The organism is Bacillus sp. FSL M7-0307 (assembly GCF_038627835.1).
Lineage (GTDB): Bacteria > Bacillota > Bacilli > Bacillales > Bacillaceae > Bacillus > Bacillus altitudinis.
Window position 1 is genome coordinate 1,171,790 of record NZ_CP152023.1, and the last position, 57,671, is coordinate 1,229,460.

The 57,671-nt window shown below is 39.4% G+C and carries 62 protein-coding genes, 1 tRNA gene, 2 pseudogenes and 1 riboswitch (2 of these 66 running past the window's edge); of the genes and pseudogenes, 43 read left to right on the forward strand and 22 right to left on the reverse strand.

Features of this window, described 5'->3' with window-relative positions:
• A riboswitch (SAM riboswitch) is annotated at positions 1-87 on the forward strand; it begins 35 nt to the left of the window's first position.
• 79 nt (positions 88-166) lie between these two features.
• The 3 genes from MHI41_RS05905 (at position 167) to MHI41_RS05915 (ending at position 2,661) form a co-directional block, all read left to right on the forward strand.
• Positions 167-1,285 (forward strand): methionine biosynthesis PLP-dependent protein, encoded by a 1,119-nt coding sequence (locus MHI41_RS05905; protein ID WP_272511409.1) that lies wholly within the window; start codon positions 167-169, stop codon positions 1,283-1,285.
• A complete protein-coding gene (gene metC / locus MHI41_RS05910; RefSeq protein ID WP_272511410.1) occupies positions 1,282-2,460 on the forward strand; it encodes a cystathionine beta-lyase in 1,179 nt (392 codons plus the stop codon). Before MHI41_RS05905 ends, metC begins: the two co-directional genes overlap by 4 nt.
• Positions 2,461-2,588: 128 nt before the next feature.
• Positions 2,589-2,661: transfer RNA gene (locus MHI41_RS05915), tRNA-Val, on the forward strand.
• A 224-nt stretch (positions 2,662-2,885) separates the two neighbouring features.
• Here the strand turns inward: MHI41_RS05915 and MHI41_RS05920 are convergent.
• The gene (locus MHI41_RS05920) at positions 2,886-3,062 is read right to left on the reverse strand and encodes a helix-turn-helix transcriptional regulator (protein ID WP_342494761.1); all 177 of its coding nucleotides are present in this window, start codon (positions 3,060-3,062) and stop codon (positions 2,886-2,888) included.
• A gap of 436 nt (positions 3,063-3,498) precedes the next feature.
• Positions 3,499-3,709, reverse strand: a pseudogene (locus tag MHI41_RS05925) (hypothetical protein).
• Positions 3,710-4,565: 856 nt separating this feature from the next.
• Here MHI41_RS05925 and MHI41_RS05930 point away from each other — a divergent pair.
• Positions 4,566-4,790 (forward strand): hypothetical protein, encoded by a 225-nt coding sequence (locus MHI41_RS05930; protein WP_008348379.1) that lies wholly within the window; start codon positions 4,566-4,568, stop codon positions 4,788-4,790.
• A gap of 453 nt (positions 4,791-5,243) precedes the next feature.
• Here MHI41_RS05930 and MHI41_RS05935 read toward each other — a convergent pair whose 3' ends face one another.
• Together MHI41_RS05935 and MHI41_RS05940 are read right to left on the reverse strand one after the other, a co-directional pair.
• Positions 5,244-6,188 (reverse strand): acetyl-CoA carboxylase carboxyltransferase subunit alpha, encoded by a 945-nt coding sequence (locus MHI41_RS05935; protein WP_342494631.1) that lies wholly within the window; start codon positions 6,186-6,188, stop codon positions 5,244-5,246.
• A 32-nt stretch (positions 6,189-6,220) separates the two neighbouring features.
• Positions 6,221-6,667 carry a MarR family transcriptional regulator gene (locus MHI41_RS05940; protein ID WP_017367035.1) on the reverse strand — a complete coding sequence of 149 codons (447 nt, stop codon included), beginning with the start codon at positions 6,665-6,667 and terminating at the stop codon, positions 6,221-6,223.
• Positions 6,668-6,782: 115 nt separating this feature from the next.
• Here MHI41_RS05940 and MHI41_RS05945 point away from each other — a divergent pair, with 115 nt between their 5' ends.
• The gene (locus MHI41_RS05945; protein WP_342494632.1) at positions 6,783-7,001 is read left to right on the forward strand and encodes a hypothetical protein; all 219 of its coding nucleotides are present in this window, start codon (positions 6,783-6,785) and stop codon (positions 6,999-7,001) included.
• Between the two features lie 465 nt (positions 7,002-7,466).
• On the opposite strand, the gene MHI41_RS05950 is transcribed toward MHI41_RS05945, so the two are convergent.
• The 3 genes from MHI41_RS05950 to MHI41_RS05960 all read right to left on the reverse strand — a co-directional run bounded on the left by MHI41_RS05950 (position 7,467) and on the right by MHI41_RS05960 (position 10,287).
• Positions 7,467-7,655 (reverse strand): hypothetical protein, encoded by a 189-nt coding sequence (locus MHI41_RS05950; RefSeq protein ID WP_272755220.1) that lies wholly within the window; start codon positions 7,653-7,655, stop codon positions 7,467-7,469.
• 523 nt (positions 7,656-8,178) lie between these two features.
• Positions 8,179-9,402, reverse strand: a complete 1,224-nt coding sequence (locus MHI41_RS05955; RefSeq protein ID WP_272755222.1) for an MFS transporter — start codon at positions 9,400-9,402, stop codon at positions 8,179-8,181.
• A gap of 87 nt (positions 9,403-9,489) precedes the next feature.
• On the reverse strand, positions 9,490-10,287 hold the full coding sequence (locus MHI41_RS05960) for a dihydrodipicolinate synthase family protein (RefSeq protein ID WP_254505819.1): 798 nt from the start codon (positions 10,285-10,287) through the stop codon (positions 9,490-9,492).
• A 288-nt stretch (positions 10,288-10,575) separates the two neighbouring features.
• On the opposite strand from MHI41_RS05960, the gene MHI41_RS05965 reads away from it, so the two are divergent.
• The 7 genes and pseudogenes from MHI41_RS05965 (at position 10,576) to MHI41_RS05995 (ending at position 16,274) form a co-directional block, all read left to right on the forward strand.
• Positions 10,576-11,490 carry a LysR family transcriptional regulator gene (locus MHI41_RS05965; protein WP_342491644.1) on the forward strand — a complete coding sequence of 305 codons (915 nt, stop codon included), beginning with the start codon at positions 10,576-10,578 and terminating at the stop codon, positions 11,488-11,490.
• A 117-nt stretch (positions 11,491-11,607) separates the two neighbouring features.
• A pseudogene (locus tag MHI41_RS05970) lies at positions 11,608-12,439 on the forward strand (sialate O-acetylesterase).
• 123 nt (positions 12,440-12,562) lie between these two features.
• Entirely contained in the window at positions 12,563-12,886 is a 324-nt protein-coding gene (locus MHI41_RS05975) for a hypothetical protein (RefSeq protein ID WP_342494762.1), read from the forward strand.
• Between the two features lie 298 nt (positions 12,887-13,184).
• Entirely contained in the window at positions 13,185-13,847 is a 663-nt protein-coding gene (gene catA / locus MHI41_RS05980; RefSeq protein WP_342494633.1) for a type A chloramphenicol O-acetyltransferase, read from the forward strand.
• Positions 13,848-14,052: 205 nt separating this feature from the next.
• Positions 14,053-15,171 (forward strand): tetratricopeptide repeat protein, encoded by a 1,119-nt coding sequence (locus tag MHI41_RS05985; RefSeq protein ID WP_342494634.1) that lies wholly within the window; start codon positions 14,053-14,055, stop codon positions 15,169-15,171.
• A complete protein-coding gene (locus MHI41_RS05990) occupies positions 15,161-15,334 on the forward strand; it encodes a RapH phosphatase inhibitor (protein WP_342494635.1) in 174 nt (57 codons plus the stop codon). Before MHI41_RS05985 ends, MHI41_RS05990 begins: the two co-directional genes overlap by 11 nt.
• A 109-nt stretch (positions 15,335-15,443) precedes the next feature.
• Entirely contained in the window at positions 15,444-16,274 is an 831-nt protein-coding gene (locus MHI41_RS05995) for an SMI1/KNR4 family protein (protein WP_342494636.1), read from the forward strand.
• Between the two features lie 30 nt (positions 16,275-16,304).
• Here the strand turns inward: MHI41_RS05995 and MHI41_RS06000 are convergent, their stop codons facing one another.
• Entirely contained in the window at positions 16,305-17,180 is an 876-nt protein-coding gene (locus MHI41_RS06000; protein WP_342494637.1) for a LysR family transcriptional regulator, read from the reverse strand.
• A 23-nt stretch (positions 17,181-17,203) separates the two neighbouring features.
• Positions 17,204-17,902: an amino acid racemase gene (locus MHI41_RS06005; protein WP_342494638.1), complete on the reverse strand. Its 699-nt coding sequence runs from the start codon at positions 17,900-17,902 to the stop codon at positions 17,204-17,206.
• A gap of 192 nt (positions 17,903-18,094) precedes the next feature.
• On the opposite strand from MHI41_RS06005, the gene MHI41_RS06010 reads away from it, so the two are divergent.
• Positions 18,095-18,619, forward strand: a complete 525-nt coding sequence (locus MHI41_RS06010) for a DinB family protein (RefSeq protein WP_342494639.1) — start codon at positions 18,095-18,097, stop codon at positions 18,617-18,619.
• Positions 18,620-18,623: 4 nt separating this feature from the next.
• On the opposite strand, the gene MHI41_RS06015 is transcribed toward MHI41_RS06010, so the two are convergent.
• On the reverse strand, positions 18,624-19,187 hold the full coding sequence (locus MHI41_RS06015) for a GNAT family protein (RefSeq protein ID WP_342493440.1): 564 nt from the start codon (positions 19,185-19,187) through the stop codon (positions 18,624-18,626).
• A 16-nt stretch (positions 19,188-19,203) separates the two neighbouring features.
• A complete protein-coding gene (locus tag MHI41_RS06020) occupies positions 19,204-20,109 on the reverse strand; it encodes a LysR family transcriptional regulator (protein WP_017367054.1) in 906 nt (301 codons plus the stop codon).
• Positions 20,110-20,221: 112 nt separating this feature from the next.
• Here MHI41_RS06020 and MHI41_RS06025 point away from each other — a divergent pair, with 112 nt between their 5' ends.
• A complete protein-coding gene (locus tag MHI41_RS06025) occupies positions 20,222-21,379 on the forward strand; it encodes an MFS transporter (RefSeq protein ID WP_142156154.1) in 1,158 nt (385 codons plus the stop codon).
• A 114-nt stretch (positions 21,380-21,493) separates the two neighbouring features.
• Here MHI41_RS06025 and lpdA (MHI41_RS06030) read toward each other — a convergent pair whose 3' ends face one another.
• Positions 21,494-22,888, reverse strand: coding sequence for a dihydrolipoyl dehydrogenase (gene lpdA / locus MHI41_RS06030; RefSeq protein WP_342494640.1), 1,395 nt, complete (start codon positions 22,886-22,888; stop codon positions 21,494-21,496).
• A gap of 181 nt (positions 22,889-23,069) precedes the next feature.
• Here lpdA (MHI41_RS06030) and MHI41_RS06035 point away from each other — a divergent pair, with 181 nt between their 5' ends.
• From MHI41_RS06035 to alr, 5 genes are all read left to right on the forward strand, one after another.
• On the forward strand, positions 23,070-23,648 hold the full coding sequence (locus MHI41_RS06035) for a TetR/AcrR family transcriptional regulator (protein ID WP_008348332.1): 579 nt from the start codon (positions 23,070-23,072) through the stop codon (positions 23,646-23,648).
• 11 nt (positions 23,649-23,659) lie between these two features.
• Complete coding sequence (locus tag MHI41_RS06040) at positions 23,660-24,079, forward strand: GNAT family N-acetyltransferase (RefSeq protein ID WP_281201311.1); 420 nt, start codon at positions 23,660-23,662, stop codon at positions 24,077-24,079.
• A 265-nt stretch (positions 24,080-24,344) separates the two neighbouring features.
• A complete protein-coding gene (locus tag MHI41_RS06045; protein ID WP_017367059.1) occupies positions 24,345-24,803 on the forward strand; it encodes a GyrI-like domain-containing protein in 459 nt (152 codons plus the stop codon).
• 251 nt (positions 24,804-25,054) lie between these two features.
• Positions 25,055-25,666, forward strand: coding sequence for a hypothetical protein (locus MHI41_RS06050; RefSeq protein ID WP_342494641.1), 612 nt, complete (start codon positions 25,055-25,057; stop codon positions 25,664-25,666).
• Positions 25,667-25,849: 183 nt separating this feature from the next.
• Complete coding sequence (alr, locus tag MHI41_RS06055; RefSeq protein WP_342494642.1) at positions 25,850-27,031, forward strand: alanine racemase; 1,182 nt, start codon at positions 25,850-25,852, stop codon at positions 27,029-27,031.
• Positions 27,032-27,109: 78 nt separating this feature from the next.
• Here the strand turns inward: alr and MHI41_RS06060 are convergent, their stop codons facing one another.
• Entirely contained in the window at positions 27,110-28,222 is a 1,113-nt protein-coding gene (locus tag MHI41_RS06060; RefSeq protein ID WP_342494643.1) for an NAD(P)-dependent alcohol dehydrogenase, read from the reverse strand.
• A gap of 212 nt (positions 28,223-28,434) precedes the next feature.
• Here MHI41_RS06060 and MHI41_RS06065 point away from each other — a divergent pair, with 212 nt between their 5' ends.
• The 5 genes from MHI41_RS06065 to hag (MHI41_RS06085) all read left to right on the forward strand — a co-directional run bounded on the left by MHI41_RS06065 (position 28,435) and on the right by hag (MHI41_RS06085) (position 32,872).
• Entirely contained in the window at positions 28,435-29,049 is a 615-nt protein-coding gene (locus MHI41_RS06065; RefSeq protein WP_058213846.1) for a TetR/AcrR family transcriptional regulator, read from the forward strand.
• Between the two features lie 146 nt (positions 29,050-29,195).
• Positions 29,196-29,555 (forward strand): kelch repeat-containing protein, encoded by a 360-nt coding sequence (locus MHI41_RS06070; protein ID WP_342494644.1) that lies wholly within the window; start codon positions 29,196-29,198, stop codon positions 29,553-29,555.
• Complete coding sequence (locus MHI41_RS06075) at positions 29,504-30,697, forward strand: kelch repeat-containing protein (protein WP_342494763.1); 1,194 nt, start codon at positions 29,504-29,506, stop codon at positions 30,695-30,697. Before MHI41_RS06070 ends, MHI41_RS06075 begins: the two co-directional genes overlap by 52 nt.
• A 224-nt stretch (positions 30,698-30,921) precedes the next feature.
• Entirely contained in the window at positions 30,922-31,761 is an 840-nt protein-coding gene (hag, locus tag MHI41_RS06080; RefSeq protein WP_191096755.1) for a flagellin Hag, read from the forward strand.
• Positions 31,762-32,050: 289 nt separating this feature from the next.
• Entirely contained in the window at positions 32,051-32,872 is an 822-nt protein-coding gene (hag, locus tag MHI41_RS06085; RefSeq protein WP_025207195.1) for a flagellin Hag, read from the forward strand.
• Positions 32,873-32,904: 32 nt separating this feature from the next.
• Here hag (MHI41_RS06085) and MHI41_RS06090 read toward each other — a convergent pair whose 3' ends face one another.
• On the reverse strand, positions 32,905-34,374 hold the full coding sequence (locus MHI41_RS06090; RefSeq protein ID WP_342494645.1) for an FAD-dependent monooxygenase: 1,470 nt from the start codon (positions 34,372-34,374) through the stop codon (positions 32,905-32,907).
• A 221-nt stretch (positions 34,375-34,595) separates the two neighbouring features.
• Between MHI41_RS06090 and MHI41_RS06095 the strand changes: the two genes are divergently transcribed.
• Positions 34,596-35,420, forward strand: coding sequence for a methyl-accepting chemotaxis protein (locus MHI41_RS06095; protein ID WP_017367069.1), 825 nt, complete (start codon positions 34,596-34,598; stop codon positions 35,418-35,420).
• A gap of 39 nt (positions 35,421-35,459) precedes the next feature.
• Here MHI41_RS06095 and MHI41_RS06100 read toward each other — a convergent pair whose 3' ends face one another.
• Entirely contained in the window at positions 35,460-35,831 is a 372-nt protein-coding gene (locus MHI41_RS06100) for a DUF5412 domain-containing protein (RefSeq protein WP_017359605.1), read from the reverse strand.
• 244 nt (positions 35,832-36,075) lie between these two features.
• Between MHI41_RS06100 and MHI41_RS06105 the strand changes: the two genes are divergently transcribed.
• Positions 36,076-36,699 carry a poly-gamma-glutamate hydrolase family protein gene (locus tag MHI41_RS06105; protein ID WP_017367070.1) on the forward strand — a complete coding sequence of 208 codons (624 nt, stop codon included), beginning with the start codon at positions 36,076-36,078 and terminating at the stop codon, positions 36,697-36,699.
• Here the strand turns inward: MHI41_RS06105 and MHI41_RS06110 are convergent.
• Positions 36,690-37,274 carry an ImmA/IrrE family metallo-endopeptidase gene (locus tag MHI41_RS06110; protein WP_017367071.1) on the reverse strand — a complete coding sequence of 195 codons (585 nt, stop codon included), beginning with the start codon at positions 37,272-37,274 and terminating at the stop codon, positions 36,690-36,692. The genes MHI41_RS06105 and MHI41_RS06110 overlap by 10 nt on opposite strands.
• 303 nt (positions 37,275-37,577) lie before the next feature.
• Here MHI41_RS06110 and MHI41_RS06115 point away from each other — a divergent pair, with 303 nt between their 5' ends.
• Positions 37,578-38,477 carry an N-acetylmuramoyl-L-alanine amidase gene (locus tag MHI41_RS06115; protein ID WP_026050077.1) on the forward strand — a complete coding sequence of 300 codons (900 nt, stop codon included), beginning with the start codon at positions 37,578-37,580 and terminating at the stop codon, positions 38,475-38,477.
• Here the strand turns inward: MHI41_RS06115 and MHI41_RS06120 are convergent.
• From MHI41_RS06120 to MHI41_RS06145, 6 genes are all read right to left on the reverse strand, one after another.
• Positions 38,466-38,597, reverse strand: a complete 132-nt coding sequence (locus tag MHI41_RS06120) for a hypothetical protein (protein WP_008346290.1) — start codon at positions 38,595-38,597, stop codon at positions 38,466-38,468. The two genes, MHI41_RS06115 and MHI41_RS06120, sit on opposite strands and share 12 nt — an antisense overlap.
• A gap of 99 nt (positions 38,598-38,696) precedes the next feature.
• Positions 38,697-38,873, reverse strand: a complete 177-nt coding sequence (locus tag MHI41_RS06125) for a type II toxin-antitoxin system SpoIISB family antitoxin (RefSeq protein WP_008346289.1) — start codon at positions 38,871-38,873, stop codon at positions 38,697-38,699.
• Positions 38,842-39,612, reverse strand: a complete 771-nt coding sequence (locus MHI41_RS06130; RefSeq protein ID WP_019743468.1) for a type II toxin-antitoxin system SpoIISA family toxin — start codon at positions 39,610-39,612, stop codon at positions 38,842-38,844. The genes MHI41_RS06125 and MHI41_RS06130 overlap by 32 nt, the downstream gene beginning before the upstream one ends.
• A gap of 146 nt (positions 39,613-39,758) precedes the next feature.
• Positions 39,759-40,757: an inorganic phosphate transporter gene (locus tag MHI41_RS06135; RefSeq protein WP_008346283.1), complete on the reverse strand. Its 999-nt coding sequence runs from the start codon at positions 40,755-40,757 to the stop codon at positions 39,759-39,761.
• Between the two features lie 15 nt (positions 40,758-40,772).
• Positions 40,773-41,390 carry a DUF47 domain-containing protein gene (locus tag MHI41_RS06140; protein ID WP_008346281.1) on the reverse strand — a complete coding sequence of 206 codons (618 nt, stop codon included), beginning with the start codon at positions 41,388-41,390 and terminating at the stop codon, positions 40,773-40,775.
• Positions 41,391-41,596: 206 nt separating this feature from the next.
• Complete coding sequence (locus MHI41_RS06145) at positions 41,597-42,055, reverse strand: ASCH domain-containing protein (protein ID WP_008346278.1); 459 nt, start codon at positions 42,053-42,055, stop codon at positions 41,597-41,599.
• A gap of 227 nt (positions 42,056-42,282) precedes the next feature.
• Between MHI41_RS06145 and ggt the strand changes: the two genes are divergently transcribed.
• From ggt to MHI41_RS06225, 16 genes are all read left to right on the forward strand, one after another.
• Positions 42,283-44,037 carry a gamma-glutamyltransferase gene (gene ggt / locus MHI41_RS06150; RefSeq protein ID WP_342494646.1) on the forward strand — a complete coding sequence of 585 codons (1,755 nt, stop codon included), beginning with the start codon at positions 42,283-42,285 and terminating at the stop codon, positions 44,035-44,037.
• A 276-nt stretch (positions 44,038-44,313) separates the two neighbouring features.
• Complete coding sequence (locus MHI41_RS06155; protein ID WP_272511597.1) at positions 44,314-45,327, forward strand: sulfate ABC transporter substrate-binding protein; 1,014 nt, start codon at positions 44,314-44,316, stop codon at positions 45,325-45,327.
• Positions 45,328-45,338: 11 nt separating this feature from the next.
• A complete protein-coding gene (cysT, locus tag MHI41_RS06160; protein WP_019743464.1) occupies positions 45,339-46,184 on the forward strand; it encodes a sulfate ABC transporter permease subunit CysT in 846 nt (281 codons plus the stop codon).
• A 5-nt stretch (positions 46,185-46,189) separates the two neighbouring features.
• Positions 46,190-47,059, forward strand: a complete 870-nt coding sequence (gene cysW, locus MHI41_RS06165; RefSeq protein ID WP_052320227.1) for a sulfate ABC transporter permease subunit CysW — start codon at positions 46,190-46,192, stop codon at positions 47,057-47,059.
• Positions 47,060-47,074: 15 nt separating this feature from the next.
• Positions 47,075-47,806 (forward strand): sulfate ABC transporter ATP-binding protein, encoded by a 732-nt coding sequence (gene cysA, locus MHI41_RS06170; RefSeq protein ID WP_017359151.1) that lies wholly within the window; start codon positions 47,075-47,077, stop codon positions 47,804-47,806.
• Positions 47,807-48,046: 240 nt separating this feature from the next.
• Positions 48,047-48,514 carry a PTS sugar transporter subunit IIA gene (locus tag MHI41_RS06175; protein ID WP_017359150.1) on the forward strand — a complete coding sequence of 156 codons (468 nt, stop codon included), beginning with the start codon at positions 48,047-48,049 and terminating at the stop codon, positions 48,512-48,514.
• A 50-nt stretch (positions 48,515-48,564) separates the two neighbouring features.
• On the forward strand, positions 48,565-49,938 hold the full coding sequence (locus tag MHI41_RS06180) for a PTS transporter subunit IIC (protein ID WP_007498866.1): 1,374 nt from the start codon (positions 48,565-48,567) through the stop codon (positions 49,936-49,938).
• Positions 49,939-49,957: 19 nt separating this feature from the next.
• Positions 49,958-50,236 carry a PTS sugar transporter subunit IIB gene (locus MHI41_RS06185; protein ID WP_008346262.1) on the forward strand — a complete coding sequence of 93 codons (279 nt, stop codon included), beginning with the start codon at positions 49,958-49,960 and terminating at the stop codon, positions 50,234-50,236.
• Between the two features lie 62 nt (positions 50,237-50,298).
• A complete protein-coding gene (locus MHI41_RS06190) occupies positions 50,299-50,745 on the forward strand; it encodes a hypothetical protein (RefSeq protein WP_008346260.1) in 447 nt (148 codons plus the stop codon).
• Positions 50,742-51,773, forward strand: a complete 1,032-nt coding sequence (locus tag MHI41_RS06195; protein ID WP_041092293.1) for an alcohol dehydrogenase catalytic domain-containing protein — start codon at positions 50,742-50,744, stop codon at positions 51,771-51,773. Before MHI41_RS06190 ends, MHI41_RS06195 begins: the two co-directional genes overlap by 4 nt.
• Positions 51,774-51,953: 180 nt before the next feature.
• Positions 51,954-52,937, forward strand: a complete 984-nt coding sequence (gene pdhA / locus MHI41_RS06200) for a pyruvate dehydrogenase (acetyl-transferring) E1 component subunit alpha (protein ID WP_008346257.1) — start codon at positions 51,954-51,956, stop codon at positions 52,935-52,937.
• Positions 52,938-52,968: 31 nt separating this feature from the next.
• Positions 52,969-53,949 carry an alpha-ketoacid dehydrogenase subunit beta gene (locus tag MHI41_RS06205; RefSeq protein WP_026050078.1) on the forward strand — a complete coding sequence of 327 codons (981 nt, stop codon included), beginning with the start codon at positions 52,969-52,971 and terminating at the stop codon, positions 53,947-53,949.
• 17 nt (positions 53,950-53,966) lie between these two features.
• Positions 53,967-55,289, forward strand: coding sequence for a dihydrolipoamide acetyltransferase family protein (locus MHI41_RS06210; RefSeq protein WP_342494647.1), 1,323 nt, complete (start codon positions 53,967-53,969; stop codon positions 55,287-55,289).
• Between the two features lie 12 nt (positions 55,290-55,301).
• Positions 55,302-56,684 carry a dihydrolipoyl dehydrogenase gene (lpdA, locus tag MHI41_RS06215; protein ID WP_008346251.1) on the forward strand — a complete coding sequence of 461 codons (1,383 nt, stop codon included), beginning with the start codon at positions 55,302-55,304 and terminating at the stop codon, positions 56,682-56,684.
• A 31-nt stretch (positions 56,685-56,715) separates the two neighbouring features.
• Positions 56,716-57,411 (forward strand): SDR family NAD(P)-dependent oxidoreductase, encoded by a 696-nt coding sequence (locus tag MHI41_RS06220; RefSeq protein ID WP_052320225.1) that lies wholly within the window; start codon positions 56,716-56,718, stop codon positions 57,409-57,411.
• A protein-coding gene (locus tag MHI41_RS06225; RefSeq protein ID WP_008346247.1) for an SDR family oxidoreductase crosses the window boundary here: on the forward strand, positions 57,389-57,671 show its beginning. It continues 503 nt past the right edge of the window; 283 of the gene's 786 nt are visible here — the first part of the coding sequence; its start codon is at positions 57,389-57,391; its stop codon lies off the right edge, out of view. The genes MHI41_RS06220 and MHI41_RS06225 overlap by 23 nt, the downstream gene beginning before the upstream one ends.

The window sequence follows — 57,671 nt, forward strand, 5'->3', positions numbered from 1 at the left end:
AAACCTCAGCAACCGGTATGCATCACTTCATGTGATGTACCAAGGTGCTAAATCCAGCAAGCAGCTTTTTTGCTTGGAAGATAAGAGGAAGCGATTAAACCCCTTCTTCTTATGAAGAAGGGGTTTTTCTGTTTTGAAATTAGATTTTTACTTAGGATGGTGTCAAATGACAGAACATGTGGAAACGAAGTTAGCGCAAATTGGAAACCGTAGCGAAGAGGCGACTGGTACTGTCAGTCCTCCCGTTTATCTTTCAACAGCTTACAGACATAGAGGCATTGGGGAATCAACAGGATTTGATTATATTCGGACGAAAAACCCAACAAGGCAGCTTGTAGAAGATGCGATTGCTTCACTCGAAGAAGGAACGGCCGGTTTTGCCTTCAGTTCGGGAATGGCTGCCATCCAAACGATCATGGCGTTGTTTGAGAGCGGGGATGAACTCATTGTTTCATCAGATTTATATGGCGGTACATACCGTCTATTTGAAAACGAATGGAAAAAGTACGGACTGCGCTTTGTTTATGATGATTTTTCAGATGAAGACTGTTTACGCTCTAAAATGACGCCAAATACAAAAGCCGTCTTTATTGAAACGCCAACAAATCCACTCATGCAGGAAGCGGATATTCAAAAGGTTGCGAAAATCGCTAAAGAGTATGGTGCATTGGTCATTGTGGATAACACCTTTTATACGCCCGTCTTGCAAAAACCGATTACACTCGGAGCGGACATTGTCATTCATAGTGCCACCAAATATTTAGGCGGACATAACGATGTTCTTGCCGGACTTGTCGTCACAAAAGGGGAGCAGCTATCTGAAGACATGTTCCAGCATCAAAACGCCATTGGGGCGGTATTATCTCCATTTGACTCATGGCTGTTAATGAGAGGAATGAAAACATTGGCGCTGAGAATGCGCCAGCACGAGGCAAATGCGAAAGAAGTAGCTGACTTTCTAAAGCAGCAGCCGGAAATTCAAGATGTCCTTTACCCAGGAAAGGGAGGCATGCTGTCATTCCGAGTAGCCAAAGAGGACTGGGTCAATCCATTTTTAAAGAAGCTGAAAACGATTTGTTTTGCTGAAAGCCTTGGCGGAGTCGAAAGCTTCATTACGTATCCTGCAACGCAAACGCACATGGATATTCCAGAAGAGATTCGCATCGCAAACGGTGTGTGTAATAAGCTTCTCCGTTTCTCTGTTGGGATTGAGCATGTGGAGGACCTAAAAGCAGACCTGAAACAGGCACTATCAAATGTGAAAGAGGAGGTACACACGAAATGACCACACACGATTGGACACTAGAAACACAACTCGTTCATAATGCGTTTAAAACAGACCGTTCAACAGGTGCAGTCAGTGTGCCGATTCAACATGCATCGACGTTTCACCAAAGCAGCTTCGATGACTTTGGTCAATATGACTACTCCAGATCAGGCACCCCTACACGTCAGGCATTGGAGGATACCATTGCAGCGCTAGAAGGAGGAACGAGAGGGCTTGCCTTTGCGTCAGGTATGGCAGCCATTTCAACCGCTTTTCTTCTATTGTCAAAAGGAGATCACGTCCTTGTCACAAGAGATGTGTACGGCGGGACTTTCCGAATGATCACCCAAGTTCTTTCAAGATTTGGGATTGAGCATACCTTTGTGGACATGACCAATTTGAATGAAGTGAAACAAGGCATTCAATCAAATACAAAAGTCATTTACATGGAAACACCGTCAAACCCTACACTCGGTATTACGGATATTGAAGGTGTCGTACAGATTGCGAAAGAACATGACTGTCTGACTTTCTTAGATAATACGTTTTTAACGCCTGCGCTTCAGCGTCCGCTGGACCTTGGTGTTGACGTTGTGCTGCACAGCGCAACGAAATTTTTAAGCGGCCACAGTGATGTACTGTCAGGCTTAGCCGTGGTGAAAGATGAGAAGCTGGGAGAAGAACTCTATTCGCTGCAAAACTCCTTCGGAGCGGTACTTGGCGTACAGGATTGCTGGCTTGTGCTTAGAGGATTAAAGACCCTTCAAGTCAGATTAGAAAAAGCCAGTCAAACCGCATTAGAACTGGCTTCATTCCTCAAAGAACATCCTGCGGTCAAAAAAGTATATTACCCAGGATTAGATGATCACCCAGGGGCAGACATTCAGCGGAAGCAGGCGAGCGGTGCAGGTGCTGTTCTTTCATTTGAACTAGAAAACCAAGCGGCTGTCAAAGAATTGGTCGATGGCGTCACATTACCTGTATTCGCCGTCAGCCTCGGAGCAGTCGAATCCATTCTTTCCTATCCGGCCAAAATGTCCCATGCCGCTATGCCAAAAGAAGAAAGAGAAAAAAGAGGCATCACGGATGGTTTACTTCGATTAAGTGTGGGCGTAGAAAACGGAGAAGATCTCAAAAGGGACTTCAAACAAGCACTAGATCAACTAAAGCCAGTTCTTGTGAACCAATCATAAAAGTCAGTAAAAAGCCGGTATGGATACCGGCTTTGTGCCTTTTTTGAACAAAACCATTGACGACTGATCATGATGGTTATATAATAGAGACTGTCAGTAACAGAAAGCCCAGAACTGATACATAACCCGATTCCGTAGCTCAGCTGGGAGAGCGCTACCTTGACAGGGTAGAGGTCGCTGGTTCGAGCCCAGTCGGAATCATCGTTGAAACCCTTGCCTAGCAAGGGTTTTTTGTTTTTTTTGACAACGAATATTTGTTCTGTTTCTTTTGATTGGGGACGAACTTTATCCACCAGATTGTTTCTCAGTATTTTTAGGATCAAAACGATTAAAGTGTTCCGCAGTGTTTTAAGGATTAATTCTAATAATTTGCGAGCTTCTTCTTCTGTAATTTCTCCATCTCGAGAAGTGATTAAGTTTCGTGATCATTTAATATTCGACTTGTTGTTTCTACCTTTGGGAAGAAAATCAATCGAGACATCTAAAATGTTCGATATAACTATTAACGTATTATGGTCTGGTTCTCTTTTCCCTAATTCATAGGCTGTATATGCTAGTCTCGAGATACCAAGTTTATTGCCATATATTGTTGCGTTAGCTATTTCTCTTTTCTATTTATTGTTGCCTACCCTTTAATAAATACATTCTAATGTAACGTTTAGTTACATATAAGTGCATGTAACAAAAAGAAACGTTTTTTCTCAAAGTGGTTGATTTTGTAACAAACGGTGGAAACATAAGCATAAGGGGGGAAAGAAGTAAACGGACTAATACCAACTGATTATTGTTAATATTCTTAGATGGGAACAAACAAAAGGTAAAATTAGACCATTTGGAACTCATCATAATACAGAAATTACCAATATTAAATTAAAATAAGTTAATTGCTAATGATCTTGAAATCACTAAATTAGGCATAGTGATGGTAGCTATATATTTTAAAGTTAGCTAATTAAAAATGATAGGAGGGTCACCCTCCTATCTATTAATATTTTTAAAACCACCTGGATGTTTGCCTGTCCAAGTACCATCACCCTTTTATGCATCTTTTAATAAAGAGACCGAAACATTTGATAGATTCTTTTTGTGTATTGGCTTTTAGATGAATAGTTTTCAGCTCATTTTGAGGAGTTATTACCTTTTGACTCATGTTGCTGTCTGCATTATAAGTTGAAGCGAATGCAGGAGATGCAGAAACAAGTAAAGCAAAGGATAATGCCGAAAAAGTTAAAACTTTTTTTAATCTCATTTAAAACTCTCCCTTGTTATTTTTATATTCCTAATTATCCCATTTTTTATATATAAATCAAGGGTGTTTTTGTGAAAATATGAACGGTTTTAGAGTTAGATAGATTATAAGAAAATTTCAATATGAACTTTCAAGGAGTGGTAAGGTGAAATCTGAATAATTGTGTATATTGCCAGGGATCGATGAGAAGTAAGTTGAAATGCTCTAATCAAGGAGCTGAAGGTCTCTAGGGCCCTGAAGGTGAAGGAAGAAAACTTGAAGGAACAGTTACATTAATTATATTGATGACCTTTTATACTGCTATTATAGTTTGGCTAAAGAAAAAATTAAAGAAATTAGAAAGCGAGAGCCGACTAATGATGAAATTAAAGCATTGTTCCAGCGTATAAAAATATTAGGATTGTTGATGCATCAAAAACCAAGAACATATTGAAATAAATTGAGCTACTGATGTGACTCTTTTTTTTCATTAAAAAAACTACATATATTCATATAAGTGGTCAATAGTCTATCTAATTTTTTATTTATTTGATTGAATTGATCTTTTTCTTCATAACTGAATTCAACAATATTTCTTTCAATAGTTAGACAATGAGTTGTATTTTGGCTCACAAAATAACTTTAGCGTCAAACGAATAAGTGTTTGAACACAATGATTTTTTTGTGAAAATTTCCAAAAAAGAAAACAGGGAACAAGTGGTGTTATTTAGCAGCGCTGACGAAGAAATTTTGTTGGAGTGAATGATTAATCAATCTATTTAGAAGCGTCTTTGTCAAAATAAGGTGAATTGATTGAGGATTTTAAAATAACCCATGTTATCATAGAAGAAAATGGATTATGGGGGATTGTCAATAAATGCTTAAATCAAAGTTAGTTGTTTGGACTTTTATCATTGCGACTGGATTCTATATGCTCATAAGTATATGGAACATTGCAATATTTCCAGATAAGACATGGACAGATTACGCAGGACAGATTTTGATTGTAGTTTTTGGAAGTATGGTGAATGGTTTAATCGCTGCATTCTTTATGTACGCTGCAGCTATGTTAGTGAAATATATTAATGGTGATAAAGCTTAAAACAGGTGTATAAAAAGATAACATTTTTTTCGGTTTTTAAAAAATACGAAGTAACACCAGAGGATACAGAAGGGTAAGGAAAGCTTATGTATCAAGGTTTATAAGTGAATAGAGGATATCGGTGATAATCACAGGATTCTACATATCTACCTTGACAGGGTAGAGGTCGCTGGTTTGAGCCCAGTCGGAATCATCGTTGAAACCCTTGCCTAGCAAGGGTTTTTTGATTGTCGGTAACAAATGTTTGTTCTGTTTCTTTTGATTGGGGACGAATTGGGGACGAACTTTATCCACCAGATTGTTTCTCAGTACTTTTAGAATCAAAAAATCCCTTTTCCATACCGATCACACACTTTTAATAGTATCAGCATATCAAGTTTAAGAGGTTACTTACAAAATATTTAGAACTTTTTAGTAAGAATCCTCAGAAATGTAATACGGTTTTAAGTATTTTCATTTATAATTCTCTATTTGTCTATACTTTTCATATCGCTGTTGTATAAGCTCTTCCGAGGATAATCGTATCAATTTTTTAAGAGATGATTCGATTGCAGATTCAATCAATTTTGCCTGTGATTTTATATCATTTTGTGCTCCACCCTTCATTTCAGGAATGATTTCATCAATAATTCCTAAATGCTTTAAATCTTTTGCTGAAATTTTCATATGTTTAGCAGCTTCTGGAGCATACTTAGCATCCTTCCATAGGATAGATGCTGCTCCTTCTGGCGAAATGACCGAGTACCATGAATACTCTAACATATGGATATGGTTACCGACACTAATGCCAAGAGCTCCACCACTTGATGCTTCTCCAATTACAATACAAACAATTGGCACTTTAAGTGTTGCCATTTCAAATAGATTTCGAGCTATTGCTTCAGAAATTCCACGTTCTTCAGACCCTTTCCCTGGATAGGCGCCTATTGTATCAATAAATGTAATAATAGGGCGATTAAATTTATCAGCTTGTTTCATCAGTCTTAGCGCTTTTCTATATCCTTCTGGATGTGACATTCCAAAATTTCTTTCTATATTTTCCTTTGTACTTCTCCCTCTTTGATGACCAATAACCGTAACGGGCATCCCTTTAAATTTTGCAATACCACCTATCATTGCTTTATCATCACCATATAATCGATCACCATGAAGTTCGAAAAAGTTTGTAAACAATAAAGGTATATAATCCAATGTCGTGGGCCGGTTACGTAGCCTTGCAATTTGAACTCGTTGAAAAGGTGTAAGATTAGAATAAATTTCATCTTGCATTTTATTTAAACGTTTTTCTAATTCTTGAATTTCTGATGATAAATCTACATTAAGTGCTTTCATCATTTTCTTTAATTCATCAAATTTCTCTTTTAGTTCAATAATAGGACGTTCAAAATCCAAACTCATTTTATCCTCCAAAGGGTATGATTTACCTCACTCTAATCAAAAGACTTAGAAATAGAATCAATAAATAATTCAAAACCATCCACAACTATTTTTTGTTCTGATTCTGATAAATTATTGAGGATACGTTGATAAAATGTAAGGGATTGTTCTCTTAAGCGATTAACAGTAATGTGACCTTTTTCTGTGAGGTGCAGAAAAAGTTCTCTTCTGTTTTTTTCATTTACTTCACGATAAACAAGTCCCTTTTTTACTAACTTATCTACCAATCTACTTACAGTTGAAGTCTCTAATCTAAGTTTATTGGATAGTTGCCAAACAGTTAATTTTTCCATCTCTAGTTCCTCTAACGCCATCATTTGAGAAGTTGGTAGAGGTTTTTCAAATGGTCCATTGGGCAAATTTTGAGATTCAAAAACCCCAGTTATTATAATCATTTTCTTAATATCTGATCTTAGTTTTAAGGCATCTTCTCTTTTCAAAAAAGGTCACCCTCCTAAAATTCATGTATTATACATCAATTGTATTATACATGAATATGTTTTTTTCACAAGTTTAACGTAAGCCAATATTAAAATAAGAATGAGATATTTCTACTTGTTAAAATGGTATAAACCGATTTATTTTAATAATATAAATGAGAAGCAGTTGCCCGAGGTCTTTCAGTATTTAGAGCGGAAACAGCGTTTCGCTTATGCTGAAGCATGCTATATAGTATATGCAGATGAGTATGGGAAACAAGGTCGATTTGAAGAAGCTACGGCTGCTGATCAAAAGGTATTAGAAACACATCTCAAAACGTATAGGCAAAATTAAAACAGACCATGCAGGGTCTGTTTTTTATGGGGACGGATTGGGTGCGAACCCTTTCAGTTTTCTTCAGAAATGCACATTTTTTATCAGAAAGGCTCATCATAGAATCGTATTAAATCAGTCTTTTTAAGAGAATATCTGATAGCTTCGGATAAGGTCATTCACCTTGACGGGGAGAGATCGCTAGTTCGAACCCAGTCGGAATCATATGAAAAGATGTTGATACAGAGCCATTCTTGAGATAGTCGAGAGGCTTTTGTATTTCTAAAACAAAAGAAAACATTAGTGAAATGAAAAACCACACTGTATTTTTCAGTGTGGTCAATTTAAGATACGACAGGTGAGCCATTTAACAATACAATAGTTTCATAGTGTGGTTAAGATCATAAAACCGTATTTTAGTAGCCTTATCTCTGCTATTGAAGGGCTCACTATCCTGTTTTTCATAGCTACACCTTCGAAAAGTCATCAATCTTTCTTTTTTTTGTAGTCTTTTATTAAGCTTGAAACAGTTAAACCAATTACAACAAAAGCTACTACATAAAATAAAATGTTTGTTACAGGTGTATCAATTTTTCCTAAAATCAATACAATAGCGATAATAGCGGCGGGTAAAGTAATTAACAAACTTTTTGATGCCTTATTTTCCTGTGTCACTAATCAAGTACCTCCTTATTGTTTCAGCATTGTGTTTTAGTTCATTTTAAAAAAAGAACAACATGATGGTTCTAACAACCCACCATGCTACATTTTCACTTCCATTCACTTTAAGAGCGCCTGTATAGTGTTCAAGAGTGATTAGAATGGTTTCGAATTTTGCTTCTGCAGAAGGTGTGAATAAAAAAAGTTCCTGAAACCGTGGATATTATTAAACCTTTTGAAAGTTTTTTTCATAATGAATATGTATGCATATTGGATCTCCATCTCTAATGAATGTTATCATTTGTAAATAAATGAAGTAAATAGGTTATTTGTTATAGGGGTTGAACGGTCCTTGACAGGGGAGAGGTTGCAGGATCGAGTTTAGCCGGAATCATCATTAAAACCCTTGCTAAGCAAGGGTTTTTTGACAACAGATATTTGTTTTATTTTTTTGAAAAGGGACGAATTGGGGAAGAAGTTACTAACTCAAAACTTTTACGATGCATGTGTCATAAAAATTCTTAATGAATGTTGCTATTTATTTAGCAGAAGTAACATATACGTTCTTACCAGAATTTACACCAGTAATTAAAATTATGACTGAAATGAAGATTAGCATGAACAGAGGAACAGTCCAATGATAAGTAATGTCATGTAACCAGCCGAATAAAATAGGTCCTATCGCTGCTAATAGATAGCCTAAAGACTGTGCCATACCAGATAATTCTGCTGCTTCTTGTGTATTTTTGGTGCGTAAACTAAAAAACATCATGGCTAAGCTAAAGGCCATTCCAATACCAATCCCAATCATTATCATCCACAGAGGTATAAGGAATGACACGCCAAATAAAATGCCCATTAAGCCAACAACAAGCAATAGAAATGAAATCCATACTAATATCTGTTGTTTGCTAAAACGTCCAGCTAAAATAGGTACAATAAATGTAACAGGAAGCATTGAAAGTTGCATCAATGATAGCATCCATCCACCTTCATTAGCATTTAGCCCTTTAGTTTCAAGAATTTCAGGAATCCATGAAATGACTGTGAAAAATACAAAGGACTGAGACCCCATAAACAATGTAACATTCCACGCTAGCTTAGAACCCCAAAGGCTGATAGGTCTTTTCTTATTCTCTTTTCGAAAAAAATCCAAAGATTCTTGGTTGTTCCTTAGTTTTGGTACCCAAAATATCATGGTAAGAAGAGTTAAGATTCCCCAGCAACCCAGGGAACCAGACCATCCGAAACCTAATGCTGAAGAAATGGGGGCGCTAATCCCTGAACCAATAGCGCCAAATAAATTCATAGAAACAGCATATAGGCCTGTCATCAAGCCTAATTTTGTTGCAAAATAATGTTTAATGAAGCTAGGTAGTAAAACATTACAAATCGCGATTGAAGAACCGATTATGATGGTTCCTAAAAATAACGTGTCCACTCTACCAAAAGAACGTATTCCAATTCCAACTAATAATAATGCTATCGACATAAACAGTGTTAATTCCATGCTGAAACGGCGAGTGATCTTGGGGGCAAGAGGAGAAAACAATGCAAATGTGAATAAAATGGCTGTAGGAATTGTACCAGCTAATGTGTTAGATATACCAAGGTGATCACGAATGGAAGACAATGCTGGACCGACTGCTGTAATTGGGCCCCTAAGATTTGCTGCAATTAGAATAACACCAACAACAGTTAATATCTTTTTATTTGTCTGCATACTTGATCTTTTCTTTTGTTCCGTTTGTGGAATACTCATGGCAGCTATAGCCCCCTCCAAATCTTTTATAACGAATTGGGGCAAGCTGGATTAAATGATTCGAACCTGCTTGCAATGAATTAATAATTATCGAATTGGAGAACGACACCTACCTACCTTTATGCCTAAAGCATTGTAATGGTTTTTAATATTGACAATCGCGTGTCCGCGTGTCACCTCATCGATTAATTGATTTATTTTTTGAAGATTCACAGGCTTATTTGCAACTAAGTCACTAAAAAATGTTTGAATCTCTTTTGGATAAACATTTCCTACCATACTAGAAAGCCCGTTACATCCGTTTAATATTTTTTCAGTGAGGTTTACGTCCCCTCCAGCGAACATGATAAAGTCATCTGGTAAAGTTGTATTTTTTAGGCGTCTAACATCACTCTCTTCTTTCATCCCAACCAAATTAGAGTGTTTTTGATTTATAAGATTATGAAATGAGTCAGCACTTAATTCAAACCCCGTGCGCAAAGGATTATTATAAAGAACAACATCTTTTGTGGTTTGCTCTAACAATTCATTCATGTAAGACATCGCTTGTTCCTGAGTTGGTAGGATATAAGGAGGAAATTGAATGAGAATCGAGTCGAAAACTGAATCCTCAAGATGTTCAATCAATTGTATTGCATTTTTTGTCGTTGTAGCTGATACACCAAACATTAGTTCAACATGTTTTAAGTCCTGCTGATTAAAAAAATCAATAATTTGTATCCTTTCTTCAATACTCATTGAATTTTGTTCACCTGTAGTTGCAGATACGAGTAGTGAATCAATACCATTTTCAGCTAAATATTCAACGATTGGTTTAAATCCATCCAAGTACAGACTTTCATCTTCATGAAAGGGGGTTGGAATCGCGACATTTAAATTCTTCACTTGTTTTAACCTCCTACATTAAAATTTTTATACTTTCTAAAAAATGTTACTTGTTCTCGTTATATTGACTGACCTCCTTTACACGGTTTGAAGGATTTCTTTGTGCATGTAAGTCTAGCCTTCATGTAATAGTCTAGGACACTTATTTTTATAGAACAATTCAATTATTTATATAATAACTATAGTTTGTACCTATGGTTTTATTTGTATAATAATGTATATTAGATGTTAATATTTAAAAATCATAAAGTTTGTACTTGTGAAAATTTCTACTTAGGAGTCGGAAGAATGGAATTAAAGCAATTAGAGTATTTTTATACAATGTGTCAAGAACTGCATTTTACAAAAGCTGCAGAAAAGGTTGGAATATCTCAACCATCTTTAAGCCAGCAAATCAAACTTTTAGAGCATGAAATTGGAACACCTTTGTTTGACCGTATTGGTAAGAAAACGACTCTTACTGAATCAGGAAAACTCCTATTAAAATATACTCGCAATATTTTTCACGAAATTGAACAAGCAAAAATATCGATCAATGAATTGAATGGGCTTCAAAGAGGATCGATATCAATTGGGACATTACTAACAGTCGAGAACTACCTTATTCCACCGGCATTATTTAAATTTCATCAGCAATACCCAGCTGTTAAAATTTCTGTACTAGGTCTGCGTACTGGGGATATTCAAAAACACTTAATAGAAAATAGAGTGGACTTAGGAATTGTCTTTTTACCAATGAAAGGGGATGAATTTGAAACAATCTCTTTATACATGGAAGATATGGCTTTTGCAGTACCTGTTAAACATCCCCTGGCACAAAGTGAAAAGTTGGGGTTAGAAGTATTAGAAGAAACCGCTTCAATTTTATTTCCTGAGCAATTTTATATCAGACAGTTAATCAACAAAAGTTGTAAAGATATTGGTTTTCTACCCGACCCTATTTTTGAAGTAACAACTATGCAGTCATTAATTAATATGGTGGTAGATGGCATAGGGATAACGGTCTTACCAACTCCTTATCTTGAATATCTAAACGAACCTCGATTAAAGATTATTCCTATAAATAATGCTAATCTTATTAGAAGTGTAGGGATCGTTTATAGGAAAGACAAACACCTAGGAGCGGCCATTCACATTTTCATTGATATATTAAAAGAGATTGCTTTTGGTTTGAATTATGTTTATGAGTCGAGAAAGAAGTAATAGATTTTAAGGGAATTTCAAGAGATGATTGAAATTCTAGAAATCACAGCGCAAGGGTAAACTAATAACGTTCAGGTAAATACATTTTTGATAAAATATTTAGAGGGAGGGAAAGATATGAAGTCATTTTTACTAATTGGACAATCAAATATGGCGGGGCGAGGCTTCAAGCATGAAGTGCCTCCGATTTATAATGATAGAATCATGATGCTGCGAAATGGTAGATGGCAAATGATGAACTGAACCCATTCATTTTGATAGACCGGTAGCTGGTGTAGGATTGGCGGCTTCCTTCGCGGAGACTTGGTGTAAGGATCATGAGGGAGAAAAAATTGGTCTTATTCCATGTGCCGAAGGTGGCAGTTCCATTGATGAGTGGTCACGAGATGGGGCATTATTTCGTCATGCAATAAATGAAGCTACATTTGCAAAGGAAGATAGCGAATTGGCCGGGATATTATGGCATCAAGGAGAAAGTGACAGCCAAGATGGGAAATACAAAGAATACGATGAAAAAATACGAAGATTATTTCAAGAAATAAGAACTGAATTATCTGTCCCTAACATTCCGCTTGTGATAGGTAGTTTGGGCAATTTCTTAGGAAAGACAGCATTTGGCGCGGGGTGTGTGGAATATCAACTGATCAATGAGGAACTACAAAAATATGCACATGATCATGAAAATTGTTATTATGTTACTGCGAAAGGCCTTATACCTAATCCGGACGGAATTCACATCAATGCGATGTCCCAAAGAATATTTGGTTTAAGATACTATGAAGCATTTCGAAGAACACAACATATACATGAACCATTACCAAATGAACATGAGCTAGTGCATGATTGTCATAATAGAATGAATACCTCAGCGGAGAATACATATATAGCACTAGAAAAATTCACGTTGGGCAAGATAACTTACGAAGAGTTGCTGCAGGCTTTATTATAGGTAAAGCTCTGAATGGGTAGAAAAGGGTGAATTTAAACTGATATAACACGTCTCTTAAAGTTTTTTGTTTTAAAAGTAAAAAACATGGTAAAATTAGATAAAAGTATAAGAAAGAGTGATTCTATGGAATATGTAATCATATTAATCTTTTTATTAGCACTTTTTTTTATTTTTACTGTTTTCCTAAAAACTCGTTATAGTTTTGATGAAAAATGTTTAGTCTTAAAATTTGGGTTATCTAAAACAGAAATACAAATTGATCAAATCGTTAGTATTAAAGAGTCGGACAAGTATGGAGTTGCAGATAATATTGATTATAGAATTGGTGCTCCATATGGTCAACCAGATAGAATCGTTATTGAAACTATGAATAAGCGTTTTCTAGTTTTTTTAAATGAAAGTCATCAATTTCTTCAAAAATATAAAAAAGCTAGTACTAGAGTATAAAATAAGTACCTTCTACAAAAGAAGGTGCTTTTTTATTCAAGTTCCTTTAGTGTAACTTCTTTAGATTATACTAATAGCATGAGTACTTCAGTGGAGAAAATATATTTAGCACTATAAAAGTTTACGTTGGGCAAGATGACTTACGAAGAGTTGCTGCAGGCTTTAACGTAGGCAAAGCTCATGGTAGACTTTGAATAGACAGAAACATGACATAACTCTTGAAAGGATGATTGTGGTGGTGAAAACAGATAAACTCTCCTCCTGAATACATGAAATCACATTCAGGAGGAGATAAAAAATGTTTAAACAAATAGATGAAAATTATCCGAGAAAAGAGCACTTTCATCATTATATGACGGTAACCCGATGCTCACATAGTCTGGTGATCGATCTAGACATCACAAAATTGTATGCAATATTAAAAGAAAAAAGGCTAAAAGTATATCCTGTGCAAATTTATTTGTTAGCAAGAGCTGTGCAAAATATACCGGAATTTCGGATGGATCAAGTGGACGATGCACTTGGTTACTGGGAGATTCTCCATCCTAGTTATACAATTTTAAATAAAGAAACAAAGACGTTTTCAAGTATTTGGACGCCTTATGACGAAAACTTTGCTCTGTTTTATAAAAGCTGTGTAGCGGACATGGACACTTACAGCAAAAGTAACAACCTATTTCCGAAACCTCATATGCCAGAAAACATGTTCAATATTTCAAGTCTGCCGTGGATTGATTTTACTTCTTTTAACCTTAATGTATCTACAGATATAACTTATTTACTACCAATATTTACGTTAGGTCAATTTAAGATGAAAGAAGAAAAAATCATCTTGCCAGTTGCGATTCAAGTCCATCATGCTGTTTGTGATGGCTATCATGTCGGTCAATATGTGGAATATATGAGGTGGCTTATTGAACATTGTGAAGAGTGGTTAAATGATTCAATGCAAATTACCTGAAGACAAAAAGTGTTCTCATGGAAATCTAGAAGATGAAGGCAGACTGAAATGAGTCTGCCTTTTTGTTTTGTGATGATAAAGACATGTGCCAAAGGTTTATTTATGTAACAATTGTTCTTTTTGCGGTTTCTTTTCGGTGCTTTGTAAATTACTGTATGTGATAATAAATGTCATATAAGGGATTTTCGTGGAAGGGGAATAAGGGATGGAGAAAGTTCTTTCTTCACATGTAGGTGTGAAAATCAATGAATGGTATAATATGATTCGGCAATTCAGTGTACCTGATGCAGAGATTTTGAAAGCTCAGGTAGAACATGAAATTGAACGGATGGAAGAAGATCAGGATTTACTCATTTATTATCAATTGATGTGCTTTCGTCACCAGCTTATGCTTGATTATATCAAACCATCAGAAAAACGATCGCCTTCTGTTTCTGATTTGGTTGATAAAATTGAGAATTCTAATCATCAACTTTCGGGCATGTTGCAATATTACAATGCTTTTTTTAGAGGAATGCATGAATTTAGTAAGAAAGAATATGTACAGGCTATTCAATATTACAAGATCGCTGAAAGGCAGCTTGCACTGGTTGTCGATGATATTGAGCAAGCGGAGTTTCACTTCAAGGTGGCTGAGGCCTACTATATTATGAAACAAACTCATGTGTCTATGCATCACATCATAAAGGCGCTAGATATTTATAAAGAACATGAGCAGTATAAAGTTCGCCAAATTCAAAGTCTAATTGTCATTGCAGGAAATTATGATGATTTCATGAGATATGAAAAATCGTTGCAACATTTAAAGACTGCTTATTCAATTGCTGTGGGCGCAAACGATCAACGTTTAGTAGCAAAAACATTATTAAATATTGGTAATACATATGATAGGCAATCAAAGTATACAGAGGCAATAAAGCATTATAAAGAAGTGTTAGATGTTATTTCTTCGGAAAATAGTGACATAAAGCCAATCACTCTATTTAGTTTGTGTTGGTCGCTGTACAAGTCTAATCAAAGTGATGAAGCGGATCTGCTCGTTGAAGATGGACTTATATATTCCTCAAAGGTAAATGATTCGCTAAGTGTCTTGTTATTTAAAGCATTAAAAGCTATTTATATGGATACTAATGAACAAGCTTTGAAAGAAGTGTTTGATATTTTTGAAGAAAAGAAACTACATGTCTATGTGGAAGCATTTGCTCAAAGTGTCGGGTTATTTTATGAAAAAAAAGGGGACTTTGAAAAAGCTGCCGAATATTACAGAAAGGCTCTTAAGGCTCAAAATGATATTCAAAAAGGAGAGTGTCTGTATGATTATTAAAAAATTACTAATCATTTTATCCATTGTATTGTTAAGTGTTTCAACAGCAGAAACTATAAAAATCATTGAAACAAAATCAATTCGGAATACAACAATGGAGGAACAAAAATCAAATCGAAACACGACTATGATTGATCGAAATACCACTTCTGAAAACGTATAGACAAGATTAAAACAGACTTTAAGAGTCTGTTTTTTTATGAAGTAGAATGAGCAAATGAACAGTTGGCCAATGTTATACTTATCTCAATAGATACGAGGAGGCATCCACTTTGAAATCATTCTGGGAGAAAGATGAAGAGAGTCCTTTTACGTTAGAAAAGATAGATGAGGAACAAATTCGTGAAGCAGAGGGAACACTTGGAGTCACTTTACCCGATACATACAAAAAACTCATTTTAGAATGGAATGGTGGTTTTACAGTTCGTAATGCTTTTCCAACCGAACGGCCGAATTCATGGGCAGAGGATCATGTTCAATTCGACCATCTAAGAGGAATCGCCAAAGATGATGGAATTATGAATAGTCCTCAATTAAGTGATGAATTGGAGCTGCCAGAGGGACTTGTTTTCATCAGCGGGGAAGAAGATACATGGATCGCCATGGATTACCGAGAAACGAAAGAACATCCTCCTATTCACTATTTCGATTTAGAGATGGAAGTAGATTTTAAGCTGGCAGATAGTTTCGATGAATTTGTTGAGCGGTTATATACAGCTGACGATGCCATGGTTGAAGTAATAGAGATTGAGGAGGAAGCTTCGGATTTATATATCAGTAAAGAAGAGCTTGAACTCATTTTTGAGAGAGGAGACCTTTGTCAGCAGAATCTCTTAAAAATGGCACATTATCCGATGGAAGACATTGAAGAGATCGCATGGTTTTTCTTGCGCATGAAACAGTGCATTCAACAGATAAAAGATCAACATGTCTTGTATGAAACAGCTACTGTTATTCACTCCAACCTTCTGTTAAACCCAGATATGCCAAGGAATGACCGTATCAATAAAGAGCTGCAGGAAATTGCTGAATTTCTAGAAAATAGTGGAGATCCTAATACCGTCTTTTTGGGAGAGGACATTCATCCAGTGAAAAAACGATAGTGAAAAAAAAGCCCCTAAAAAGGGCTTTTTTTAATCTAATTCATGAAAAAACTGTTTGAGTTGATCAATGAAAACGGATTTGGATTTTCCTTTTTTATAAATGAACTCGATATTGATGTTGAAATGAATGGATGGATCGATTGAAATTTGTTTTAGTGTTCCTTGTTCTACTTCATTTCTAACACAATGATGAGGAAGAAACGATAGTCCCATTCCTTGTAGCACTAAATTTTTTGCAGTTTCCATATGATCAACCTCAATGGAAATGTTCGGTGTGATGTTGTTTTTTTGAAATAATCGGTGGAGCATCAACCAATCAAATGACCCATAGTCAAAGAAAATAAAAGGTTGTTCTTCTAGTTCATTCATATTGATGTTGTCATGGCTGGCAAGAGGGTGATGAGTTGGGACGAACAGCCCGATTGGATCGCTGAAAATCGGGATTGATTCAATTTGTGGATGTGTTTCAGTCCTGACAATGCCAAAGTCTACTTGGTTGTTAATCACTTTTTGGACAACATCCTTTGAATGTCCTGTTACAATTTTCACTTTCAGGTTTTCGTATTTTTCTTTTAGGGCGGGCAATATGTTAGGCAATAGATTATTGGAAATAGAGGATGCGCATCCAATCGTCAATTCATAAGGGATCACCGTTTGTTTGAGACTATGCTTTGCTTCTTGATACGAATGGAGAATCTTTTTGGCATGCGGGTAAAACTGTTCACCTTTTTCCGTCAGAGATAGTTTATTTCTCTGTCTATCAAATAATTTCAGGTCTAATTCTTTTTCTAACGATTGAATACGTGCCGATACAGAAGGCTGGGTTAAATACAGTGCTTCTGCAGCTTTATTGATACTGCCTAGCTGGCATACATAAATAAACGCTTCTATATTCTCAATATTCATGTTATCCCCTTATATGACGTTCTTTAAATGTTTAGCTTCTCAAGCTCATACACTAATTTTACAGCTTCTTTCGCCAAAATGACAGTAGGGTCAATCACTTTCACAGCTTTGGTTGACCTTAGAACTAAAGGAATTTCTGTACAGCCGGCAATGATGGCTTCTGCTCCTTGATTGATTAAAATTTCTGCAGCTAACGCCAGTTCACTTTCGCCTTTACTCAATTTCCCTGCTTTCACGGCATAAATCCCATTCATCACGTTTTTCTGAAGATTTTCACTAGGAGTCATGACATCAATCTTGTGATGGGCACAAGCCTTTTGATAGAGCTGGGTTTTTAATGTGCCATCAGTACATAGTAAGCCCACAGACGTATAGTGATGTTTGTTCAGGTGCTTCGCGGTTTCTAATGGCATATTCATGATAGGGATATGAGTGGATTGTTGTACGTTTTCTAAAAAGAAGTGAGCGGTATTGCATGCAATCAGAATAAAGTCCGCTCCTGCGCGTTCTAATCTTTTGGTTGATGCAATCATATATTCTGTAGGATCTTCGCCTTTCCCAAATATGGCATTGGTTCTATCAGGGATTTGCGGATCATTATCAGCAATCACATGGAGATGATCCTGATCTTTAATAGCTGGTGTATGAGAGATGATTTTTTTCATCAGATCAATCGTCGCTAAAGGGCCCATACCGCCCATAATCCCAATCGTTGTAGACATCAATATCACCACATTTCATTTTTTTCTATTATAAAAAAAGAAAGGATGGTGAGTGTTATAGAAAAGTTCTATTTGTATATAGAAGGTTGATCAAAAGCGCCTTTTATTTTCTTCTTTATCTGTTTTGAGGTATGAGTTGCAATCTAATCAAAAAACATTAGAATAAAGAAAAATTGCTAAAGGAGCAACCATATGAATTTCAATTTGGATGAAGCTATAGATATGTTGAGTCGAACTCCTCGTACATTAGAAAGTCTTTTGTCAGGTTTATCGAAGGATTGGCTTCACAGTCGTGAAGGGGAGGGAACGTGGAATCCCGTTGAAGTCATTGAACATTTGATTGAAGCAGAGAAATTCAACTGGATTCCTCGATTAAATGTCATTCTTGCTGATGGAGAGAATGCCCCATTTCCTGCATTTGACCGCTACTCCCATTTGAATCAAACTGAAAGACAGATAGAACAAGCACTAGCGGAGTTTCATCATGTGCGGATGGAGAATGTGGCATACATTCAGCGTATGACACATTCAAGTCTTGATCTAGAGAAAAAGGGCGTCCATCCAGAATTCGGCGTCGTGCAAGTGAGCGAATTACTTTCTGCGTGGGTTGTCCATGATTTCACCCATATCTCCCAAATTGTTCGGATCATGGCGGAACGATATCGAACCGATGTAGGACCGTGGAGCGCTTATTTAGGGATTTTGAATAGGAAATAAATGATTAATGACGCTTCGCGGCCCACTCGGATTGAAGAATCGCATATTGATACTCATCGACCCAATGTCCTTTTGACATATAATTTTGTAGCAAATGTCCTTCGCGTCTCATGTCTAAACGTTCCAGCACTCGAATAGATTTTTCGTTTCGTACATCTGTAAAGGCAATGATTTTATGCTTGTTCAGTGTAGTGAAAATATATTCGATCATTGAATTCAAGGCTTCATGAATATAGCCCTTTCCTTGAAATTCAGGCGCGAGTGTAAATCCTATTTCAACGATTCTAGGCTCGCTGCCGAGTGTATGAATGGCGCAATCTCCTATCAACTGATTGGATTCAGATAAGGCAATCGCGTATTGAAACCACGTCCCTGGTTGATTAGGTTGTTGCGTCATTTGGTGTTGAACAAATAATTCAGCGTCTTCGTGCGTGTAGTTTTCCCAAGATTGAAATGTGGCAATAGAGGGGTTTGATCGGTATTGATAAAATGCTTCAATATCCTGCTGATCAAACTGGCGAATCACAATCCGGCTTGTTCTTGTAAATATGCTGTTTGCATTCTTCATGTGTTACCCTCACTTTTTAGTTTGTTCTTGATTTGAAAAAGTCTATTAGCCATTCAGATAGCTGTTTTTGCGCTTTGGTCACAAATCGATCGGCATAATACGTTAATTCAAGATGCCGAACAGGAGCAGGGGCAGAAATAGGGATAGAGACAATATTAGGCCATGCTGAATGTTGCTTTAACAGCCCTCTTGGCTGGATGGTGGCGCCGATCCCGGCTTCAACCAACTGCAATAGTGAAGTGGCAGACCCAACATCCATGACCGTGTCCAATTCAAAACCGTGTTCTTTACATACGTCATCGACCAAATCTCTTCCTAGGTAGCCTTTTGGATACATGACCAGTGCATGCTTTGTCAGCTCTTTTAGCGTCACTTCACGCCTTTTTGCCAGTTCACTGTCTGAGTGAACAAACAATTCGTAGGGCTCATCGCCAAGTGGAATTTGAATCAGTCGTTTATCCGCAGGCCCGCGCAGCCCAATTCCGATATCGACTTTATGTGAGAGCACCTCGTCACGAACAAAGATGGTCGAAAAAGCCTTTAGGTTGATCTCTGGATACAGCGTTTTAAATTCTACAAAAAGCGGAACAAGCTGAAAGTCAAGATCAGAGGGAAGGACGGCAAGCCGAACGGTACCCCGCTGTTCAGATAACAGTTCTTTCATAGCATTTTTGGCATCTCGCTCAGCCTGAAGCATTTTCATGCCATATTGATAAAGAAGCGAACCAGCTTCAGTTGCAACTACTTTTTTACCGATTCGGTCAAAGAGCGGCATCCCAACTTCAGCCTCAAGCAGCTGAATCTGTTGGCTTAATGTAGGCTGTGATATACCTAGTTGCTCTGCAGCCTTTGTGAAATGTAAATGATCGAATACAGCCATAAAATAGGTAATGTGACGAGTATCCATATGCCATCCTTTCATTAATGATAGTATTTTCCTATCATCATAATACGAATTATTGTATTGATCAATGAATGAAGCGGATTTATACTCATAGTAACCTCAACAAGATGAGAGAGGAAGAAGAGTATTGATAAAAAAAATATTTTATTTAGCTGCTTTATTTTTAGCTGCCTTAAACTTGCGCCCTATCATTACATCCGTAGCTTCTATGATGAGCATGATTCAATCAGACCTTGGCGTTAGTGCACTCACGGCAAGTCTATTAACCACTTTGCCGGTCTTGTGCATGGGAGTGTTTGCCCCTGTAGCAACGAAACTAAGCCGCCGGTTTGGATTAGAGAGAACCCTTTTTTTCTCGATTTTTCTTATCACAATTGCGACTGGACTGCGTGGTACAAGTCAAACGGTTACCATCCTTCTCATGACTGCTTTTGCAGGAGGAGTTGGAATTAGTTTTGCCGGACCATTGTTGTCTAGTTTTATTAAAAAGTATTTCCCGAAAAGCCCTGGGATTGTCAGTGTGTACTCTATATCGATGACAGTTGGAGCTGCACTTGCTTCGGGCTTGACCATTCCGATTTACCTTCGCAGTGAGCATAACCTTCCACTTGCGTTATCCTGCTGGGCCATTTTAGGCGTTATTGCCATGATTTTATGGCTCGGTCTAGCTCGTCAAAACCAACAAGCGGATCTTGCAGATGTGCCGCTGAGATTACCGCTGCGAAACAAAAAAGCCATTCAATTCACCTTGTTCTTTGGCTTTATGTCTAGCATGTTCTATTCGTTAACAGCGTGGATTTCACCCATTGCGCTTGATTTTGGGAATAGTCCACAGTATGCCGCCATGCTGCTTACGATTTTTACGCTCATTCAGATTCCGGTGGCATTACTCGTTCCAAACATCGTCAATCGTCTAGGAAAGCCGAAATTATTTCTGATCTTATGCAGTTTGTCAGAGCTGATTGGCCTCCTATTCCTTCTACTGCCAATGCCGATCCTGCCAGCTGTTATTTTTCTAGGGATTGGAGCAGGTGGATTATTTCCTTTGGCGCTTATGCTGCCTATTATTGAAACGCGTACACCAGAAGAAGCCGGTACATGGTCCGCGATGTCACAGATGGGCGGGTACATCATGGGAGGATTTGGTCCATTTTTAATCGGTTTGATTTTCGATATCAGCGGACATTTTCAAGCTGCTATTGTCGCAATGCTCGCCATCGTGATGCTGATGATTGGCGTTCAGTTATCTATGAAGTTAGGAAAAAAACGTGAAGAGGTATCCAATTAAAGATCAATATACCGCTGCTTTTATATCATGACTCAATTGAAATCGCCATAGCCTATTCCTAAATAGGCTATGGCGATTATTTTGCTCAATCTTTAAAAGATGCACCTGAATGAATTATCGTGAAAGGTATTTTTCAACTTTACGAGTGGCCATTTCTGCAGCTTCCATGATCATTTCACCTAATGTTGGGTGAGGATGAATCGTCATGGCTAAATCTTCTACTGTAGCACCAATTTCAATAGAGAGAGAAAGTTCTGATATAAGAGTAGATGCGTCTGCACCTACGATTTGTGCTCCTAAAATAAGGCCAGATTCAGCATGGGCCACAATCTTCACAAATCCTTCTGGTTCTTTTAATGCCAGTGCTCGACCATTAATAGAGAACATTGTTTTTCCAATAACAGTCGGAATGGATTGTTGCTTGCAATCCGTTTCGCTCAGTCCAACACTCGTCAATTCTGGGCTAGAAAACACAACAAGTGGGATCGCTTTATAATCGATCATCGAAGGTTTCCCGGCGATTGCCTCTGCTGCCACCTTCGCTTCATAGGAAGCTTTATGAGCCAGAGCAGGACCCTCGGTGATATCACCAATTGCATAAATGTGCGGAATGGAAGTTCTGCATTGTTCATCAATTTTAACTAGTCCGTTAGGGGTAATGGACAAACCGATAGAATGGAGACCTAATGTTCCATCTGTATTCGGTTTTCTTCCGACAGTAATCAGTGCATAATCTGCTTTCAACGTGTAACTTTCTTTCTGTTTCTCATAATGAAGATCAATTCCGCTCATATGCTGCTCGGCACCTATGACGTTTGCTCCTGTAATCACGGTGATGTCATCTTCTTTCAATTGTCGAACAACAGGAGAGACAAGTTCACTTTCAAAGCCAGGCAATACTTGATTGCCGCCTTCTAGAATGGTGACTTTTGATCCAAACCTTGCAAACATCTGTCCGAGTTCAACACCAATATATCCACCCCCAACTACGACAAGGCTTTTAGGGATTTCGGGAAGGGATAGTGCTTCAGTGGAAGACAATATACGACCTCCGAAAGGGAGTGATTTAATTTCAATTGGACGAGAGCCGGTTGCTAATATAAGGTGTTTGAAGTTGATTCGTTTTTCACCTTTTTCGGCATGTTGAATCACCGCTGTATGCTGATCGAACAAGCTTGCATCGCCTTCCAAAATGGTAACTCCAGCTGACTTTAACAAAAATTGGACGCCTCCAGCTTGTTTTTCCACAACAGCTTTTTTGAACGCTTGAGCTTCATTGAAAGAACCGCCTTCTTGAAAACCACCCCATTGTGTGCGGAGTTTGAACCGCTCTGCTTCTGCTATTAGCGCTTTAGAAGGGATACAGCCTACATGGGTGCATACGCCACCTAACTGATCACGTTCTACAATCGCTGTCTTCATGCCGAGATGAGCTGAACGTAACGCCGCCACGTAGCCTCCCGGACCTGATCCAATCACTAATGTATCTACTGTTTCTAAATGAATCATTTCCTGCACCTCCAATTTCAAAATATGATGATCATAATATATTATAGTCATCATATTTTGGTGAAGTCAATCCCATCTGAGTGAGTAAAGGTGGATTTTAGTCAATTGACACAAGATAATATGATAATTATAATATTTTAATAAATACACTTAGATGAGTAAAAAGGAAGGAGAAAAGAGGATGCCTTATCCGAAAGGTCATAAGTCAAAAGTGAGAGAGCAGATCATCGCAAGTGCTGCACGAGCATTTCGAACAAATGGCGTCCGTAGTATCAGTTTGCCATACATTATGAAAGGGGCAGGTCTAACTCATGGAGGGTTTTACGCTCACTTTAAGAACAAGGATCAGTTGGTGATAGAGACTTTTCATTTTGCTATTACTGATACGATCAAGCTGCTGCAAAGTGTTGCAGATAAGAAAGCAGATCAGCCTCGAATTCAGACGATTATTGAATTTTATTTAAGTTCCGTTCACCGTGATCAGACGGAAGTCGGCTGTATACTGCCTGCGCTGGCAGGGGAGATTTCTCAATTATCGCAAGAGGTACGGAAAGCTTATACCGATGAATTGAAACGGTTTATGGCGTTTATAGCCGATACGGGAAACATAAGCCTCTCTACAAGTTACGCACTAGTAAGCAGCATGATTGGTACAATTGCTCTTGCGCGTGCTGTCAATGACTCGCAGTTCAGTGATCAATTGTTATTGGCAGGCAGAACACAGGCAAAACACATTTTAGAGTCCAATGAACAAACATAGGGGATGTTGCGATGTTGATTAGAGAAGCAAGCATAGAAGATTATCCACAATTAAGACAAATCTATTTAGAATCCCGATGTCAGAGCTTTCACTGGCTCAATACAGAAGAAATCAATCTGCAAGATTTTGATCAAGATACGCAGGAAGAGCAAATTTTCATAGCTCAGGAGAGCAATAAAATCTTTGGATTCATCTCATTATATGTACCAGATCGTTTTATTCATCTCTTGTTTGTACATCCAGAAGCTGCTGGTCAAGGGGCTGGCGATCTGCTGCTTAAGCAAGCTATAAAAGTTTTGGGAACACCGGTCACCCTCAAATGTGTCTCCGAAAATCACAAAGCTTTGTCTTTTTATCAAAAAAGAGGATGGAAGGCTGTTGTAGAGGAAGGGGAGCCTGGGGCGAAGTACTGGGTGCTTATTTATGAATAGAAATCATTTTATCTAATCATTCACAAGGCCCTCTAAAGGGTCTTTTTGATTGTCAGTTTTCTGAAAGCCATTCCTTCAAAGGAAAATCAATAACAAATGAGCGGCTAAAATCCGTTCTTTTTTATGCTTAAAAATTGGATATCTTATGAATGAGAATATGAGATTCCATTATTATTAATATCCTAATGCATTATATTTTAAAGGGTGTTACCGTTGGATGTAAGGAATGATTGGCCAATCTTCCAATAAGAGTTGGAGGGGAATCATGAATTACAAAATTGAAATGTTAACGAATATGAAAATGGTGTATATGAGAAATATAGGACCGTATGGCAGTAAAGAGAATGTGGAGATGATGAAGAAATTTAAAAAATGGATCAAAGAACATCAATTCAATGACGAATTAAAGAAACATGGCATATACGGTGTTTCTCAAGATGATCCTGCAAGAACTTTACCTGAAAATTGCAGATATGACCTCATGTTCATGACAAATAGAGATTTCTCCAAAGATCAACTTGTTCAGACTGGTCATGTTGAAGGAGGAATGTATGCTGTGTTCACGGTGACACATACAGTCGAAAAAGTGAATTTGTTTTGGACGCAATTGCCTCAAATGATCCAACACAATCAATTGAACATGCGTGATGCACCTATTATGGAGAGATATAGAGAAGAAGAAGGCGAAGATAAGGTGTGTGAATTCTTACTGCCTATCTTTTAAACATTTTATCTAACTTCAATGAAAACAGACCTCTTGTGGTCTGTTTTCATGAATGTAAAATCTACACGTTTAAATAATTTAGGACTCGTTCCTTTAAATAACGATATTGAGCCTTATTCGTATCTTGAAATGCTTCTTCCCGATTTGAAGGTACATCCAAATAAAAGATTTCTTCTGAAGTACTTAATCCAGATGCTATACTATGGCTAAACCAATATGACAATAAAAGGTCATGTCAGGAGGAGCATGGTGTGATATTCATCATAGGAATTGTAATCGCTTTTATTGTTGCTATTTTAGGCTTTACTGTTTTCGTAAATGTAGGTAATGGGTTAGGAACGGCTTTTAGCATCATTGGGGGAATGGTCATTTTATTCATAGCGGGAAGGCTGCAAAGACAAAAAGAAAAGAATGATCCAAACATCTTATTAGATAAGATGATGATGCTCTTTCACGAAGACGGATTTCAGTCCTCAACATACATCTTTTCGCAAAATGTTGATAAAGGATTTGCGATTGATGACGAGCGAAAGAAAATGCGCTTTATTACATATCAACCTGGCGGCTCATCTCAGAAATTCAGGTTTGAAGTCACTGAGCTTTCCTTGCAAGAGTTGAAACAAGTTGACGTGTTAGAAGATGGTATACCGATTGAACATTCTACTGAGAGTGATAATAATGAAGAGATTTCTACACTTCAATTAAGATTAACGATGAATGATCAAGAAGCATCAACGATCACGATCACCTTCCTGCAATTTGATGTGCCAGTTCGTAAGAGCACCGCTGAATATTTGATTGAACGAGAAAATCTGGAGGAGATTTATCATCAAATTGATTCAATGATGAAATCTGCGTATTAAGTAAATTTCTGTTCATAAAAAAGAAATCACAGTTTTGATGTGGTTTCTTTTTTTATCTCAATCAAGTTAAAGCCAGTCCAGTCATTGTAGTTGAATGTTTTTTTCAAAAATGAATAAAGATAGACTAGACACGAAAACGAACATTGATATTGAAATGACTCATGTGATGAGGAGGAAGCATACATGCAAAAACTTTGCAGGCAAGTCTGGATTGAAGTCAATCTTGATGCAATAAAAAGGAATATCGAAGCGATTCAAGCGCATATTCCAAGAAAAAGTAAGATCATGGCTGTCGTGAAGGCGAATGCTTATGGACACGGTTCAGTGGAGGTAGCGCGGCAGGCACTAGAAAGCGGTGCGACAGAACTTGCAGTTGCTAGCTTAGAAGAAGGGATTGTATTGCGAAGAGCAAAAATAGAAGCACCTATTCTTGTGCTTGGATTTACACCGCTCGATTGTGTGAAAAGGGCCGCAGCCTGGAGAATCGATCTCTCCGGCCTTCGAGAAGACTGGATTGCTCAAGCAAATGAGATCTTAGCGGAAGAAGAAAGCCAGCGCCGGCTTGGGATTCATGTCAATGTTGACACAGGGATGGGGCGGTTAGGTGTACGGACAAAGGAAGAGCTGTTAGCGGTGGTGAAGGCGCTTGAAAATAGTGAAAACCTGAGGTGGGATGGAATATTTACGCATTTCTCCACTGCGGATGAACCTGATCCTGATTTTACGTTGCTTCAGCACAGCATCTTCATTGATTTTCTTCGGTTTTTGAAAGAAGAAGGGATCAAACTGCCGACCGTACATATGAACAATACAGCTGCTTCGATTGCGTTTCCTGAATTTAGTGCCGATATGATCCGGCTTGGTATCGGACTTTATGGATTGTATCCCTCGCAATATATTCAAAGCTTACACGCTGTTCAATTGGAACCGGCACTAAGCTTAAAGGCAAGAATTGCTTTTGTAAAAGAAATGGTCACAAAACCTAGGACGGTCAGCTATGGGGCTACCTATGTCGCAAAGCCTGACGAAGTCATTGCGACCATACCGATTGGTTATGCAGATGGGTACTCACGTGCTTTATCCAATCGAGGGTTTATGCTTTTCCGCGGAGAAAGAATGCCGATTGCTGGCCGAGTCACAATGGATATGACGATGATCAGTTTAGGGGAAATGAAAGCAAAGCAAGGCGAGGAAGTCGTCATTTATGGCCGTCAAAAGGGCGGAGAAATTTCTGTTGATGAAATTGCTGAAATGCTGAATACGATCAATTACGAAGTTGTCGCGACCTTAAGCCGCCGAGTCCCAAGGTTTTATCGTCGAGGCGGGAAGATTATTAAAATATCGACGCCGGTGATGTATGTGTGAAGGTAAGGACAGCATGAAAGTCCAAAAATCCCCCTTTATATGGAAAGGGGGATTTTGAGTTTCATGTCTCATTACGACTTAAGCTCGATACTCTTTATCTAAAATAAGAATTGGTTTAATCGTAGATCCATTTTTAGAATCTTCAAAGGCTTGTTCAATCTCTTCTAATTCGTAGAATTTTGCTAGTTTCTCAACTGGGAATTGTCCATTTTTAAAGAACTTGACTAGTTTAGGAATGAATAGTTGAGGAACGGCATCTCCTTCTATCACACCTTTTAACGTGAGCGCATTGAGCATGAGATCATTTGTCACATTAAACGTTAAATCGCGTTTTCCTACTGCTACTGTTGCACAAGTTCCTTTGACACGTAGGCAGTGAAGGGCAGCTAGCGTGACTTCTGGTACTCCAGTTGTTTCAAATGAGTAATGTGCCCCTTTTCCTTCTGTGATTTCCTTGATTTTTTCAGTTGGATTCTCATGTTTACTGTTGATGACATGTGTTGCACCTAATTCTTTTGCTAACTCAAGGCGGCTATCATGGATATCAACGGCAATAATCGGATCACAGCCTGCAATTTTTGCTGCCATTAACCCACTTAAACCAACAGCGCCTGTACCGAACACAACAAAGCTTGTACCTGGAGCTGGAGCAAGTGAATTTAAGACAGTACCGCTCCCAGTCATTAAGCCGCAGCCAAATGGTCCTAAATAACGTAAATCAGTTTCTTTGTCTACTTTCACCACATTTTTCTCATCAACCGTTGCATATGTACCAAATGACGATTGACCAAAAAATTGTGATACATCTTGATGATCATGTGTATGGATAGGCGTTTCATTATGTTTATTACGACCAGAAAAATTCAGTGGAATCATGTTTTCACATCCACCAGCGTTCCCGTCAAGACAATTATGGCAATGACCGCAATAAGCGAAACCTAGTACAACGTGGTCTCCTTCTTGAATGGTTGTGACATTAGAACCTGCTTTTACGACAATACCAGAGCCTTCATGTCCTAATAAAGCAGGACGTGGGACAGGAAGCGTGCCATCTAATACAGTGGCATCCGTATGACAAACGCCAGATGCAACGATTTTGACAAGCACTTCATCTGCTTTTGGATCATCTAGTAATAGTGTTTGTTTCTCGAAATCTTTTTCATTTGTTGTGACCATCGCTTGAATTTCCATATCATGTGCCCTCACTTTTTATATAGTATGATATTCTAAAGAAGTTAGATCAAATGTCACAAAAAATTCATTTCTTTATGACTAAGTTGATTGTAGGACGAAAGATTTTCCGTTTCAATCAGCAAAAAATCTTTTTTGTATAGGTTTTCAACACAAATGAATTTATGTATCTCTAATCAACATTTTTTAAAAAGTGTCTAAAGGAGGGGCCCATGATCAAAAAAGAGGATCGCCGTGTTGAGCGAACAAAAGAAACACTTCGTCAAACATTCAAAATACTAGTAAAAGAAAAAGGATATTCGCACGTAAAAGTGAAGGATATTGTGGAAAAGGCAAACTATAATCGGACGACGTTTTATGTGCATTATGAAAGTAAAGATGAATTAGCAGCAGATGTTATTCACCGGGAAATGGTCGATTTCGAATATGAATTTTGTAAGCCGACTCGTGAAAATCCACTGTTGGATTTAACTCGCATGAAACCAGAAGGCACCGATGTATTTCAATATATCGTTGAAAATCGCGACTATTATGATTTATTAGTGATGGAAGACCGAATTCCCCACATACAAGAACAATTGCTTAAGAAAATACAATATATTTTCCAAAATAGAATGTCGTTTGTGAGTGATCAGTATGCAGAAATCAACGACAGTTATTTTGTCCAGTATCGCTCATACGGCATCTTTGGTTTTATCATTGAATGGATCAGAAATGACTACAATGCATCTCCCTCAGAAATGGCACGACGTATTATCAATTTATTATATATTCAATCCTCACTTATGATTCAGTTGAAAGATGAAGAAGCGATTATGAAAAGGTAATGTCAGATAAATTTGATATATGTAGAAAGATATTTATAGAAATAAGTGCATCCTGAATTTATGATGGGGCACAATGATAAAAATTAAATTTTATTCCAAATATGTCGATAAAAGGAGGGATATTTAAGATATGGGGGAAATAAATGATGAAAAAAGGATTATTTTTAGTGCTTTTGGCCATTTTTATGATGGTCACAATTCATCCGCTAAATGCTCATGCAGCTGAGACAAATGGTTGGACGAAGCGAGTGGACTTACCGGAAGAGAGACTTCATTCTAGTTCTGTAGTAGTAGATGGGAAAATTTTTGTTTTTGGGGGAAGCAGTCAAAAATCACATAGTAATAAAAATACCTACATGTATGATCCTTACAAAAATGAGTGGAGCTCAAAAGCTGATATGCCAAGAGAAAGAACAGATAGTGCGGCAGTGGCGATAGGGAAAAAATATATGTCATTGGAGGAGCATATCAAGATAGCACAAAAACAATTGATATTTATGATGTAGAATCCGATACATGGTCTGAAACACCAATTAATATACCAAACCTAGCTGTGACAAAAGGTGATATAAGCGCGAGTGTTGTAAATGATAAGATTTATATTCTTGCAACGAATAAAAGTCCTTATCAAGAACATAATTTTTATAGTTATGATACAAAAACGGATACATGGCAACAATTGAAAATGTTTCCTCAGCAATTTACTGGTATGTCTATGTCAGAAGTTATTAACAACAAAATTTATGTCACAGGTGGAGAAAGAACAGTTAGTAATGCCAAGAATGCCCAAGTGTATGAATATAACATTGAAACAAACCAATGGGTACAAACGAAATCAAAGTTGAAGTTTTATCAACTAGGGGCAGCGTTTACAACATATCAGGGAAAATTGTTTATGGTAGGCGGTCAGTATGACGATGACAGATCCAGCCCAATATCACCATATTCACAATATTATGATGTCGATTCTAATTCTGTGAAAAAAAGTATAAGTGAATTGCCTGAAGCTAGAGTGGGATCAAGTGCTGTAACTCTTGGCGGTACGATATATATCATAGGTGGGAGGAACTTTAAAGAATATTATCATTCCAAATCGGTTAAAAACGACTTCAAATCAGTAATTTCTATCTCAATAAATGGCTTACAAATTGTTGAAGATGAAACAAAGCCAGATGATGGGTCAACCGAAGAGCCAAAAGATCAGGACGGGACAAAGCCAGGTGATGGTACAACCGAAGAGCCAAAAGATCAGGACGGGACAAAGCCAGGTGATGATACAACAGAAGAACCGAAAGATCAAGACGGAACAAAGCCAGGTGACGGCACAACAGAAGAGCCGAAAGATCAAGACGGAACAAAGCCAGGTGACGGCACAACAGAAGAGCCGAAAGACCAAGATGGAACAAAACCAGGAGAAGAAACTGCGAAAGGTATACTTTCCATTACCATGATCAATGGGTTACAAAAGGATTATCTGCTCTCAATGAAAGAAATCAACGATTTTCTTAATTGGTATAAAGAAAGAAGCTTTGGAATCGGAATGAACTTTTATGAGATCAATGATGAACACAATAAAGGACCTTTCACAAGTAAGAAAGATTACGTGGTGTACCAAAATATCTTAATGTTTGATATCAAGCAATATTAATAAAATGAAAGCTGCTAAAAATAGGTTAGCAGCTTTTTATATTTTACATTATTGTTAAAAATAGGATTAATATCATAAAAAAACAAGATATTTTTTAAAAATCTGCTAAACATCCCATAACCACGTCCGATAATAAAATTGTCAGGGTTGATAAGCCCTAGAATAAAGGACTTTTTTCAGACAAGGACGTCTGTCAGGTCCCACATACATGGAGGTAATAGGAAATGAGAATTAACCACAATATCGCAGCACTTAACACATTAAACCGTTTGTCTTCAAACAACGCTGCTAGCCAAAAGAACATGGAGAAACTTTCTTCTGGTCTTAAAATCAACCGTGCAGGAGATGACGCAGCAGGTCTTGCAATCTCTGAAAAAATGCGTGGACAAATCCGCGGATTAGAAATGGCTTCTAAAAACGCACAAGATGGTATCTCACTTATCCAAACAGCTGAAGGTGCATTGACTGAAACTCACTCAATCCTTCAACGTGTTCGTGAACTAACTGTTCAAGCGGGTAACACTGGTACGCAAGATGCAACTACAGATCTTAAAGCGATCCAAGATGAGATCGACAACCTTTTAGATGAAGTAGATGGTATCTCTAATCGTACAGCATTCAACGGTAAAAAATTACTTGATGGTACTGCAACAGATGGATTTACTTTCCAAATCGGTGCTAACAAAACTCAACAATTAACTGTTAATATTGGAAACATGGGTACTGCGGCTACAGGTCTTGATATGTTGAAAGCAGACTATGTTGTGACAACAGCTACTGCTGCTAACACAGATGCTTTATTAGACAAAGTAGATGCTGCAATCAATAAAGTATCTTCTGAGCGTGGTAAACTTGGTGCAGTTCAAAACCGTCTAGAGCACACAATCAACAACCTTGGTGCTTCTGGTGAAAACTTAACAGCTGCTGAGTCTCGTATCCGTGACGTTGACATGGCGAAAGAAATGAGTGAGTTCACTAAGAACAACATTCTTTCTCAAGCTTCTCAAGCAATGCTTGCACAAGCGAACCAACAGCCACAAAACGTACTTCAATTACTACGTTAATGAAAGGCCCCTTGATGGGGCTTTTTTTTATGCTGTTTTTTCCTTCGCATTTTCTCCAGTCTTATGATTCTTAAATCCCTCTGATAAATCATGAAAAATGACCTCTAAATTTGGCATACTCTAGCGAAACGATCATAATGAATAAGACTTTTTCCTTATTTATTCCTTTTTTGTTAAACATATTCCATTGAAGTTCGATAAATGGATTGTAAGGCTTACAAAAAAATTCTAATTTAGAACTTTTGGACATGGATGTCTAATTGGTTCAAACACATGGAGGTCATTTAATATGAGAATTAACCACAATATCGCAGCACTTAACACACTGAACCGTTTGTCTGCAAACAATGGGGCAGGACAAAAGAACATGGAGAAGCTTTCTTCTGGACTTCGTATCAACCGTGCAGGAGATGACGCAGCGGGTCTTGCAATCTCTGAAAAAATGCGTGGACAAATCCGCGGATTAGAAATGGCATCTAAAAACGCACAAGATGGTATTTCTCTTATTCAAACAGCTGAAGGTGCATTAACTGAAACTCATGCGATTCTTCAACGTATGCGTGAATTGACAGTTCAAGCAGGTAACGTTGGTACACAGCAGACTGAAGATTTAACGGCGATTCAAGAAGAACTTACTGCTTTGGTTGATGAAATTGATGGGATTTCTCAGCGTACAGCATTTAACGGAAAGAATCTATTAGATGGTAGTGTAGAGGATGGATTCCAATTCCAAATTGGAGCGAACATTGAGCAAAATATCAACGTAAAGATCGGCAAAATGGACGCTGAAACATTGACTGTCAAAGATATTAAAGTGAATGAAGATGGTTTTGACTTTGACGTTGAAGTAGCAAAAATCGACGCTGCAATCGGTGCGGTATCTAAACAACGTTCAGCACTTGGAGCGGTCCAAAACCGTCTAGAGCACACAATCAACAACCTTGGTGCTTCTGCTGAAAACTTAACAGCTGCTGAGTCTCGTATCCGTGACGTTGATATGGCGAAAGAAATGAGTGAGTTCACAAAGAACAACATTCTTTCTCAAGCTTCTCAAGCAATGCTTGCACAAGCGAACCAACAGCCGCAAAACGTACTTCAGTTATTACGTTAATTAAAAGCCCCCGTTGAGGGGCTTTTTTTATGTTAGTTTGATTTTAGCAATTGATGTAATTGAAAGTCTGGAACAGCTTCATAGAAGAAAGCTCGATTTAATTCCTCATTCTTTTGATCCCACCTATGCCACCAGTGGCCGACATCACCAGTGAAGTCAGCTTGAATCATGTCTTGCAGCTGCTCTAGGTTGATGATTTTTCTCGGTTCTATTAAGAATGAATGCATACGATGATACGCCTCAAGGTATTTAGTTTGTTTTGTTTGAACGGCATATTGTACATAATAATTTAAAAATTCTTGTACAAATGTCAGATGGGGAATGGGGGTTCCCTTTAACTCGACGCCTTCCCATGCCATATCCGCAATTGCACAAAGCCACCAGCCAAGCTCATTGGCTTGCTGCATTTGTTGTAAGGTGTTTTTTTCAAAAAACATAAGCCCATTTTCTTGTGCTTGTTTGAGCATACGCTCAAGTGTCTGTACCTCAAGAGCTGCCTTTGTCATTCCCTGACCATGTATTGGATCTAATGTGCATAAGGCATCACCCATGACCAATAAGCCGCTTGGCCAATCTTCCATTTGTTCATAGTGGTTTCTGACACAAGCCTGAACTCTAAATCCTTTTGGTTTCGTATAGGGAATTAAATGAGTGATGGCTTCTGCTATAGAGGGATTGGTCAGCCTAGCGGTCTCTACATCAAACTGATCAGCGTCCGTTGTTGGATAATGAGAGCCGCCAGCTGCAGAGAGAAGAACAGCTGCTAAATCATGATCTACTCGTTCAAACAGTCCTGTTGGAATTTTCTTATTTGGCTGTCCAACGATGACCATTGGTTCCAGATTCGGTGCCTCAGGTGGTATTTGATAGTATCTTGTGCTATAACCAAGAGACACGATTAGCTCATCTGTCTGCGGCAAGGTTCGTCCTGCGCTTTTCAGCCATTTTGGCAATTTAGACATTCTTCCAGACGTATCGATCACTAAGTCCGCTTTCAATTTGTGAATGATTCCTGGCTTTATCCTCCGATCTTTGACCTGTAGTCCACTCACTTGAGTCGTTTTTTTCTCAAAAAGAAGAGAGATCGCTTCATGTTTTTCCAAAAATTGAACACGTTCCTCACGTAACATTCTTTGCATCAGCACCCACTCTAGCATGGCACGTCGTGTGACAGCTGTTTCTTCAGTATCGGTGAGTACTAACTCGCCATCTTTTGTCATAAATCGAGATGTCTGATGCCATGTGTTGTACCCGCCCATTTCGAGTAATTCTTTTGTATAACCAGGAAATAGACGTTCCACTATTTGTTTGCCTAGTGGCAGCATTCTATGTGGATGAAAAGCTTGAGGCGTGCCAAGACGATTCTCAGGAGAGTCTGGCAATTCGTCCTTTTCAATAATCAATACTTCAAGGTAAAAACTTGATAAAACCTTTGCAGCGAGCATTCCCGTTATTCCGCCTCCGATGACGATCGCCCGCTCATACTTCATGGGTTGTGTCACAACATGCGCCTCCAGTGAATATATAAAATGGTTACATGACCATTTCATCATATGTTGATTTTCTAAGTATAGCAAATTCTTGTTTTTTTGAATATAGAAAGGAATTGGCATACTTTTTACTCGTAAATATGAAAAAAACTTCAATCTTGATCATTATTTTTAAAAAATAATGATCAAATTTAAGAGGAATGACCGATAAATATATTAAGGAGGTAGAGAGAATGGATATACTACAGAGTATTGTAACCGCAGCACCTTATATGATGAAGATTTTAAAAGATGAAGTGACGATGGGTGTCATTGATCGAGAAAAATTCTTGCTGTATTTGCCATCAAAAGATGTGGATTTTCAAATACGGACAGGAGATCCCATTAAACCAGATGATCAGAATATGAAAAATGCGCTTAGAGGAGAAACATCAAGTACATTCGTACCTGAATCGGTGTATGGGACGCCTTTAAATGCAATGGGATTGCCGATTTTCGATGAAAATCATCAAGTCATTGGTGCAATCGCTTTAGGTTTTCCGCTTAAAAATCAAATAGAACTCGAGGCGTATATGGAGTCATTGAACGACATCATTCAAAGTATTCAAGAAAAAGTACATGTGGTGGCGGCTCATTCAGAAGAGCTCTCTGCGACAAGTGAGGAAATGACATTCCAAACACAGCAAACACTTGAAAGCTCGAAAAAAACTTCAGATATTACAAAAATGATCAAAGGTATCTCTAAACAAACGAGTCTGCTAGGATTGAATGCTTCAATTGAAGCGGCCAGGGCAGGAAAAGAGGGAGCGGGTTTTAGTGTTGTAGCGAGCGAGGTTCAAAAGCTCTCAAGCGAAACCTCACGTGCGACAGAAAACATAGAAAGTTCATTACAAGGGATTTCCTCTAATATACATACATTACTTGAGAGTATGGGCCATATGAAAGGGTCATCTTCAGAACAAGCTTTATTAGTGACGGAGTTTAGTGAAATTGTAGAGCGGTTGACGACAGTTAGCAAAGAAATGAAAGAATTTATGCAAAAGGTGATGTCAACGTAAAAAACGAATCCAAAAAGGGTTCGTTTTTTTGCTGGCTCGTTATTTTCTATTTTTCTGATCAAAGCGATAATCGTATGTTTCACCTTTGACCACATTTAAAAACTCATGTCCAATTTGTACGAGCTGTGCATTTTCCCATTTAATCAGAGGATCTTTATCAGGGTATTTCCAGTAGATTGTTTTCTTGTGATGGGTGAGTTTGTTTTCAATTTCTGCTCTGACCGCATTCTCTTTTAGCTTTCCTCCGCTATGTCGATACGTGTTAATGGTATAGGTTCCATCAGGTGATGATATCGAGCGGATGAATGTCCCGTGAGACACGCCTTGAAGAGAGAAGCATTTCCAGTAAATAATTCCGGCGAAGCTAAGACATAAGATGGCAAGGATAATGGTGGTTTTCTTTTTAAACATGAATTCCTCCAGGTGTAGATCGCAATATTCTAATATATGAGAGAGAATACAAAAAGATTCATATAGTCCAAAAGTTCTATTCGTTTCAATTATCGGTCATTTTTCCTCAACATTCAATAGTTAGCCCGTAAAGATAAGGAAAATTTAAGGATGCATTCAGATCACACTGGTCATTCGAAAACACTTTACAAAAGAATTTGCGATCAGTAGACTTATGCTCATATAGAGAAATGGGGCAGATGGAATGAATCAAATCATAGATACGTATCAAAATTATGAAGAGCTTTCCGCTCATGAAAGAAAAGGGATTGACTATCAGATTCTTCATCAGCGGAAAGGGGATCAGCTTCTCGTCCTGTCACCTCATGCGGGAGGAATTGAATCTGGCGTGAGCGAGCTGGTCCATGAAGTAGCAACCGATTATTCTATGTATTTATTCGAGGGCCTTAAAGTGAAAGGCAATCATGTTCTTCATATTACGAGCACACGTTTTGATGAGCCGATTTGTCTTTCTCAAGTGCATACACATCATTATACGTTTGCACTCCACGGCTATGGAGAAACAGACGTCCTACAAACTTTAGTTGGCGGTACCGACAGGGAAAAAGCTGCTGAAACAGTGAAGTGTCTCACACAAAATGGCTTCCATGCCTTGCTTTTATCTGAATCGGATCAATTTGCTGGAACACATCCTCAAAATATTAATAATCAATGCCTCACAGGAAAAAGTGTTCAAATTGAAATTAGCCAAGCTCAGAGAAGAGCTTTCTTTCAAGACTTTAGGCGGAGCCGTAGGCGTGATACACAAACCGAACAATTTTATCAATACACAAATGCGCTGAAACAAGTGTTAAGCCTTTATGAATAAACTTCTGACGTCACGTGTGCTGACGCTTTTGTTTGATACGCTGCTTCATTTTCTGCGACCTTGCTGGCTCTCATTAAATAAGAAGTGAATTCTTTTTGAAATTGAATGCCGGCTCTTCGCTGTTCAAATAGAGCAAGCCGTTTTTCAGCAAAAGCCCGAGTGACATGAAATGTTTGAGCAATATGCAAAATGGCTTGCTGCCTAAGGTTTGGGAGCGTCATTTGCAGCAGCATAAAAGTCGGAACACAAAAGTGATACATGAATTGTTTTGCTTGAAACTCTTGCAGTTCTCGAAAGAGCTTGTGCATGTTAAAGTGGTTGCCTGTATGCTTCAGCACATGACAAAGTTCGTGGGCGAAATCCTGCCACTGTTCTTCTGACGATAAGGCTCTGTTTAAAATAATACTGTAAAGACCTTGATGTTTGATCATCATGCTGCCAGTATCCTCGTAGTGTACCCATACATGAAATTCAGCTGCGATCCTATGCATGTCTACATAGGCAGGACCGCTTATTTGCAGTTGAGTGTATAACCGTTTAATATCTTCTTCTAAATGGGTTAAAAAATAAGTCATGTCAAAACCTCCACACAAACGTATGTTCTATTTTTGCCATAAAAGAAAAGTCCATATAGGACTAAATGGCTAATAAAGCTATCGCTTACTTTTTATATCGGCTTGTTTTTAACAATTTTAACATAAAATCAAAGAAAATTGGAAGTTTTTCCTGTTTTTATTCTGTTTTTTTATAAAGATAAAACGGCGATTGAATTCAAATTTTACCATAGTCTTATGACGAAAACAAACAAATTTGTCTTACGTTTGCCACCGATTGATGAGCAAGATCAAACATCAATTGAACAAAAAGGAGTGCAAAACATGGTACAAATTTATCAAGATTTTATTCCAGTTGGAAACGGAAATCGGCCAGGATATGCTATGACGCCGCTTTATGTAACTGTGCATAACACAGCCAATACATCTAAGGGAGCTGACGCAAAAAGTCACGCGGCATATGTCAAACGCTCAACAACAGAGGTAAGCTGGCACTTTACAGTGGATGACAAGGAAATTTTTCAGCATCTCCCTTTAAATGAAAATGGATGGCATGCTGGGGATGGACATGGAGATGGCAACCGAAAATCGATTGGCATTGAAATTTGTGAAAATGAGGATGGAAACTTTCAACAAGCTGTCAAACATGCCCAGTGGCTTATTCAAAAGCTTTTAAAAGAACATGGCATTCCATTAGCAAATGTGGTGACGCATCAGCATTGGTCAGGAAAAACATGTCCACGTCTGCTGCTAGCTACATGGGATGAATTTAAAAGAGGAATTGAGACTGCAGGTGATCCGGAAACGGTGATCACATATGTGGTGAAAAGCGGAGATACGCTAACGAGTATTGCCAAAGCCCATGGTGTCACAGTGAGTGATTTACAGACATGGAATCAGATTAGTGACCCGAACATGATTCGAGTTGGACAAGTTCTCAAGATTTATCGTACAGAAGAAAAGCTCAGTTATGAACTGCCGGATGGGGTGTTAAAGGTGACATCACCTCTGACAAAGGGGGAGCATGTACGTCTCGTCCAAAAAGCGCTTGCTGCTGTGTATTTTTATCCTGATAAAACAGCTGTAGATAAGGGCATTGATGGCGTTTATGGGGAAAAAACAGCCAATGCCGTCGCGCGATTTCAACTAATGAATGGTCTAACAAGTGATGGGGTATACGGTCCTAAAACAAAAGTGAAGCTGCTTCAACTATTAAATCAGTAAGTCTTTCTTTTTGGCCGCTTGAATGACGGCTTCACTCTTTTCATGTAATCGGCAGACATAAGGGGATGGCTTAAATTCAGCAAACTGAACATATCTCAATTGTTTAAGTTTCTTTTTCATATTGGCACCTCAATCGTTGCAGCAGTTGGTTTTATTGTATGCAAGTAGATGTGAAAATGGAAGTAGGACGCGGATGAAGTTCCGCGTCCTTTAGTGTAATCAAGCTTTTTTATTTTTATACTCATCTAGGAGCTGTTCATTCTTTTTGAAAATACGCTCTGTATGGGGACTTACTTTGTAATCAGCCATACTAATATGGCGCTTTTTCTTTAAAATCTTAAATGGGTTTTTCTTGCGATTGTTATTATCCCCTTGAAGTGCGTGTTCCATCTTCATCACCTTCCTCTTCGTCAGGCAAGATTAGGTCATAAATCGTTGTAAGTGAAGTCATTAATAAATAGTCGAATTCAGTGACAATATCCTCAGAGGTCAGCTTAATCACAAAGTGTGCATCCGCTACTGAAAACGGGATGAGAACCAATTTGCCGAAATCATCGTAATACACTTCCTGCCTGTCAAGCTTTGCTTGAATGAGCGCTCTCTGATCAAGTGTCCGCAGCAGGTCATCTTTTTGCTCCTGCGTATCATAAGGACAAAGAACTGCTTGAATATTCATTTTTTCTGCAAAAGAATAGATCAGTCGTTCAATTCCCTCTATATAAGCTTCTATACTTCCATAATATACATGGATCGGTTCGTTTTTCAATAGGTATTGGTACGTTTTTAGTTTATTGAGGTAAGAATGAAGCAGGTCGTTATTTTGTTCTAGGAGTTGATGGGTGTCGGTTTCAAGTTCATGATTTCCGAGTTTTTTAATATAGGAGCTGAGGAAAATAAAGGCATCAGTTAATGCGAAAAAAACAGCAATAATCAGGTAGTGCATCCAATCGGTGAAGATTGAAGCAGGGTCATTTGTCCAGTACACAACAGCACCTGCTACATAAATCCAATACCACGTTTTACGAATTGCAAACATCTTTTCTTTTACTTTTTGTTCAAAGCGCCATACCGCAAATACATATACAGCAAGAGCTCCTAGCAATAACCAAACAGTCAATTGAAAAAATAATAGCATGTTCTTCTCTCCCATAGACAGATGGATACTTATTTATTTCTATGGATATGATTGGAAACCCTGCTTCATGAAAAAATGGCTTGCAGAAAAAGAGCATTTGAGCATGCAAACAAATAAAAAAAGACCTGTTAGACAGGTCTTTGATATTAGAGAATCGCATTTAACACAAAGTATATAAGTGCCCCTAGAGTTCCCGAAATCGGTAATGTGATCACCCAAGTGACAAGCATACGTTTTGCCGTACCCCAGTTGACTCCTTTTACTCTATGTGCAGAACCTACACCTAGAATAGAAGATGAGATCACGTGAGTGGTACTAACCGGTAAGTGAATAAATGTCGCACCGAAGATAATAGCTGCACCCGTTAAGTCTGCAGATACTCCGTTTACTGGACGAATCTTCATGATTTTACCGCCGACTGTTTTAATAATCTTCCAGCCGCCAATAGACGTACCTAGTCCCATTGCAAGCGCACAAGAGAATTGTACCCAGAAAGGAATGTCGTCTGTTGTATGCAAATTACCTGCAATTAAAGCCATCGTAATAATTCCCATCGCTTTTTGCGCATCGTTTGTTCCGTGGGTATACGATTGCAATGCAGCCGTTAAAATTTGAACACGTCGGAATTGTTTATTTGTTTTTGCGAGATTGTTGTTTCGGAATACAATTTTGATAATGGTATACACAATATATCCCAAAACAAAAGCCAGGATAGGTGAAAGCAAAAGTGCTTGAATGATTTTAATGAATCCCGAATAGTTTAAAGCGCCAAAACCAGCAGAGGCAATAACAGCTCCTGCAATTGATCCGATCAGTGCATGTGAAGAACTACTCGGAATCCCGTAATACCAAGTAAGCAAGTTCCAAGTAATGGCTGCAATTAAAGCAGCCAAAATGACGACAGATCCGTTTTGAAGTGTAAAAGGATCTGCGATGTCTTTTGTAATGGACTTTGCCACACCTGTAAATGTCATTGCTCCTAAGAAGTTCATGAACGCTGCCATAATAATAGCATGTCTAGGCTTTAACGCTTTTGTTGAAACTGAAGTGGCAATGGCATTTGCTGTATCGTGGAATCCGTTAATGAAATCAAAAGCAAGTGCACAAATGACAATAAGTATGGTAAGGATGAGTAATGTATCCATGTTTAACTAACCCCGTTACGCATTCTTCATAATGATTGTTTCTAGATTGTTGGCAACACTTTGACAGGAATCTGCGATTTCTTCAAGTGTTTCGTAAATTTCTTTGTATTGAATGACCTTAATTGGATCTGTTTCTTTTCCAAACAAGTTCTTTAGTGATTTGCGGTGAAGATTGTCACAATTATGCTCAATCTCTTTAATTTTGATTGCGTGCGGATGAATATCTTTTAAGCGATTTTCAGCCAGTAATTCAATAGTTATTAAAATTTCTTTCGCACATTCTCTGATGTAGTGGCTGAATTTGTCGATATGTTCGTCAGAGCTTGTAATTGAATAAATTTCTAATGTTGCTGAAAAATGCTCAATGCCGTCTAAAACATCGTCGAGGCTATTCGTCAATTGAAGAATGTCTTCACGTTCAATCGGTGTAATAAAGGCTTTATTCAGCTCTTTAATCATGGTATGAACATGATTATCACCTTTTGTCTCATATTCCTTCAATGTGTCAGAAAATTCTTTCAGAGTGGTTTGATTTGTTACTTTATAGCTAACAAAATACTCAGCAGTTTCATCTAAATTTTTAGCAATTTCCGTTAACAAGACGGAAAACTTGTCTTTTTTCCTTTTTAACATGTAAAAACCCTCCATTGTATAAATGAGACAATGCACACATCAAATAATTATATATTCTTTTGTCGAAAAAAAACAGGTGTAGTCGAAAATTTCTTCACTTTTTCTATTTGATCTTATTCTGACCTAAAGATGTGATCTCAACTCACCTTTTTCAGAAAGGGGAAAAGAAAGCAAAAAAGCGGACCATTTTTGGCACCGCTTAAAAGTTAAGAAGCTGAATAAACAAGCTTAAATCGCTCACAAACAAGAAGCATATCTTCCTTAAATGTTAATCCGTACGGTTTAAGTGCTTCTGTGAAAAATTCTTCATGTTCTTTGTACCAATAGTCATATGAAAGATCGCCTTCACCTTCTGCTTTTGCAAATGATTCAGGAACCTCATTCATTGGCATGATATCTACTTGCGTGATCTCTATGATGGCTTTTGGTTCCTCCCGGCTGTCCAAAATGACCGCATAATGACCGGGTTTTGGAAGAGGCTCTTGTTCTTTTTCGTAAAAAAGGTATCCAGAACAAGTGGCTGTTTTTTTTCCTTGTTGTACAAGGTCAAGCAAGTGATCTGGGTTTGCGCCAAATGCCCAAGCAGAAACAGAGGCGTGATCAGGAGTTTTTCCTGATTTTTCTTCCCAATAAGATTCCCAAAATAAAGTGCTTTTGTGGTTCATCTTTTTTCCCCCTTTGTTATGAGTTTATTATATCGTGAAGTTTCCTACTTGAAAAAAGTATGTCTTTATTACTACAAGATGTGCATGTCATATGTTTTGAAAACATGTGTTTTGTTTGGCAGATATAGGATGATAGAATGAAAAATTTTGAAATTTTAGAATAATCTATTGTATTCTGGTCAAGAAGTCGGTAAGGTCAAAGTAAGAATATGGAAGGGGTGTTGTTCATGAAACGCATTTCTCTAACTGTTTTGTCCATATGTCTGTTTGTTTTCTCGTTTTTCCTGCCGGTCAGCCAAGTCACTGCAAACGAAACTCATGGGAATAAAGTAGCTGTTGGCAAAGATGGGATGGTGGCTACTGCACATCCACTTGCATCGGAGATTGGTGCTGACGTATTGAAAAAAGGTGGGAACGCAGTGGATGCTGCTGTTGCCATTCAGTACGCACTTAATGTAACAGAGCCAATGATGTCTGGAATTGGCGGCGGCGGATTTATGATGGTTTATGATGGGAAGACAAAGGAAACATCCATCATCAATAGCAGAGAGCGAGCACCACAGGGCGCAACACCTGACATGTTTTTAACAGATGATGGAAAAGTGATTCCGTTTGCTGAGCGATCTACACATGGAAATGCGGTAGGTGTTCCAGGGACTGTAAAAGGTCTTGAAGCTGCATTAGATAAGTGGGGTACTCGTTCTATGAAGGAATTGATTGAGCCCTCCATTCAACTTGCAGAAGATGGTTTTGAAATTGATTCTGTCTTGGCAAAAGCGATTGATGATCATCAAGCAAAATTGAAAAAAACGGCCGCAGCGCCAATTTTTCTTCCAAATGATCAGCCGCTCGAAGAAGGAGATCTGCTTGTCCAGCCAGGTCTTGCAAAAACATTTAAACTTATTGCGAAAAAAGGAAGCAAAGCGTTTTATGAAGGAAAAGTAGCAAAGGCACTTGCAAATACAGTTCAAGATTTTGGCGGGACGATGACTTCAAAAGATATCAAACGTTATGAAGTCAAGACTGACAAGCCAATCTGGGGATACTATAAAGGATATCAGCTTGCAAGCATGCCACCACCAAGCTCAGGCGGGGTGTTTATGCTACAAATTCTCAAAATACTTGACCATTTTAACCTGTCTCAGTATGACCCCAAATCATTCGAAAAATATCAGCTTCTTGCTGAAACGATGCACCTCTCCTATGCTGACCGAGCCGCATATGCCGGCGACCCCGAATTCGTAGATGTTCCACTAAAAGGACTATTAGACGATGATTACATTTCAGAAAGAGCCTCTCTCATTCAATTAGATCAAATGAATCGCAGCCCGAAAGAAGGAGATCCTTGGGCATATGAGGATGAAAAAAATCCATCCCCAATTGTTCCTCAGCCAGAAGATAAAACCATTGGTGAGACGACCCATTTTACTGTTGCAGATCAGTGGGGAAATGTTGTGTCATTCACCACTACCATTGAACAATTATTTGGTACAGGGATTCTTGTTCCAGAGTATGGATTTTTCTTAAATAATGAACTAACTGATTTTGATGCACGACCTGGCGGTGCAAATGAAGTCCAGCCAAATAAACGTCCATTATCAAGTATGACCCCGACGATCATTTTTAAAGATGGAGAGCCTGTCATGACTGTTGGATCTCCTGGTGGAACGACGATCATTGCTTCTGTTTCACAGACGATTCTCAATTTACTTGAATATGACATGGAGCTTCAGGATGCGGTAGAAGAGCCAAGAATCTACACAAACAGCTTAACTTCGTATCGTTATGAAGTAGGTGTCCCTCTAGATGTAAGAACAAAGTTAAATGATATGGGTCACCAGTTTGGCAGTTCACCTATTGATATAGGGAATGTGCAAGCTTTACTGATTGATCGAAAAGCAGGGACATTTACTGGAGTAGCTGATTCAACGAGAAATGGAACTGCTGTTGGTGTCAATCTAAAGGTAGCTGCAGATCAATAGCATTTCCCGGGAAAAGAAGCGCCTCATCAAGAAGGCGTTTCTTTTTTTCATTAAAATAAAAACACAGTTGACACCTGTGAATAGTTTGAATAATATATAGACTAACATCAATCATACATAGCTGATCGGACAACCGAAGGCTCTTGGCATTGACGTACAGGACTTTTTTGTACTTCAATCGCTGAGGGCCTTTTTTGCGTATAGAACTGAAAACGGCAAGGTTGGTGTCACTATTCAATGTGAAAGGGAGCGGATAACGTGAAAAAATGGATATGGATGTCTATTGCGATCACACTTTTCATCATCACAAGTGCTGCATGCTCAAATGCGAATGAAGCCTCAAATCAAAAGGGAAAGGTTGAGCTGTTGAATGTGTCATACGATCCTACCCGTGAATTGTATCAGGAATACAATCAAGCCTTTCAGACTTATTGGAAAGAAAAAACCGGTGAAGATGTGACAATACAGCAGTCTCATGGAGGGTCAGGTAAGCAGGGGAGATCGATTATTGATGGACTCGAAGCAGACGTGGCTACACTTGCTCTTGGATACGACATTGATGCCATTGCAGATCGAGGGCTACTTTCAAAGGATTGGCAAAAAGAATTTCCGAATCAGTCCACACCTTATACGTCTACTATTGTGTTTCTTGTGAAGAAAGGAAACCCAAAAAAGATTAAAGACTGGGATGACCTGATTCAGCCAGGTGTATCCATCATCACACCTAATCCAAAAACGTCAGGCGGTGCAAGATGGAATTATTTAGCCGCATGGGCATATGCCGATAAAACCTTTCATGGGGATGAAGAAAAAACGAAGGACTTTGTGAAAAAGTTATATGAGCATGTCGAGGTGCTCGATTCAGGTGCTCGTGGCGCCACAACAACTTTTGTCGAGCGCGGTCTTGGTGACGTGTTAATTGCTTGGGAAAATGAAGCCTATTTGACACTGCATGAATTAGGTAAAGACAAATTTGAGATTGTCAGTCCCTCCGTTAGTATTCTAGCAGAGCCGCCCGTTGCCGTTGTCGACCAAAATGTGAAACGAAAAGGAACAGAGAAAGTGGCAAAGGCTTATTTAGATTATTTGTATTCTAAAAAAGGACAGGAAATTGCGGCGAAAAACTATTATCGACCAAGAAATCAAGAAGTGCTAAACAAATATAAAGATCAATTTAAAGAGATTGATATGGTGACCATTGATCAGGCATTTGGCGGATGGCGAAAGGCGCAGAAAAGATTTTTTGATGATGGCGGATTATTTGATCAAATATATAGCGGACAAAAATAGGGGGCGACGTGATGAAGAAAGGCTATGCTGCCGCCAATAAAAGAAAACGTGTATTGCCTGGATTCGGGCTGAGTCTCGGAGTGACACTTGTTTATGTCAGTGCGATTGTCGTGATTCCTTTATCTATGGTATTTATTTGGACGGCTTCATTAGGAGCAGAAGGAATTTGGAATGTCTTTAGTGATGCGCGGGTGCTAAAGTCGCTGCAGCTTACGGTTACGACTTCTTTTGCAGCTGCACTCATCAATGCAGGTTTCGGTGTACTGATCGCATGGGTTCTCACGCGGTACTCGTTTCCAGGAAAGAACATCCTGGATGCCCTCATCGATTTGCCGTTTGCTCTTCCAACGGCAGTGGCTGGCATCGCTTTGACGACTCTTTATTCTCCGAATGGGTGGATTGGGCAATTTTTGCATGTGAAGGTGGCATACACCCCGCTCGGGATTATTTTGGCACTGATTTTTATTGGCATTCCATTTGTCATAAGAACGGTTCAACCGGTCATTGAGGGGCTTGAGCAGGAAGTGGAAGAGGCCGCAGCCATACTTGGTGCTACAAGAAAACAGACCTTTTTTCATGTACTGCTGCCTGCCTTGTTTCCAGCGGTAATGACTGGATTTTCTCTGGCATTTGCAAGAGCACTCGGTGAATATGGCTCCGTTGTGTTTATAGCGGGAAATATTCCGTTTAAAACAGAGATTACACCACTGATGATCATGTCTAAGCTTGAGCAGTATGATTATCAAGGTGCCGCAGCCATTGCCTGTTTCATGCTGCTCTTATCATTTGTCATTTTGTTATTGATTCACGGATTGCAGTGGTTTGTCGAGCGGAAAAAACAAGTGGAAGTGAGGTGAGACGATTGGAAAGGGAGCTTCTTAAAGAGCACCGCATCAAGTACAGGAGTCCTGTGACGGAATCAAAAGCGGTGAAGCGTATGTTGATTAGTGTGGTGTATGCTTTTTTGATTTTGTTTTTACTCATGCCGTTGATTGCTGTGTTTTCAAAGGCTTTTGAGAAAGGATGGAGTTCTTATCTTCTTGCCATCTCACATCCAGACACGCTTGCGGCAATTAAATTGACTGTTTTCATTGTGATGATCACATTGCCGCTTCAAATGATTTTTGGGATCAGTGCTGCTTGGCTCATCACAAAATTTCATTTCCCGGGAAAACGTTTGTTAACAACTGTCATTGATCTTCCGTTTGCGGTGTCACCTGTCATTGCAGGACTTGTATTTGTACTTTTATTTGGTTCAAATGGACTTTTAGGACCGTGGCTATTAGCAAATGGATGGAAAGTGATTTACTCTGTACCGGGGATGATTCTTGCGACCATCTTTGTGACATTTCCTTTTGTTGCGAGAGAATTAATTCCGTTTATGCAAAATGAAGGCATTCATGAGGAAGAAGCATCGCTTACGCTTGGTGCCAGTGGGTGGAAGACCTTTTTCCTTGTGACACTTCCAAATATAAAATGGGCCCTTTTTTACGGCGCCATTTTAGCAGGGGCAAGGGCGATTGGTGAATTTGGTGCAGTGTCAGTTGTATCCGGTCATATCCGCGGAATGACAAATACGATGCCGCTTCATATAGAAATTCTATACAACGAGTATCAATTCCAAGCGGCTTTTGCCGTGGCCTCTCTCATGGCGTTTGTAGCGGTCATCACATTAATCATCAAGCAGATCATTCAGCAGAGAGATCACAGGCTTGGCAAGCGTTCAAAATAAATGGAGGGATCAGCCTTGGGGATTACAGCGAAACAAATATCAAAGCAATTTGGGCAGACGAAGGTTTTGCAAAACGTGGATTTGACGATCGGAAATGGGGAATTAATATCCTTACTAGGACCATCTGGATCAGGTAAGACGACTTTATTAAGAATTATTGCAGGGCTTGATGATGCGAATACAGGGCAGATCTTATTTGGAGAACAAGATTATACTCACATTCCAGTGCGAAAACGGCAAATTGGTTTTGTCTTTCAGCAATATGCGCTTTTTCGAAATATGACGGTATTTGATAATGTGGCTTATGGATTGAAGATGAAACCTAGAGGAGAAAGGCTGCCTAAAAAAGACATCAAAGAGCGGGTGCATGAGCTGCTGAAAGTTGTTCAATTAACGCAGTATGAACACCGTTATCCAGAGCAGCTGTCAGGTGGACAAAAGCAACGTGTAGCACTCGCACGTGCTCTAGCCGTTAAACCGAAAGCTCTTCTCTTAGATGAACCTTTTGGTGCACTAGATTCAAAGGTGAGAAAAGAATTACGACATTGGCTGAAAAAAGTTCATCAAGAATTTCAAATGACGACCATCTTTGTGACGCATGATCAAGAAGAAGCGTTTGATATCGCTGATCGTGTTGTAGTGATGAATGAGGGCAGAATCGAAAAAATCGGCACAAAAAAAGAAATGACAGAGCAGACAGACAACCTTTTTGTAGCTGAATTTTTAGATATAGGAAGCCATATTTAACAAGAAGTTGATGTGATGTAATGAAAGAGATGCGGCAAAAAGCTGCATCTTTTTTTATAAAAATTTTCCTAGGAACATTGACTTATAATTTCGAATATTATAATATCTTTACAAAGGTAACAGTATTGAACATTTTATAAAACATCTATTTGTAAGCGCTTCACAAAAGGTTCTATTTTAAAATGTTCATTCTTTTTGTTACATGTGTTCATATTTATACCAAATGAAAGGGGTGGTTGTTTGAACAGCTTGTTTGAGTTAGATCAACAGCTGATTGAGCTGCAATACGAAGCATCTTCAAGTGAGGAGGTGACTGCCTATTTAGCAGAAAGGTTAGAAACTGGAGGATATATTAAATCGAGCTTTTTACCAGCAGTGCTTGAAAGAGAAAAAACATATCCGACCGGTCTTCCTCTTGCGACCTTTGGGGTGGCCATTCCCCATACAGATCCTGAACATGTAAACAAACCGGCGATCAGTGTAGCGACATTAAAGGAACCTGTTATTTTTCATAAGATGGGAAGCCCTCATGAGACAGTTCAAGCCAAAATTGTGTTCGTTCTGGCAATCTCTGAACCTAGTAAGCAGCTCGTGATGTTAGAGAAACTGATGACGCTTTTCAGAAAAGAAGAAGTAATGACAAGTTTATCTCAGATGACATCGTATGAAGAAGCTGTTGATGTACTTCAAAAAGAATTAAACCAATAGTTATTCAAGACATAATGTAAGCGCTTTATTTAAAATCAGGAGGTGGATGTATGATCAAGCAAGCCGTCGATTTCATCTTAGACTTAGGGCCAACAATTATGCTCCCAATTATTATGACGTTATTCGGTATGATTTTAAGGCAAGGATTTAAAAAATCCTTCCGTGCAGGTATTACCATCGGAATTGGATTTGTCGGGGTCAATCTGGTCATTAATTTACTTGTAAGCGGTCTTGGACCAGCAGCCAAAGCCATGGTCAATTCTCTTGGATTAAAGCTTGATATTTTAGATGTCGGTTGGCCGATTGGAGCCGCCATTTCATTTGGTACACCTGTTGCCCCTTTGATGATTCCTCTTGTGCTCTTGTTAAATGTCATTTTGCTGTCTGTTAACTTTACGAAAACATTGAATGTGGATATTTGGAATTTCTGGCATTTGATTTTCGCTGCTTCTGTTACTTACTACGCATATCATAATATGTTCTTAGCCCTTGCCGTTGGTTTAATCGTTTCTGCGATTACACTAAAACTCGCCGATTGGACGGCACCGACGATTGAACACCATTTCGGATTAAAAGGCGTATCGATGGCTCATGCTGAAACGGTCAACTTCGCTCCGCTCATGTATGCGTCAAACCGCGTGATTGATAAAATCCCTGGTTTAAACAAAATTCATGCGGATCCAGAAACTTTGAAAAAACGTTTTGGCATCTTTGGTGAACCGCTTGTGATGGGTCTTATACTTGGTATCATTATTGGTCTTCTTGGCGGCTATGATGCAAAAGGTGTCATGACTCTTGGAATTCAAATGGCTGCAGTGCTTGTGTTAATGCCAAGAATGGTTGCTTTATTAATGGAAGGACTTATTCCAATCTCTGAGGGTGCTCGTTCTTATATTCAAAAGCGTTTCCCTGGAAAAAATGTCTATATTGGTTTGGATACAGCGATTGTCATTGGTCATCCAGCGAATATGGCTGTAGCCCTTTTGATGGTGCCAATCACCATTTTGCTCGCTGTCGTCCTTCCTTACAATGGCATGCTGCCGTTTGCAGACTTATCGGTTCTGCCATTTACAGTCGTATGGGCAGTAGCAGCCGCTCGTGGGAATATTATTCGCGGCCTCATTAACAGTATTTTTACCTTAATGATTGTTTTCTTCATTGCAACGAACCTTGCACCACTCGCCACAACAATGGGGAAAGCAGTTGGTTTCGACTTCCCAGAAGGGGCAAATATGATCTCTGGTATCGATCTTGGTTCACACGTCATTCCTTGGATCATGGTGAGACTTCTTGATCCGAGCAATCCTTACTTCATTGCAGCGATTGTCTGTGCACTGGCATATGCGCTTCTTTGGTACTGGGTGCGAAATGATATTAAAAAGCAGTATGCAAAAGAAATGGGCTTAGATCAGAAAGATCAATAAACGAGCTGGAGGGATTCTCATGGCAAAAAAAATATTAGTATCTTGCGGAACGGCAGTTGCTACGTCAACGGTTGTGGCAAAAAAGGTAGAAGAGACATTAAAGGAAAAAGGATACGATGTCATCGTTGAACAGTGTAAGGCATCTGAGGTTCCGCAGAAAGCGGAGGGTGCTGATTTAATTGTGACGACAACGCCTGTTAGTGATACAAAAGGAACGCCTGTGATTCAAACGTTATCTTTTTTAACGGGATTTGGCATTGAAGAAGATATTGAAAAAATTATCGATCATATTAAGTGAACGATGATTGCGTGGAGGAGCTGCGAAAGCTCCTTCCATGTCATTTGAAAGGAGGAGCTCTCATGCAGCAGCATGCTTATAGCCGAACGTCTGCCATGTTTTCTATTTTCCTTCCGGCCTTGTTAATATGTGTGTTTTTTCTCTGGTCTCTTTATACGTTGATGTCGGCAGGACCTGAGCCATTAGCTGTGTTAGGTGTCTATACGCTGCCTATCCTTATGCTTTCTAGCATCACTGGCCTGAATCAGCCAACGAATATCATGATTAGTGAAGATGAGCTGAAAATAGGTGCTTTTGGCAGGTGGCACACATATGCCGTGTCCGATATTAAAGGAAAGTTGTTTTTAAAACCATATCCTCATATCGGGAAAGTATATGTCAGAGTGGGACCTGCGCGAATATTTGGCGGACGCTACTGGATTTCAAGTGAGATGAGTGAGTACAAGCAGCTCGTTCAATCCTTGCAGAGTCTTGCGACATGTGATGAAAAGGAGGATGCGGCTAAATGAAATCAGCTGTCTTTTATTCTTCAGAGGACATTCGTTACGAGGAGCGGAAGCGGCCAGCCATTGGTGATGATGAAGTATTATTAAAAATGCGTGCCTGCGGGTTATGCGGGACGGATATTTATAAAGCGACACATGAGACGGTACCTCCTGGCACAGTGCTAGGGCATGAAATCGCTGGTGACATTATCGAAACAGGCCGTCACGTCACACATGTTCAAACGGGAGACAGGGTGTATGTAGCGCATCATGTCCCTTGTTTTACTTGTGACTTTTGTCAAAGAGGATTTTATACAATGTGCCCACAATTTGCAGCCACAAATGTAGAGCCGGGCGGTTTTTCGGAATATATTCGTGTTCCTGCTTTACATGTGAAGCATACAATGGGCAAACTCCCACATGACGTCTCATATGAACAAGGAGCGATGGTCGAACCGGTTGCCTGCTGTCTTCACGGCTTTGAAAGGGCGCCCGTTCATCCTGGAGATTCGGTCTTGATTCTTGGAGCGGGACAAATTGGCTGCATTCAATTACAGCTTGCCAAATATTATTTGGCTGGAAAAGTGTTGATCACAGACGTAAATGAGAACAGGCTCCGTCAAGCAAGAAATCTTGGGGCGGACGTCGCTTTTCATCCAGCATCTGAGCCAGTAGAAAACCGCGTCATGAAAGAAACAGATGGAAAGGGAGCGGATCTTGTCATTATTTCTGTGGGGAGCAGTGCGCTTTTAAAAGAAGCATTTCAAGCTGTTGCAAGAGGCGGAACGATTTTGGTCTTTGCTCACTTTCCGAAAGGGGATGTCTCCATTCCAGCAGAACGTTTTTTCCATGATGAAGTAAAAGTAGTCGGAGCTTATTCCTCGCATCCATACCATTATCGTGAAGCGCTGGAGCTCTTAAAAGCGAAGGTCGTTCATACAGAAAAAATGGTGACGCATCGATATCCATTAAGTCAGCTTCGTCAGGCGATAGAATGCGCTAGGCATCCAGAAGGTGAAAGCGTCAAAATCATGATGTATCCAGATGAATGAGAATGTACGAGATGGAGAGAAAGAGAAGGTCTTTGGAAAAGGGCTTTGCCTTTCTCTTTTTTTCTGAAAAAAGATGAAAACGCTTAAAAAATAAACGGAAATGCTTGACTTCAATGAGAGTTAAACGTATGATAATTACAAATGTAACACATAAGAACAAATGTAAAGGGGAGAGAAGAAATGCAAAAACAAATCACTTTGCCTGAACAGATTAGTCATGAGAAATTAGCAGATTTATATAAACAAATGTGGTTAGTAAGATATTTTGATGAAAAGGTCGATCAATTCTTTGCTAAAGGATTAATCCATGGAACGACCCATTTATGTGTTGGACAGGAAGCATCGGCTGTTGGATCTATTGCTGTGTTAAAGGATGAAGATAAGATTGTCAGTACACACCGCGGACATGGTCACTGTATTGCAAAAGGTGCAGAGGTCAATAAAATGATGGCTGAACTGTTCGGACGTGAAACAGGTTACTGCAAAGGAAAAGGCGGTTCCATGCATATTGCCGATTTAGAAAAAGGAAACCTTGGGGCAAATGGAATTGTTGGCGGCGGTATTCCACTTGCAACAGGTGCGGCGCTCACGTCCAAGATGAAAAAGGAAGGCTTTGTGGTCCTTTGTTTCTTCGGAGACGGCGCTACAAATGAAGGCAGCTTCCATGAAGCGCTGAATCTTGCTTCCATTTGGGATTTACCTGTTGTGTTTATTTGTGAAAACAACCAATACGGCATGTCTGGTCCTGTGAAAGAAATGATCAACATTGAAGACATCTCAACAAGAGCAGAAAGCTACGGAATGCCAGGGAAAACAGTTGATGGAAATGACATGGTTGAAATCATGAATACAGTAGATGAAGCGGTAAGCCGTGCAAGAGCTGGAGAAGGGCCATCACTCATTGAAATGAAAACGTATCGCTGGAAGGGTCACTCAAAGAGTGATGCGAAAAAATACCGTACACGTGAAGAAGAGACAGAATGGAGACAAAAAGACGGAATTAAACGCTTTAAGTCACTCTTAATGGAGCTAGATGTTCTGACAGAAGAACAGGCTGCTCGTTTACAAGAAGAAGCGAAGCAAGAGATCGAGGCATCTGTTGAATTTGCGAAAAATAGTAAAGAACCATCAATTGACACACTATTAGAGGATGTATACGCCTAATTAGGAGGGGAATCACGTGACAAACACGACAGTGAGAGAGATTTCATATTTAGAAGCCGTTCGAGAAGCAATGAGTCAGGAAATGAGAAAAAATCAAGATGTCTTCATTTTAGGTGAAGATATCGGCGTATACGGTGGCGCATTTGGTGTCACGCGCGGGATGATCGAGGAATTCGGTCCAGAACGCGTCCGCAATACGCCGATTTCAGAGGCTGCCATCGCAGGAGGCGCAGTCGGAGCGGCTTTGACAGGGATGCGTCCGATTTTAGAACTACAATTCTCTGACTTTATTACAATTGCAATGGATCAGCTTGTGAACCAAGCAGCAAAAACACGTTACATGTTTGGCGGAAAAGGGAAGGTGCCGCTTGTTGTCAGAACACCAGCAGGTTCCGGGACAGGTGCCGCAGCGCAGCACTCCCAAAGCTTAGAAGCGTGGATGGCTCATATTCCTGGACTAAAGGTGGTTCAGCCTTCAACAGCTTATGATGCAAAAGGACTTTTAAAAGCAGCAATGGATGATGACAACCCTGTCATTTTCTATGAACACAAGCTTTTATATAAAACAATTGGTGAAGTACCAGAAGAGCAGTATTCGATTCCTTTAGGGAAAGCGGATGTGAAGAGAAGCGGAAAGGACGTCACAATTGTCGCAACAGCCATTATGGTGCACAAAGCGCTCGAAGCAGCGAAGGAACTAGAAGCGGAAGGAATCGATGTCGAGATCATTGATCCGAGAACGCTCGTCCCATTAGATGAAGAAACCATTATTGAATCTGTGAAAAAAACAGGCAAATGTATCGTTGTGCATGAGGCAGTGAAACGCGGCGGCTACGGCGGAGAGATTGCGAGTATGATAGCGGAGAGTGAAGCCTTCGACTATTTAGATGCACCTATTAAACGACTTGGCGGTCTTGCCGTCCCAATACCGTACAACCCAACGCTGGAAAAAGCAGTCATTCCACAAGTGCCAGATATTATTGAAGCAGCAAAAGAGCTCGTGCGCTCTTAAGTAAAGGGGAGAAGATCATGCCAAAAGAGATATTTATGCCGAAGCTAAGCAGTACGATGGAGATCGGTACCTTGCTTCAATGGTTTAAAGAAGAAGGAGATTCGGTTGAAATCGGTGAGCCTCTATTTGAAATTATGACAGACAAAATCAATATCGAGGTTGAAGCCTATGATGATGGCGTTTTTCTAAAGAAATATTACGAAGCAGATGATCAGATTCCAGTCAATGCTGTCATTGGATATATCGGAGAGGCAAATGAGCAGGTACCGAGCGAGCCACCAGCGCAGTCAGATGAAGCATCTTCTGAAGACAGCGGAACATCATCGACATCTGAACCATCTGTTTCGACTGACGTTGAACCAACGGTGGGTGAGAAAGTACGCGCAACACCTGCAGCGAGAAAAACGGCAAAAGATCATCAAGTAGCCATTCACGAAGTATCTGGTACAGGACCAAAAGGCAGAATTCAAAAACGGGATGTCGAAGCGGCCCTTCATACGAGCGAGGAAGGTCAGCGAGTATCACCACTTGCAGGAAAAGTGGCTGCTCGTGAAGGAATCGACTTAGCGAATGTTGCTGGTTCTGGCGCTCACGGCAAAATCATGAAGAGTGATGTGACAGCAGCAGGCGCACAAAAGGCAGAAGCTGCTCCAGCAAGAACACAAAAACTAGCCGGGATGAGAAAAGTGATCGCAGATCGCATGTCACAAAGTGCCTTTACAGCGCCGCACGTCACATTAACAAGTGAAATTGATATGACAAAAGCAAAAGAAGTGCGCAAACAGCTGCTCCCAGCGATTGAAAAAGAGACTGGCTACAGATTGTCGTTTACAGAAATCATCATTCATGCGGTCAGCAGTGTCCTCACGCGCCATCCGCAAATCAATATGACGTTTGAACAAAATGAGCTCCATTTCCATGAGGATGTGCACATTGGTCTCGCGGTTGCTGTGAAAGACGGCCTAATGGTTCCGGTCATCTCTCACGCAAATCAAAAAGGGCTGAAACAGCTCACAAAAGAAGCAAAAGAAATTGGTCGAAATGCACGCGATCAAAAGCTGCTGCCAGACCAGTTGAAGGGGTCTACATTTACCATTAGTAACTTAGGGATGTATGCCATTGACACGTTTACCCCAATTATTAATCAGCCGGAAGTGGCGATTTTAGGTGTTGGACGCATTCAAGAAAAACCTGTAGTGATCGATGGAGAAATTCAGGTGCGGCCAATGATGGGTGTCAGCTTATCATTTGATCATCGAGTGGTAGATGGTGCACCAGCAGCGGCCTTTTTAACAGACCTTAAAAAAGTGCTTGAACAACCATTTGAATTGCTAATGTAGGAGATGAATCGGATGACAAAAACGTATGATCTGACAGTCATTGGCGGAGGGCCTGGCGGATACACTGCCGCCCTTCAAGCCGCTGAACGTGGACACAAGGTTGCATTGATTGAAGAGGATTTTCTAGGGGGTACTTGTTTAAATCGAGGCTGTATCCCTTCAAAGACACTGCTCAAACATGCAGAAGTCATTGAATCAATTGAGAAAGCAAAAAGCTGGGGAATCGAAACAGGTGAGATGGTTCTTTCTTTCGATAAAATGAGAAAACGTAAAGATGATGTCATCGAAAAACTCAGGGGCGGAATCGCCTTTTTATTAAAGCAAGGAAAGATTGATGTATATAACGGCAGAGGGACAGCTGTGACAAAAAATCGCATTGACATTGAAAAACAAGATGGGTCAGAAACGATTGAAACAAAAGAGCTGATCATTGCCACTGGCTCATCACCTGCTATTCCGCCTATTCCAGGGCTCAAAGAGATTCAATTTGACACAAGTGATACGATCTTTGACATCCCAGATATTCCTGCATCTGTCGTCATTATTGGCGGGGGTGTGATTGGTCTTGAGCTGGCCTGTATCTTCCAGAGTCTCCAATCAAAAGTCACCATTATAGAAGCCGCTCCGTCGATTATTCCGCAGGAAGATGAAGAAGCGTCGAAATTACTAGAAAAAGAATTGAAGAAAAAAGGCATCCATATCGCAAAGAAAACGACGGTGACAGAGGTAACAGAAAGCGAAGGAGTCAAAGCGATTCATGCGACAGACGATAAAGGAGAGACGCACATCTTTACGGCTGAAAGACTGTTAGTTTGTGTCGGAAGAAGACCAAATGTATCTGCTGTCAGTCAGCTGGATCTTCAGCTGGATGGCCCTTTTATTAAAGTAAACGACGAGATGAAGACAAGTGCTGAAGGTGTATATGCAATTGGCGATGTAGCCGGCGGCTATCAGCTCGCTCATGCGGCGATGGCAGAGGCAGCCGTTGCAGTTAGCAATATATGCGGCGAGCCTGAAAGAATGAATCACGACATCGTTCCTAGATGTATTTATACATTGCCAGAGGTAGCGAGTGTTGGGCTGACTGAGAAAGAGGCGAAAGCGAAAGGGCTGAACGTGCGGGCAGAGCGATTTGATTTAGCTGCAAGCGGAAAAGCGTTGGCAGCAGGTGTTCAAACAGGTTTTATTAAACTCGTGTACGATACCGTTTATGGTGAAGTCATTGGCGCTACAATGGTTGGTCCGCATGTAACGGAGATGATATCAGAGGCTTCCTCATTTATGTATTTAGAAGGAACAGCTGAAGAGATGGCCAAAATGATTCACCCGCATCCTACCATCTCAGAAGGCTTTTATGAAGCAGCTCTTGATATTGTGAGTAAGCTGAGAAAATAAATGCCAAACAAGGGATAGGGAGGAGATCCGTGTGCACGTCCAGCTTCATCAGAAAGTGGCACTTGTGACAGATAGCACAGATGGATTTGGAGAAGCCATCTGCCTGGCTTTGGCCCGGGCAGGTGCACATGTTTTCATACACGCTTTTCGTGATGAATCAAAAGCAAAGTCGATTAGCAAAGACATTGAAAAATTAGGCGGCCAATCGACTGTTGTCATCAATCCGCTTGAGACACCGCGTGATGCTACGCTTATGCTAAGACAAGTCATCGATACATGCGGCAAGCTTGATATTTTAGTCAACCAAGCCGAGCAAAAAGCAGATGGGGGGATTGATGACGTAAGTCCTGAGATATGGGTCGATGAAGTGGAAAGATCCGTAAATACAGTCTTTCTTTCCAGTCAAGCCGCTGTGTGGCATATGGTGGATCAGAAGCAGGGCTGCATTATTAATATTTCCTCATCAGGGAGCATAACAGGTGATGGCGGGATCTCACATGCTACATCAAATAGTATGTTGAATGCCATGACAAAAGGATTAGCGCGCGAATTTAAAGACAAAGGCATTCGGGTATTGGCTCTACTTCCGCCGCCTCTCCATTTGCTTCCTGACAAAGAGCAAATCAAGGAGACGGTGGCTCATATGACGGTTTTCTTAAGTACATCGTACGGTGCATTTACAGATGGAGCAGCGATTATGCTTGATGGGGGTGAGAGCGCTGGCTAATCAACAAAAACCAGTTCTCATCGTAGGTGGTGCCCAAGGGATCGGCAAAGAAATTGCTCAGCGTTTTTTAAAAGAAGGGCATCGTGTAGCTGTGTCAGATATAGATGAACAGGGACTTTCGCTTTTAAAACAACAGCATCCTCAGCTGCTGACGTTCCAAGCTGATGTTTCATCGTGGGAAAGTGTTCAGCAGATGACGTCAGCAGCTGAAAGGGAGCTGGGTGGCATTGGGCATCTTGTCTATTCAGCAGGAATGACGA

Bases quoted from the DNA above. Each gene is read 5' to 3' on its own strand.
- MHI41_RS06005 (WP_342494638.1), bottom strand. From the start codon at position 17,902: ATGTCTACAACGATTGGGATTATGGGCGGTATGGGCCCTTTAGCGACG.
- MHI41_RS05905 (WP_272511409.1), top strand. From the start codon at position 167: ATGACAGAACATGTGGAAACGAAGTTAGCGCAAATTGGAAACCGTAGC.
- MHI41_RS06060 (WP_342494643.1), bottom strand. From the start codon at position 28,222: ATGGAAATTCAAGCGATGGTCACAACAAATGAAAAAGATTTCGAGAAA.
- MHI41_RS06010 (WP_342494639.1), top strand. From the start codon at position 18,095: ATGAATTTCAATTTGGATGAAGCTATAGATATGTTGAGTCGAACTCCT.
- MHI41_RS06185 (WP_008346262.1), top strand. From the start codon at position 49,958: ATGGCAAAAAAAATATTAGTATCTTGCGGAACGGCAGTTGCTACGTCA.
- MHI41_RS05990 (WP_342494635.1), top strand. From the start codon at position 15,161: ATGATTATTAAAAAATTACTAATCATTTTATCCATTGTATTGTTAAGT.
- hag (WP_025207195.1), top strand. From the start codon at position 32,051: ATGAGAATTAACCACAATATCGCAGCACTTAACACACTGAACCGTTTG.
- MHI41_RS06125 (WP_008346289.1), bottom strand. From the start codon at position 38,873: ATGAAGATGGAACACGCACTTCAAGGGGATAATAACAATCGCAAGAAA.
- catA (WP_342494633.1), top strand. From the start codon at position 13,185: ATGTTTAAACAAATAGATGAAAATTATCCGAGAAAAGAGCACTTTCAT.
- lpdA (WP_342494640.1), bottom strand. From the start codon at position 22,888: ATGATTCATTTAGAAACAGTAGATACATTAGTGATTGGATCAGGTCCG.
- MHI41_RS05975 (WP_342494762.1), top strand. From the start codon at position 12,563: ATGGAATATGTAATCATATTAATCTTTTTATTAGCACTTTTTTTTATT.
- MHI41_RS06130 (WP_019743468.1), bottom strand. From the start codon at position 39,612: ATGCTATTATTTTTTCAATTGACTGTTTGGTTATTGCTAGGAGCTCTT.
- MHI41_RS05965 (WP_342491644.1), top strand. From the start codon at position 10,576: ATGGAATTAAAGCAATTAGAGTATTTTTATACAATGTGTCAAGAACTG.
- MHI41_RS06015 (WP_342493440.1), bottom strand. From the start codon at position 19,187: ATGAAGAATGCAAACAGCATATTTACAAGAACAAGCCGGATTGTGATT.
- MHI41_RS06115 (WP_026050077.1), top strand. From the start codon at position 37,578: ATGGTACAAATTTATCAAGATTTTATTCCAGTTGGAAACGGAAATCGG.
- MHI41_RS06105 (WP_017367070.1), top strand. From the start codon at position 36,076: ATGAATCAAATCATAGATACGTATCAAAATTATGAAGAGCTTTCCGCT.
- MHI41_RS05955 (WP_272755222.1), bottom strand. From the start codon at position 9,402: ATGAGTATTCCACAAACGGAACAAAAGAAAAGATCAAGTATGCAGACA.
- MHI41_RS06135 (WP_008346283.1), bottom strand. From the start codon at position 40,757: ATGGATACATTACTCATCCTTACCATACTTATTGTCATTTGTGCACTT.
- MHI41_RS06100 (WP_017359605.1), bottom strand. From the start codon at position 35,831: ATGTTTAAAAAGAAAACCACCATTATCCTTGCCATCTTATGTCTTAGC.
- MHI41_RS06155 (WP_272511597.1), top strand. From the start codon at position 44,314: ATGTCTATTGCGATCACACTTTTCATCATCACAAGTGCTGCATGCTCA.
- MHI41_RS06190 (WP_008346260.1), top strand. From the start codon at position 50,299: ATGCAGCAGCATGCTTATAGCCGAACGTCTGCCATGTTTTCTATTTTC.
- MHI41_RS06195 (WP_041092293.1), top strand. From the start codon at position 50,742: ATGAAATCAGCTGTCTTTTATTCTTCAGAGGACATTCGTTACGAGGAG.
- MHI41_RS06180 (WP_007498866.1), top strand. From the start codon at position 48,565: ATGATCAAGCAAGCCGTCGATTTCATCTTAGACTTAGGGCCAACAATT.
- lpdA (WP_008346251.1), top strand. From the start codon at position 55,302: ATGACAAAAACGTATGATCTGACAGTCATTGGCGGAGGGCCTGGCGGA.
- MHI41_RS06145 (WP_008346278.1), bottom strand. From the start codon at position 42,055: ATGAACCACAAAAGCACTTTATTTTGGGAATCTTATTGGGAAGAAAAA.
- MHI41_RS06035 (WP_008348332.1), top strand. From the start codon at position 23,070: ATGCCTTATCCGAAAGGTCATAAGTCAAAAGTGAGAGAGCAGATCATC.
- MHI41_RS05935 (WP_342494631.1), bottom strand. From the start codon at position 6,188: ATGAGTTTGGATTTTGAACGTCCTATTATTGAACTAAAAGAGAAATTT.
- MHI41_RS06020 (WP_017367054.1), bottom strand. From the start codon at position 20,109: ATGAAAGGATGGCATATGGATACTCGTCACATTACCTATTTTATGGCT.
- MHI41_RS06040 (WP_281201311.1), top strand. From the start codon at position 23,660: ATGTTGATTAGAGAAGCAAGCATAGAAGATTATCCACAATTAAGACAA.
- ggt (WP_342494646.1), top strand. From the start codon at position 42,283: ATGAAACGCATTTCTCTAACTGTTTTGTCCATATGTCTGTTTGTTTTC.
- MHI41_RS06000 (WP_342494637.1), bottom strand. From the start codon at position 17,180: ATGAATATTGAGAATATAGAAGCGTTTATTTATGTATGCCAGCTAGGC.
- MHI41_RS06095 (WP_017367069.1), top strand. From the start codon at position 34,596: ATGGATATACTACAGAGTATTGTAACCGCAGCACCTTATATGATGAAG.
- MHI41_RS06120 (WP_008346290.1), bottom strand. From the start codon at position 38,597: ATGAAAAAGAAACTTAAACAATTGAGATATGTTCAGTTTGCTGAATTT.
- MHI41_RS05985 (WP_342494634.1), top strand. From the start codon at position 14,053: ATGGAGAAAGTTCTTTCTTCACATGTAGGTGTGAAAATCAATGAATGG.
- MHI41_RS06070 (WP_342494644.1), top strand. From the start codon at position 29,196: ATGAAAAAAGGATTATTTTTAGTGCTTTTGGCCATTTTTATGATGGTC.
- MHI41_RS05930 (WP_008348379.1), top strand. From the start codon at position 4,566: ATGCTTAAATCAAAGTTAGTTGTTTGGACTTTTATCATTGCGACTGGA.
- cysT (WP_019743464.1), top strand. From the start codon at position 45,339: ATGAAGAAAGGCTATGCTGCCGCCAATAAAAGAAAACGTGTATTGCCT.
- MHI41_RS06210 (WP_342494647.1), top strand. From the start codon at position 53,967: ATGCCAAAAGAGATATTTATGCCGAAGCTAAGCAGTACGATGGAGATC.
- MHI41_RS06065 (WP_058213846.1), top strand. From the start codon at position 28,435: ATGATCAAAAAAGAGGATCGCCGTGTTGAGCGAACAAAAGAAACACTT.
- MHI41_RS06110 (WP_017367071.1), bottom strand. From the start codon at position 37,274: ATGACTTATTTTTTAACCCATTTAGAAGAAGATATTAAACGGTTATAC.
- metC (WP_272511410.1), top strand. From the start codon at position 1,282: ATGACCACACACGATTGGACACTAGAAACACAACTCGTTCATAATGCG.
- MHI41_RS06045 (WP_017367059.1), top strand. From the start codon at position 24,345: ATGAATTACAAAATTGAAATGTTAACGAATATGAAAATGGTGTATATG.
- MHI41_RS06140 (WP_008346281.1), bottom strand. From the start codon at position 41,390: ATGTTAAAAAGGAAAAAAGACAAGTTTTCCGTCTTGTTAACGGAAATT.
- pdhA (WP_008346257.1), top strand. From the start codon at position 51,954: ATGCAAAAACAAATCACTTTGCCTGAACAGATTAGTCATGAGAAATTA.
- hag (WP_191096755.1), top strand. From the start codon at position 30,922: ATGAGAATTAACCACAATATCGCAGCACTTAACACATTAAACCGTTTG.
- alr (WP_342494642.1), top strand. From the start codon at position 25,850: ATGCAAAAACTTTGCAGGCAAGTCTGGATTGAAGTCAATCTTGATGCA.